The sequence below is a fragment of the Streptomyces sp. NPDC007896 genome, from assembly GCF_042959425.1.
GTDB lineage: Bacteria > Actinomycetota > Actinomycetes > Streptomycetales > Streptomycetaceae > Streptomyces.
Genome location: NZ_JBIBKX010000038.1, coordinates 1 through 43963, shown reverse-complemented (window position 1 = coordinate 43963; position 43963 = coordinate 1). Strand labels below are relative to the sequence as shown.

Sequence of the window (43963 nt, the reverse complement as noted above, 5' to 3'; positions counted from 1 at the left end):
GAGGTCAGCACGTCCCCGTCGTCCACGAAGAGTTCTCGCGGGTCGACGTGGACCGACGGGTAGCGCTTGGCCAGCGTCGGTGCGTACATCCAGTGCGTGGTCGCGGGGCGGCCGTCCAGCAGGCCTGCCGCGGCCAGGACGAACACCCCCGTACCGAGCCCGACGATGCGGGCGCCTTCCTCGTGCGCCCGGCGCAGCGCGTCGAGCGCCTCCTCGGACGGCGGTGAAGTGATCGAGCGCCAGGCCGGTACGACGACCGTGCCCGCGCGTGAGATCGCTTCCAGGCCGTACGACGCGGTGAGTTCCACGCCCCCTGTGGTCCGCAGCGGGCCTTCCTCGCCGGCTGCTACCAGCAGGCGGTAGCGCGGCACGCCAGCGTCCTGACGGTCGATTCCGAACACCGAGAGGGGTATGGAACTTTCGAAGATGGGGCCGCCGCTGAACAGCAGCACCGCGACGATCTCCTTGCGGCGGCGTCTGAGGACCTTCCGCGTCGCAGCCTCCAAGGCGCTGGGCGTCTTGGCCATGAGAGAGGGGAGTCCTGAGGTCACATTGGGCCCACCTGGTTGGTGGCCGGGCTCCTCTCGGGCGTCGGTCTCCGGTGTGACCGACGCGAATTGGCTCACCAGCCGCCGGAGCGGTGTGCTGGTACGCGGTCGGTTGCGCAGGACACGGCGCAAACGCATGCGCAGCTCGGCTTCTACGTCAGCGGCCGTGTCCTTCTCGCCGTGCTCGAGGGCGTAGAGCAGATCGCTCCGAGCCCGGTCCAACTCCTGCCGTACCCCGTTCGCGCGAGCGTCGCTGCCCGACTCGTTGTCGACGAGGAACGTGACGAGGGCGTCGCGGACAAGCGGCCAGGAATCCTCACGCATGCGCTTCATCAGCTCAGCCGCACAAACCGCGACGAAGTCGTTCAACGAACCCCCCGATTCCCCAGAAGTCTCCCGGCAGCCCCTGGGCTGCCGGAAACACGGTAGGAGGTGGCGACCAACTCTGCACATCCAGACCGGACTTGAACTTTGCGGAGGTCCGGTGGTCGCGCGGAAGAGTTGGCCGAAACATGCTGCACAAAGAGGGTTGAAGGTGATGCATAGTTGGGAACGCAAGGTGTTGCATAAGAGTGCAGCACTAGACGCGAAGTGAGGAATTCACGTTGGGCCACGTTCGTCCACTCGCCAACGGCCTGCGCACCGACCACCCGGTGCCGGGCCTGCCGTTCGTCGACGACTCCCACCTCCCCCTCGACGAGGGGCCCGAGGCCATCGAAGCCGTCGGCCGCCACGAGGCCAGCGGCATGTGGGGGCGCTTCGACCTCAACCGCCAGAGCGGCGGCTGGCACGCCTTCACCACCGACCCGCTCCAGCACACCCTGGGCTGGTCGGTCCGCTACCACCCCGAGCACGGCCGAACCGTGCTCCTGATGAGCGACGAGGAGACGCCCTCCCTGCACAGCGACTGGGCGGGAGACAAGTTGCTGTTCCGCGCCGGCGGCTACTGGTGGGACGGCACCACCTGGTACCGGCCCGGGCAGGTCTGGGACCCCGTCGAGCAGGACTACGAGCGGCGCAAGTCCCGCGCCTCCGTCACCGTCAGCGCCGCCGACATGCTCGACGGCCGCGCCGACCCCGACAACGCCTACATCGGCAAGGTCACCACCTTCGATCGCGAGGAGGCCGCCCCGGACAACTGGCTCGACCACCTGGCGCTGTGGGCCAGGCACCACCAGGAGCAGGACGGCGCCCTCCCACTGGACAAGTGCGTAGTCGACGTCGCCAGCCCCGAACTGACCGGCGGCCAGCTGCTCGGCGTGCCGGAGATGGCGGAGCTCGGCGGCATCACCGCCTCCACGCTGCGCGCCTACATCTCCCGCCGCAACAGCGAAGTGCCCCAGCCGCAGGCGACCGTAGGCGGCCGCGACCAGTGGGCGCGCGCAGTGGCCGACGACTGGGCGGAGGCCCGCCAGCGCTCCCACGAAGGAATCCGGGCCACCATGTCCGCCGGCGACCGCGACAACCTCACACCTGGTGCGGCCGCCGTACGCGAACGCTTCGCCGCCGACTTCCACAGCACCCTGTGGGGCAGGCCAGACGTGCGCAAACGGTGGGTCCTGCGCCAGCGCAACGAGGCCTCCGTACGCGAGATCTCCGACGCACTCGCCTGGAGCGTCGCGGCCAGCCTGGATCGCATCCTGCCCACCGACATCCTCGGCCCCACGGTCGAAGGCACGATCCTCAACGACTTCGCCGAGTCCATCGAACTGCACGAGCACGGCAAGAGCACAAGGAAGGGGACACGGAAGGAACCGTCCTGGTACCACCTCAGCCTGACCATTCCGGTGTCCAAGATGCTGGACTGGTACATCCGCCACCACCCCTCATCCGCCTACTGGTACATCGGCGAGATCATGCGCGAGGCCCGCAACCGGTGGGACGTCCCGCCCCAGGAAACACTCCGCACCCTGCGCCAGGCGCTCTCCCTCGACGGTGAGCTGAGCGCGGAAGCCCGCGACACGTACTTCGCGCTCCTCTCACCACGCGAGGACATCGACGACTGACCCGCGGCCAGAAGGGTGCCGGAGCCAATGCCAGTGGCTCCGGCACCCCGCCCGCGAGCGTAGCCTCCACGGACCGGCTGCCCGCCACGCCCTCGCATCTCACCTCTTCGGCGGCGGTTTCCGAAGACGGCTGTATTCCCTGGCCAATTCAACCCGGGAGCGGTGCGGGCCGGCCGGGCTCTCGCACGGCGTGTTGTAACCCCTGCCGCAGTCCGGGCAGGTGACCTCGTCCACCCGCCACGCCCGCGGGGTCTGCTTCTGCTTGGCCTTGCGCTCGTCCAGGATCAGCTGCACCCGCTCGTCATGGGGATACTTGCGCCTTTCGCCCGTGTCGGTTCCTTCGACGAGCACGCAGTCTTTGCCCTGCTCCGCGTGACAGCGTGGACAGCTCCGCGCGATCCAGTACCGGCGTCCCACCCGGCTGTGCAGCGGATACGGGGGCAGCGACCGGCCGGCGGCGAAGCGCTCTTTCCACAGGGCAACGTCTCGCGCCTGCCCGGCAGTCACATGATCCCCCGCCAGAGCCGCCGCCCCCAGCAGCTCCTTCACCTGATCACGGACCTCGTAGGCGTATGCGTCATGGCGGCGCAGGCCTTTGAGGAGGGTGCGCACGCGGCTGGCCGCTTCCGCCGCCGCCCGCTCGGTAGCCGCCTCCGCCTCAACCGCCTGCCGCGTGTGGCTGTCGAGGCCGGCGAAGTAGTCGGTCGCCCGCGCCACGATGGCCTCCTCGGCCTCCGTGCGGTCATGGGAGGCGGTCGCGTTGACCCGAACCAGGAGCCTGCGCACCCGCCTGGCCCTCTTATCAGCCACCGCCTCGTCCAACCTGGCGAACAACTTCCGGCGGACTTCGGCCTGCTCCTCCAGCCAGACGCGCGCGTGGCGCACCGCGGCCTCCAGCTGCCCCAGGATCTCCGGGCTCACCCCGGCCAGGTCGGCGATCTCCCCGCACACCTGCGTCACCAGGACCACGGATTCGATCCGGCGCGCATACAGCAGCCGGCGCAGCAGCCCCTGGGCCCGCGCATCCGGCTCCGGCACCTTCTTCGCCTTGCCCGGCGACCACCGCGACGGAGGAGGCGTACGGCGGGACTCGATGATCCGCTCAACCGCCGGCGTCGACAGGCCGCGCTCCGTCATCGCGCAGTCGTCCAGGCCGAACCACTCGGTGGGCCGCGCGAACGCCTCCGTGCCGATCTTCACCCGGCGGGCCGTGCCCTCGCTGTCCAGGCGGATTCGGTGCACGTACCAGCGGTCGATCAGGGTGTCGCGGTCCACCGGCACCGACACCCCCAGCACCGGCTCGCTCCCCTCGTCCCACACCGGGGCCACCGCCCCATCCAGGTGCACCCGTAGCCCGCGGTCCTTGAACTGGATGTCCACGACGGAGCCGACCGGCGCGCCGTCGGGCCGGGTGAAGTCGAAGCGGGCCTGCTCGCCGCGGCCACGCAGCCAGGCGGCGGCCGCGGACTTCACGTACAGATGGTCGGCGCTGGCCACGCCCCGCGAGCGGCGCCGGCACTCGTGCGGCTGCCCGTCCGGGTCCGGATGGTGCGCGAAGTGGCAGACCATCCCTATTGAATCGGCGTGTTGAAGCCGATCTGACAGGGTGGCGGAATGAGCAAGTGGCGTGTCTTCTGGGTTCCCAAGCCGGCGCCGATCGCCGCACCGCGGGCACCTGTTCTGGCGGGGTGGACCGACCTGGCGGAGCGCGAGGCGTCAACCGGCATCCGGCCCGGCGACCCAATTCTGCTGGCGCCGGACTACCGCATCGACGAACTCCTCAGCCTGTACACGCGCAGTAACCCCTTCCGGGGATACACAAAGGAGACGAAGCGGAACTACATCACGGACCTTTGCCTGTTCCTCAACTTTCTGTGGCAGCACGGAAAGGTCTGGACGCAGGCGGTCGAGTCGGATGTCGACGACTTCCAGTTCTGGCGCCAGACGTCGCCCGAGAACCCGGTGCGGGTGGGCGGAAACAAGTGGAATCGTGAATTGGCCGCGCTGATGAACCTGTACACGTGGGCGACGAAGCCGGGGAACGAGTTCCTACCGCGCAACCCGGTGCCGGTGCATCGCGTGGTCGGTCGGCATGGGCAGATCGTCGAGGTGCCGGATGGGAAGGTGAAGGACGCCTGGGGCAGCAACGTTCACTGGCTGACGCCTCGGACGTTCCGGCTGTGGGTGGATGTGGGGCTGCGCGGGTACGGCGCTGACGGTCTTCCCGCGCCGGGCTGGGTGGGTCGGCTGGAGGGCCGCAATGTTGCGTTCGTGCGCTTGCTGACCTCGTCGGGGGTGCGGCGGCTGGAGGGCGCCTCACTGTTGACGTTCGAGGTGCCGTCACTGCGTCTGGAGGGCGGCCGTTACTACACGGGGCGCCTGGCAGCGGCGGTCACGCGTTCCAAGAGGGCCCGTACCTACTACGTCGAGGCTCATGTGGTGGGCGATGTCGAGAACTACGTCGACTCCTCGCGCGCCGAGGCCATCCGCTCGGCCCAGGCTCGGGGCCGGTACGACGGCGTGGCGGGGATGCGGCTGGTCACCCGGGTGAGCCGGGGCCGAAGCCGACGGTGTACTGGTGCGACCGCCGGGGCGTGACGGGCCGCATTGCGCTGACGGAGGCTACTGCGGACGAACGGATGACGTGGTACGCCGAAGGCCCGGAGGGACCGGAGCCGTTGTGGCTGTGGCTGAACGAGATGGGCCTGCCGTTCCAGCCGCACTCGTGGAACAACGTCTTCACGGCGGCGAACCGGCGGTGCCGGGCGGTGCTGGATCCGGAGCCGGAGCGTCGGCTGGACCCGCATCGCAGCCGGGCGCCGTATGCGACGCCGCATTCCTGCCGGCACAGCTTCGCCCTCTACATGCTGGTGATCCTGCACCACTTGATGGATCAGAGGTTCGCTCTGAGCCCGGAGGAGCGGCGGGACTACCGGCTGCTGTACGGGGATCCGTGGCGGATGGTGCAGGACCTTTTGGGTCATGCGTTCCTTGAGACGACCCGCGAGCGGTATCTGGCACCGGTCGCCGATCTTCAGCTGCGGTCGCTGCTGACCACCGCGCCCCCGTTCCGCGACGGGGAGCGGCCGACGCGGGAGATGGATGAGGTGTTCGCGCGTCTGGCGCGGGAGGCCGAGGGCATCCAGGACATCGACGCCAAGCTGCAGGTCACCCCGCGGGGGGCGGGATGAGCCGGCGCGGGCGTACGGCGCCTTTGCCAACAACGCCCGTGCACAGGCCACCGGTTCTGACGGGCGACGGCCTCGTCGTCGAGCACCGCGACCGAACGGGAGCCGTCGCGGTCTACGACTTCCGTACTCTGCCGGTCGAGGACGCCTTGCGCAGGTCGCTGGCCCGCCTGTTCGCCGCGCGGTGCGTGCCGAGCCGGTGGACCTCGCACCACAGCAGCAGGTACTTCTGGCTCCCCTTGCAGGCGTTCACCGCGTACCTGGCCACGCTGGACGCACCGGTTGCCGACCTCGACCAGCTGACCGCGGCGGTGTGGCAGCAGTGGAGGCTCAGCCGACAGAACACCCGGTTCGGCTACCGCCAGATCACCACCGTGCGAGGGCTGCTGCTGGACGACCCGCGGCTGTCCGCTGCGGCACGCGAAGCGCTCGCCCGCCGCGTCCTGCAGCCCACAGCCAAGGAAGTGTCCTTCCAGGAAGCCGAGTTCGACGCGATCGTCACCACTGCGCGGCGAATGTTCCGTGCCGCGCATCTGCGCATTACGGGCAACGGCCGTCACCTCGCCCAATGGCGGTCGGGGACGTTCACTCGCGGCAGCGAGGCATGGCTGCTGGGTGACGCGCTGGACTGTCTGGCCCGGACCGGTGAGGCACCCCACGACACCAGGGTGCGTCGCCAGCGTGGCCGGGTGCTCGCCCGTTACGCACGGGTGCTGGGCGGGGAGCGGCCCGAGCACACGTGGCAGCGGCTGTTCTTGACCCGGATGGAGACGGTCGCGCTGGGGGTCCTGCTGCTGGCCGAGCACGGCTGGAACCTGTCGGTGATCAACCGGTTGAAGGTGCCGCAAGCGGCCCCGGACGCCGGCAGCGACGGCGGCCCGCGGATCTACCGGGTCGAGCTGGAGAAGCACAAGCGGGGCGCCGGACGGTACTTCGAGACCCGCAACCTCACCGACGACGGGGCCGCCTCCCCCGGGCGGCTCATCACGCAGGCGTTGGAGGCCACCGTGTTCGCCCGCGCGGCCGTGTACACGCTGAGCCCCGGTACTGACCGCTTCCTGATCTGGCGCTCCGCCAAGGCCCCGCTGGAGCACCCGCACGATGAGACCGGCAGGAAGTCGGGGATCGGGGTGTTCGGGTTCGGTATCTCCGGCAGTACGGCCAAGGGCTGGGCGACCCAACAGGGTTTTTCCTCCTCACCGTTCCGCAGGGGGCGACGGACGGTGAACACGCTGCACCGGCGCGCGCCCGGACAGAACAGCCAGGCCACCCACGACCGCGTCTACACGCTGACCGATCCCCAGGTCCGCCAGAGAGCAATCCCGGTCATCGCCGAGGCAGCCGAAGCCGTCGTGACCCAAGCCCACGCAACCGTGCTCGCCGCCGAACTGCGCGAGGGAGCCGATCCGGCCGACCAGCCCACAGCCACCGCCGACTGCCATGACTACAACAACAGCCCCTACCCCAAACCCGGCGGCGGCTGAAGGGCCTCGTTCCTGATGTGCCTGGCCTGCCCCAACGCCCGGATCCACCCTGCCCACCACAGCCGCCTGGCTCACCTGCATCACGCGCTCGATAACCTGCGCACCGCCCTGGACCCAGGCCAGTGGCACCGCCAGTGGGAGGACGGACACGCCCGCCTGGAACACCTCAAGGGCCAGCTCGGCACCGCAGTGTGGACTCGCGCCCTGGCCGACGTGACCGACACCGACCGCGAACTCATCGCCCTGCTGCTCAACGGAGACCTCAACCCGTGAGGGACACCCCTGCCCCTGCCCCTGCCTGTGTCCTTCCCGGGCCCGACACGCCCGTCATCCCCGCCCACCGGATCGCCGGCGGCTACACCGGCCCCATCGCGCGCTACGCGGCGCGGGCCTGGCCGCTGATCCCCATGAACGCCAACCCGGGCGTCACGCACAGCACCATCCACTGGCCGACGTTCCCCGACCTGTTCCGGGAGGAGATGCGGCTGGCCGCCTGGACCTTGATCAACGGTGAACTGCCCGCGGTGTTCCTGCGTGAGCGCCATCCCACCTGGCGCTCACGCCAGGCACCCAAGGCGCTCTGCCAGACGATCGGGACCTGGTGCCGGCTCGCCGTGTGGCTCACCGACCGGGGCATCACCACACTGAGCGACTGCACCACCCAGGTACTGGATGAGTACGGCCGGCACGTGCGCGACAGCGGGGCGGCCCGCATCACGGTGCACAGCGTGCTGTCGTCGCTGACCCGGCTGTGGGTCTTCGACCAGCTCAGTGCCCGTCCTAGTGGGATCGGCTGCCCGCCCTGGGAGACCGAGGGGGTGGACGACTACCTGCCGCCGGCGACGCCGGGCGGCGAGAATGCCGCCGAGGCGATCGCCGAGCAGACCATGGGCCCCCTGCTCGTGTGGGCGATCCGCACGGTTGACGAGTTCAGCGACGACATCCTGTCCGCCTGGACCGAACGCAACCGGCTGCATGCGACGGCCGCCGGCAACAGCGCCACACCCGCCTCACGAGCCGCTCTTCGGGCCTTCATGGACCGCATCGACGCCGGTCAACTACCGATTCCGACCACCCAGTGGCTGGGCAGAACCACGATCGCCGGCGCCTATATCGCCGCGCTCTCCGGCGCCTCCCCTGGCCAGGTCTACAGCGCCACCCGTGATTACGGCTGGCGGCAGGCCGCACTGGACCGTCCCGGCCGCTGCCCGCTCCGTGTTCCGGTCACCGGCCGACTCGGCGGCATCCCTTGGAGGGAGGCCGTCGACTACACCGAAGCAGGCTTTCTGATGCGCCAGTTGGGCACGGCGTGCTTCATCGTCATCGCCTATCTGACCGGGATACGTCCCGGCGAGGCGGCCGGACTGCGCAGCGGATGCTGTCCCGACCCGGAGCCGGACAGGGCGGGGCGCACGGGGCGGCACTTGATCACGAGCACCGTGTACAAGACCGCCCGCGACGAAGACGGCAACCACCGCTCTGAGGGCGAAGTCCGCGATGCTCCCTGGGCGGCCATCGCGCCCGTCGTGAACGCCATCCGTGTGCTGGAGCGCATGGTTCCCCCAGGGCAGCTGCTGTTCGACCACTACGCCCACGACCTGCGCGGCACCCGGGCCGGCACCGGCGCTCTCACCGTGCACACCCTGGGCACCCGGGTGGAGGACTTCATCACCTGGGCCAACCACGAGGCAGCCGCCCGCGGGCTGGTCCACGAGGTCATCCCGCCGGATCCACACGGCAGGATCGGAACCGAGCGGTTCCGCAGGAGCCTGGCCTGGCACATCGCCCGCCGTCCCGGGGGCCTGGTCGCGCTCGCGATTCAGTACGGCCATCTGCGAACTTCCGTAGCGGCCGGATATGCCGCGCGCAGCCGGGACGGCATCCACGACCTCCTCGACATCGAGACGGCCCGCGCCACCATCGACACCGTCGCCGACCTGAACGCCGCTCTCGAGGACGGCCTCGGCATCTCCGGGCCCGCCGCCCGCCGCGCCATCAAGGCCGCCGCCACCGCACCCCAGTACACCGGCACCGTCATCACCGCACGGCAGGCCCGACAGATCCTCGCCAACCCCCACCTGGCCGTCTACGACAATCCCCACACGCTGCTGATGTGCGTCTACAAACGCGACAAAGCCCTGTGCCACCGCGGCCTCAAAGACACCCCAGCCTCGACCAGTGCGTCCCCGCCTGCGCGAACATCGCCCGCACCGACCAGCACGCCACCGGCCTCCGCCTCCGCGCCACCTCACTTGACCAGCAGGCAGGCCACGCCCCCGGCCCCCTGGGCGAGCGCCTGCGCGACAACGCCACCAGGCTGCGCAACCTCGCCGACGCCCACCACCGCACCCGCATCAGCCTCCAGGACGGCACCGCATGAGCCCCGCACCCGACGAACGCGACCGCATCCGCGCGGCCATGGGCCGCATCCTCCAAGGAACCGCGCAGCACTCCAACGGCGCCTTGACGATCGTCGCCCTGGCCCAGGAAGCCGGCGTACCGCGCAACGCGCTCACCCAGCGCCACCTCAACCTCAAGAACGACTTCTACGCACAGGTCAGGGCACGCGGACAGACACCGGACTCCGAGATCCGCCTGCGCCAACAGATCGTCAAACTCAAGGAGCTCCGCGCCAAGGACACAGAGGAGCTGTCCCAGCTGCGGACCGACGTCGCTCACCTGGCGCGCGCTGTCAACCAACTGACCGTGGAGAACCGACAACTGCGCGGTGCACTGTCACAGCCCACCTCCCCCGTTCGAGTGCTGCCAACCCAACCGCACCCGAACCGGACCCTCTGAAATTGCACAACCTCAAAGCAGCAGCTCAAAGGGGCTGGCATGAACGGCGGTAGGCGTACTGGCCCGGTCGGCGGTGACAGTACCTACCGGAGATCATCTGACAGGCCGCCGCCCGAGCCGCAGCTTGCGGTTCTTGCGGGGCGGGGTCTGGAAGCCGCCGGCTGTGTCGTCGGCTCGGCGTCTTCGGAGCCCGTGTCGGCCCGTCGCTGCTTCAGAATCCGCCCACCCGCGGGGCTTGGTCGCTCGGCGGGACTCATGGACTCGCGGTATGTCGCATCGCTGGCTGTGTCGTTGTCCGTGGATGTCGTTCCGACGTGAGTTCGGGAGTCACTGAGGCTGGGCATGATCGATGTCAGTGGGAAGTGATGTCACTCTGCGTTCGAGGGATCGCCCCCGCCGCCGCCCCCGCCCCGCCGTATCACCGGTAGCGGCAGGCGCCCGGGCGGCCTCGTGCCACGGCAGGATGCTTGTGCGACGATCGGGATGTTTTTTGGCACGATGCCAGTTATGCAACCACTGCCCGTCCCATGCCCTGGTCACCTGATCCCGGATGCCACCGACCGTATTCGCGGCGGGCCTTGCGCTGCGCCGGGATCCCCGGGTCGCCCTGGGCGCCGTCGGGGGGCTGACAGTGGTCGAGGAACTGGCGGTGGACCGTGTGCGTGGCGCTGACGCACAGGGTGTAGCCCTGGCCGCGTCGTACGATCACGCCCTGGTCGAGCGCGGCCCGCTCGACGTCGTCCAGGTCGGCGGCACGGAGGGAGTCGGCGACCTTGCCCGGCATGTCGAGGGTGACCGGCATGTCGAGGGTGACCGGCAGCTCCGGGGCTGGGGTGCCCGGGTCGGCGGCCGTGTACTGGGGCAGGAGGTCGGCGACGGCGGTGCGGATAGCGCCGCGGCTGACGTCGTGGATGCGCAGGGCGAGACGGTCGCGGGAACCCTGGAGATGCCCTGCTTTCCTGCGCTGATTCGTGTCCTGAGAACAACAGTCATCGCGGGTAGCAGGGCATCTCTAGGGTGGATCCAGGCTCAGTGGGCCATCATGGGCTCGCCCTCGGACGGCTCCAGGGTCCGATTCGGAATCAGGAACGCCGCGATCACCGCACCGACCAGGAAGAACCCGGAGCCCCACGCGAAGGTGGCCGTGTAGCCCTCGACCCCGGCCTGCGCCGCGGCCAGCGCGCTGGGCTTGTGCGAAGACAGGTAGTCGGTCGCGGCCGACGAGGCAATGGTGGTCAGTAGCGCCGTACTGATCGAGCCGCCCACCTGCTGACCGGTGTTGATCAGCGCCGAGGCGACACCCGTGTCATCGCGGTGCAGGCCTGAGGTCGCCCCCTGGAACGCCGTGGTCATCACCGCGCCGAGGCCGAGACCCATCAGGATCATCCCGGGCATGATGTGGGTGGCGTAGGTGCTGTCCAGCTCGAGCCGGGTCAGCAGGGCCATACCGGCTGCGGCGACCAGGAAGCCGGCGCTGACGACGATCTTCGGGCCTACCCTGGGCAGCACCAGCGTAGGCATCGTGGTCGACGAAACGACGACGCCCGCGACCATCGGCAGGTACACCAGACCGGTCTTGATCGGCGAGTAGCCGAGGCTGGCCGCGAAGTAGTAGGTCAGGAACAGGAAGATCGAGAACATCCCCATGCCGATGACGAACACCGCCACGAACGAACCACCGCGGGTCCGGTCCAGCACGACTCGCAGCGGCAGCAGCGGATGCGAGACCCTGGACTCCAGCCAGACGAACACCGCGAGCAGCACCGCGCCGACGATCATGGAGCCGAGGGCGACCGGGTCGGTCCAGCTGGTGGACTCTATGTGCGCGAACCCGTAGACGATGGCGAACAGCGCGGCGCTCACCACGACGATGCCCGGAATGTCGAGTTTGGGCTTCTTGGTGATCACGGGCTTGGCCAGCAGCAGCAATGCCCCGATCAGGGCGGGGACCGCGAAGGCGACGTTCACGTACATCACCCACCGCCATGACGCCCATTCGGTGAGCATGCCGCCGACCAGCAGCCCGACCGCGCCGCCCGCACCGCCCAACGCGCTGAAGACACCGAAGGCCTTCGCCCTTTCAGACGGTTCGGTGAAGGTCACGCTGAGCAGCGAGAGGGCCGCGGGCGCGAGCACTGCAGCGAAGAGACCCTGGGCCACGCGTGCCGCGACGAGGATCTCGAAGCTGCCGGCCGCGCCGCCGAGAACGGATGCGGCCCCGAAACCTGCCACGCCGATCACGAAGAGGGTACGTCGGCCCAACAGGTCACCGAGTCGGCCGCCGAGCAGCAGCAGGCTGCCGAACGCCAGCGCGTAACCCGTGATGACCCACTGCCGGCTGCCGTCACTGAAGCCGAGATCTTGCTGCGCCTCGGGCAGTGCGATGTTCACGACGGTCGCATCGAGCATGACCATGAGCTGTGCCAGGCCTAGCACGACCAGCACCCACCAGCGCACGGCATGGGAGCCGCGAAGGCCCGAGTCTGTCTTTCCGGAGGCGGGCGCCCCGCGGTCGATGCTGGTACTCATTTCTCCCCTTGCTTGCTGGGCATGACTGAAAGCCGTTTGGCCGTTTGGAAACTGATTGGTTTCCTCACCGGTGAAGGTGAGGCGAGCGGGTGACGGGCCGAGATCTCAGGGCTTCGAGATCATCGTGTGGCCGCTTTGGGGCTTCCCTCGGCGATCCTCTGGAGGGCCGCGTCGGTGTCCGCGGTGGCCAGCATCCTGTTGATGTAGTCGCCGGCCAGTGCGCCGGCCGCTGCAGAGGCCCCGACCTGGGCGACCGGATCGGTGGCGTTGCCGGCCACCCACACACCCGGCACCTCGGTGGTGCCGGCCATGCCGGAGGCGAAACCGCGGCCCATGTTGTTCGGCAGGTCCTGCACCGGCAGGCCCAGACCTTCCAGGCCCTGGGTGCGGGCCTGCATCTGCGGGGCGACCGCGAGGACGCGGCGGGCCACGACCTGGCCGTCGGCCAGGCGCACCCCGGCGAGGGCACCGTCCCCGTCGTTGACGACCTCGGTGACCGGGGTGTCGATGATGCGGATGCCGCGGGCGGCGAAGCGGGCGCGGCTGTCCTCGTCCAGGTCGGTGCCGTGGGTGAAGTAGGTCAGGTCCTCGGTCAGCTGGCGGAACAGATACGCGTGGCCGATGGAGGCCGGGCCGGTGGCGAGGATGCCGATGGGCTCGTCGCGCATCTCCCAGCCGTGGCAGTACGGGCAGTGCACCACACTGTGCCCCCAGTGCTCGGCGAGCCCGGGCACCTGTGGCAGCACATCCGTGAGGCCGGTGGCCACCAGGATGCGGCGGGCGGTGATGCTGCGGCCGTCGGCCAGGGTGACAGTGAACCGCAGGTCCCCGTCCGCCGACGGGGCGGCAGACTCGGCCGAGACCACCTCGCCGAACACGACGCGTCCGCCGTACTGGCGCACCTGCTCCCGGCCCCGTCGAAGGATCTCGGACGGCGGGGTGCCATCCAAGACGATGAAACCGTGCACGGCCTCCGCGGGCGCGTTGCGCGGGGAGCCGCTGTCGATCACGACGACCGAGCGGCGGGAGCGGGCGAGGATCAGTGCACCGTTCAGCCCGGCGGCGCCCCCGCCGATCACCACCACGTCGACGGTCCCCTCGGCCAGTGCGTCGCTCGCATACGGAGGAGTCGCGACAGCCATGGCCTCCTGTCTTTCCTTGTCAGTCATGGTTCGGTCAGCCCTTCGAGTTCTGGGTGCTTGGAGGGGGGGCAGCTGTTCAGAAAGCCGAGGATGTGGTCAGCGACCTCACGACGGTGGCTGTTCACCGCGTGGAGAGCGGCTCCGCTTTGCTTGGGACGCTCGTGATGTACAGATCCAGTACGGCGATGAAACTCGCCGTCGCCAGGATCGCGAGGATCAGACCGGGCCTTGCCGGCCCGGAAGGCATCGCAACGCCGGGCGGCACGGAGGAGTTCAAAGGCATGGGTTGCCCTCAATCGCGCCAGGCGTGCACGCAGCCCGTCCGGTGAGCTCAGGATCGTTGTGTACTGAACTGTCAGAAAACTAGGCGGTTCTGTACTGAGTTGTCAAGTGCGACAGGTCGGCCCTCACTCACCACGACGATGCCCAGAATGTTGAGTTTGGGCTTCTAGGTGATCACGGGCTTGGCCAGCAGCAAGGCACCGATCAGGGCGGGGCCACGAAGGCGACGTTCACGTACATCACCCACCGCCACGACGCCCATTCGGTGAGCATGCCGCCGAGCAGCAGCCCGAACCGCTCGATGGTTTCGGGCCCGTAGATGCCGGCGAAGTCCTCGCCGGGGCGAACAGCAGAAGACCGCAGTGCCACGCTCCGATCGAGACTCAGCGTGGACCAGGTAGGGGCCGGTTTGATGCAGGCGCCGGGTGTACTGCGGGGTCAGCCGGCCAGTCGGTTGAGCCTGCGGATTTGTCTGTCGAAGGCGCGCGAGGGCACGATCCGGCGCAGGACGCTGACGCGTCCGGCCATCGAGCCGGCGGTGTACCGGAGCTTGGGCTTGGAATCGGTGGCGGCCGCGACGATCACCTTCGCGACAACGTCCGGGGCGTCGGCGGTGCGCAAGGCCGTGGCCATCACGTCTCGGGAGACCTCCCGCTGCGCGGCATAGACCGGCAGGGGCGAGTCGGGTGCCATGCTGCTCGCCTCGAAACCCGTGCTTGTGTAGGCCGGCTCGACCAGCAGCATCCGGACGCCGTGCTCGCGAAGCTCGTGATCGACGGACTCGGAGTAGCCCTCGACCGCATGCTTGGTGGCAGCGTAGACGGCCATGAAGGGGGCCGGGATCAGACCCAGTACCGAGGAGACGTTGACCACGCGGCCACGGCCCTGGGCGCGCATGTGGGGCAGCACTGCGTTTGTCATCCGCATCAGGCCGAAGACGTTGACGTCGAAGACCTCCTTGGCCTGGTTGATCGAGCTCTCCTCGCCGGCGCCGACCGCGCCCACGCCTGCGTTGTTGACCAGGACATCGATCCGGCCGAACCGCTCGATCACCTCCTCGACCAGGGAGCGGACCGACTCGTCGCTGGCCACGTCGAGATCGAGGAACGTCACCCCGGCGAGCGGCTCGGCGTTCGCCGCGTTGCGGCTCGTGCCGACCACCGCGAAGCCGGCGCCCACGAGGGCGAGCGCCGCCGCCCGCCCGATCCCGGAGGAGGCGCCCGTCACGAGGGCCACTCGGGGAGCTGTCTGCATGTTGGTTCCTTCGGTTGTGGCCATGACTTCGTCGTGCGCTGCGCGGGGTCGCCTGTGCTGAGGTCGACACGGTCCGCACCGGTCCTGCAAGCCCGGACCAAGCCGGTCCGGTGAGCCCAGGATGGTTGTGTACTGAACAGTCGGAAACCTAGGTAGTTCTGTACTGAGTTGTCAAGAAGGGCGGGTCGGCTTTACCTTCTGTGTATGGCGAGACCACGAAGCTTCGACCGCGACCACGTTCTCCATGCCGCCGAGCGGCAGTTCCGCACCTCGGGCTACAACGGCACGAGCGTCGACGACATCAGCGCCGCCACCGGCCTGGGCCGCGGCAGCCTCTACGCCGCATTCGACGGCAAGCACGGCGTGCTGCTGCAGTCGATGGCCAGCTACTTCGCCCGGCTGGGGCAGTTTGCGCCGAAGGCGCTCGCCGGACCGGACGAGGGCGCCCTGGAACGACTGCACGCGTACTTGCTCCGCGCCGTCCACGGGGTGCCACTCGCCGCCGACGTACCCCCCGCCCCTGACCGGGCGGCGGCGGCCTGCTTCGCCGCCAAAATGGCCCTGGAGATCGGCGCCTCCGACTCCGAGGTGAAACGCCTGGCCAACGACTGCTTCTCCGTGCTCGCGACGGCGGTGGCCGAGTGTCTGCGAGCGGCGCAGCGCAACGGCGACATCGACCCCGACGCGGATCCCGACGACCTTGCATACCTTCTGCTGACCTTCATCCGCGGGACCGATGTCGTAGGCGCGTACGGCCACAGCCCCGCCCGCCTGACCTCGATCGCGGAGAGCGCGTTCGCCTTGCTGCCTCGCCCACGCCACCACTGACAAGGCCACGGCCGGCCTCATTGCACAGGCATCTGATGCGGTCGGCCCACTTCGACGCCGCGGAGGCACGGCCCGTAGGTTCACGCGCCGCCGTGACCTCGTATGTTGGCGCGTGCTGTGGTGTTCCGGGGATATGCGGGGTGGGCACTGCTCGGCGCTTCGGACGTGAGGCGGTTCCATGGATGCTGCTGCCCAAAATGAGGGCCAGGACCCGCTTGCCGACCGTCTGATCAGGGCCGGTGCCGCGTTCGAGGGCAGCGCGGAGATCGCCGAGGCCCGTGCCATGGCCCGCGACTTCCTCACCACGGTGCAGGCCGTGCACGGGCTGCCGGTGTCGGAGCGGGCGATGGGCATGGTGCAGCTGGTCGTCAGCGAGCTGGTCACCAACGCGCGGAAATACGCGCGTGGACCGTGCTCTGCGCCGGTCTCGTCTTCTGGCGGGCGTCCCAGCGCAGCGCCCCACGGCGACAGCCCGACATGCCTGACAGGTATCACCGAATGGGTCGAAATCCTGCTCTGACCCGCACCGCGCACCAGCAGCTGTCGGCCACTGCCGGGCCCCGGAGGGGCCGCCGGGCAGTGGCCGAACTGCTGTCGAGGGTCGTGAACAGAGCCAGGCAGTCCTTCCCACAGGGGTTCAACACGCTGCACTTGACAGGGAACAGGCCCGGTCGGTGTACAACTTCGTGGTCAATCGCCCCCCGCAGCCGCCGAGCAGCAACCCGCACCAGAACGTGTCGCTCGCATGCAGGTGGCGGAAGGCGTCCAGCTCGATCGCCTCCAACGGCAGCATCAGCGGATCGTCGGAGTCCGCGCTGCCCAGTACCGCCGTCTGCATCTGCCGCCTGTCGCCCTGCAAGAAGCCTCCATCCTTCGCCTCAACTCATCGTGCCACCTGCCCAGTTCGTCCTCGAGAGCACCCAACATGCCAGCTCCAGGCGAGGATCTGGGGGCGTAATACAACGCTCGGGGACAGCAGGCTGCTGTTGCCGCGTACCGTCGCCTCAGGCCATGCAGTGACCGGACGGTCACACGGGGTCGCAACCCGGGAGGGGGCGAAGATGGTGAACGCCGGGACGTACCTGCAGCGTTGCGCATTGCTGCACAGGTATCGCTGCCGATAGGGCTTTCGTCGAGAAGCGGGAAGAGAGCGGTGACATGGGCCGGGACATTCGCACCGACCGAGGGGTCCAGCCGGTTGCGCCATGCCCGAACAACACGTTCCTCCTCATCAGGGACCCTGTCGATTAGTCCCGACCGCCCTGCTCGAAAAGGACTCCGGAAGTCGGCTGGGCGCCCACGGCCGACTAGTCGCACCACTCCGGCTCGACAATGCTGCTGCCGGCATCGGCGTGCTCAGCGGGCGTCGACAACGTCAAACCCTTCCCCGGACAGCGACAACAGCCACTAAATTGCCGTCGCTGCAACCATTCCCACGGCTGTGTCACTGGTCAGGGCTGGTCAGGCTTGCAACTTCCCTCATTGACTCGATGGTTGGCTCTTCCTGTATCTGGGTGACACGAAGTCGGTCGTCGAAGGCGTCCGCGCCCACGATGGCGGGGCGTTGCCGACCGTATACGACATGGACCCTCAGCCCCTCGTGACCGGCGAAGGGGGTCAGATCAACAGAATGGGCAGTGCTGGGCTGAGGATGAAGAGTGAGTTGGGTCAGCGAGGGGAACACGCGTGCGAGCTGCCGCAGATCGCCTCCTTCAGCGAGGGAGGGTAGGACCAGAGTGCGTATCGTCGACAGGACCGGGACCGATTCCAGCGCCACAACGGGCGACGCAAGAGGAAGCTGCACCGCGCGCAGCCTGGGCAGTGATGCCAGGCACTCGAAAAGGTCCTGTACACGTACCGGCTGCCATAAAGCTAGACCCTGCAGTCCTGTCCACTGGTTGAGTCCGTCAAGGTCGAGAGAGTGGCTGTCAACCGACAACCGGGCGACACCTGGATGGGCCGGTGGCAGCCGAGTCGCGCCTGGGCCGGGGAGGCCAACGAGGCGCACCTCACGCAATGCCGGGAGCATCGGTATGGCCTCGAGGTCCTCGGGACGCATTCTCAAGGCGTGCAGTTCGAGTTGCCTGACTCCCCGCAGTTGCGGCAGCCGGTGGAGCAGGTCGCTGTGCCTGATGGTGAACTTCAAGTCGTCGAGCCGCATGTGTGCGAGGACTTCTCGCGCGTAGTCCGCTACGGAGAAGGAGAAGAGATCCCAGGCCTTGACAATGAACTGGCGAACAGCCTGGCTTCGCTGCTGGGCGTACGCGCGCAGCAAGGGCAGGCAGTCGGGTGTGCCGATCTTGTACAGGGTGTCGAGAACCAGTAGCTGGTGTTCTTCGCTCAGCGGCTCGGCGGAGGGCAGGAACGGGAGCACGTAGGAGCCCAGCTTGGCGAGTTCGGCCGACTGGATGCTGTCTCCCGGCGGCATAAGAGCAGCGACACGTGAGTCGACTTCGCCGCGTACCTCCTCGCTTAGGTAGACCGCTGCGAGGGCGCAGTTCGCGGCCAGGATACGCAGTTTCCACTGTGTCCATCCGGTCGCTTGGTCGCCTTGGGCGATGAGAGATTCGAGGATCTTCGGCAGCTCGCTACGGTTGCATTGACCGCTGGCCAGCAGTACAACGTCCTCCCACTCCTGCTCGGCTGCGTGACGCAAGAGCTCGCCAACGTGGTCGCTTTCCCGGAATTCCTTCGCCGCCAAGTAGTCCTGGAACGTGCGGTGGATGAACTGGATGCTGTCCTCTGCTCGTTCCTGCAGAAGCCCGCTTCGATTGAGTATGTGGCGGAGGATGCGCGACACCGGCCCCTGCTCGGCAACCCGTGGCATGCCGTGCAACGCCTCCTGGAGCTGCCTTTCTGCCTGCCCGTACGAGAGCTGTGACTGGCCGTTCCGCACCAGCCATACGGCGATTCGCTGGAGCAGCTGTTTGTGCTGCTCCGATTCGATCTCGATTCCCTCCGGCGCGTCGATGCGACGGAGCGCATCTCGGCTGCCCAGAAGCATGTCCAGGGCAGCCTGGTACAGCTTGGTGCGGCTGGTAGGCAGCAGCCCACGGCGCCGACGATGCAACGCGCAGATGACAGCACACAGCAGCGGCGTACGGGCAAGGTCACGCAAGGCAGGATTAGTGGCGAACTGCTGGGCGAGATCCTTCTCCAGCCGGATGAGCTCGGCACGTTCGTCGGAGGAAGACGAAAGTTCCAGCCGTGCCGCGTCGTGCCATACGTGGACGAAGGTCTGGATGTCCGAGTCTCGCATGCTCAGGAGCCTCAGGCCGAGTACACCCTGCTGCATACCGAGCCAGTCCCCGTCCCCCTCCACCGCCAGTGGTCTCATCGTGACCATGCAGCGCACATGCTCGAAGGTTTCCAGCAACTCGATAAGCCACCTCCTGGCGGCCTCCCGGTCCTCCTGGGGCACCTCGTCCAGCCCGTCGATCAGCAGGAGTGCACGCCCGGCCTCGAGAACTCTGCGGGCCCAGCCCTCGGGCGGGTCGTCAGTCATGAGTCCGGCTACCTGCGGCAAACGCTGTGGCGTCGGAAATCCGAGGCCCTGGGCGCGGAGGGTGCGCATGGGGATGACGAAGGGTACAAGGCCGTTGAAATCGGCGAGCTTTGGCCCGAACGTCGCACACGCGGCGTGAGAAGCAAGCCACCAGACCAGCGTCGTCTTCCCAGCCCCGGCTTCTCCGCGCAGCAGGACCACCGATTCGGTGCCGGACAGCAGGTCGTCAATGCGCCGTGGCCGGGAGACGCCAGACCTCTGGCGGGAGCCAGACGACTCCGCTTCCAGTGGTAGATACGCGGCGTCCAAATCCCAGCGGGACTCGTCCTTACCGAGCTCCTCGATACCGATAATCTCGATCTTGCGGTACCGATTCTTGACCGCCTTGCTGTACTGCTCCTCGAAGTGTTCGTCACGCCGATGAAAGTCGGTCACCCGTTCCATGGCCAACGGCAACTGCCTGTCTGGCAGTAGGCGGTCGAAGGGAAGCAGATCCATGGGTACCGCCTCGGCACGCATGTGATCGCGCCCCTTCGGAATGTCCGTGACGATGCCGATCAGCACTCCACCCGCGAACACCGGCGCGCCAGACAACCCGGCCAGGGGAGAAGCGGCCTCGGCCCGCTCGACAGCTGGCCGCCGGGAGAACTCGCAGATCACGGTAGGACGAGGACGGCCCGCCAGGGGCAGTACTGTCACCTCGAACTGGTCAAGCTCCAGATCCCCTGATGGGCCTCGGCGTTGGACCGCAGGAAAGCCCACGATCTGGCAGTCGGGCAGTGGTTGCCCCGTGGTCACCGTGCCCCAACGCAGACGGCGCTGCATGGCGACGGAGCTACTGGGAAGCACTGGCGAATGGGCCCGTAGGACGGCAAGGTCGGTGGGTGGTCCCTCAACGTCCCGGGCTTGCCGCTCTCTGGCCTCGGGAGAAGGCTCCTCCTTATGCGAACGCTGGACCTCGGGCGAGAGCAGTGCCTCCCCGGAGCTACGGTTCTGCGAGTTAAGCGAGGAACGAATCTGTCTAAGGGCATCACCCTGGGCACTACCGCGCCAATACACGTCGCAGGTAATCCACCCAGAGAGGTCCGGATGGGTGACGCGAACGGTGTTTTTGTCTCGCAGCAGGTGAGCGGCTGTGAGGATCAGCGTAGGTGTAAGGAGCACCCCGGTGCCTTGTTGGGCACCCTGTACCACGACCGCCCGATGAGCCGCGGAGCGCGCCATACTCACGACGTCGCCGGGCCTCGCCCAAAGTTAGAGACGTTGCCTGGTGTGTCATTCCCGACCTGCCATGAACCACCTGTTCTGGCATCTTTGGGCTTGAGAGTGAGGGCAACTTTGTGAGTGCTGGTGTTGGCTGATGCTTTCTCGGCGCCCGCATCCACCACCCAGGCACGGACTTTCAGCCCGCCCTTTGTCTCCTTGCGAAGCTCGACTGTGAACTCCATGTCGATGTCGCCGAGCTCGAAAACCAGGTTGGTTCCCACTCCTTGGGCAGCGGCGGTGAGCAACTCATCGCGTACCGCTTGGACCGCGGCCGCCAGTTCAATCGCGTCGTCGCTCACTACGTCCCCCTCTGCCAGCTTGGCCTCTTGGCAGGAACGTACCCCCTGGCAGCATGGCATGAGAGTCGTTTCACAGCATGGAAGCTGTTCAGCCTCATCACTAGGCCGATGCTCTTCTCCACTCGCTTGTCCGGGTCCCGGCGTTGGAACACAGCAACGAGCCCTTCGACTGCACAGTCGCAGCCGGCGTAGTGGCCTTCGACGCCAGCTTCCCCACCATGCTGCGCACCCTGACAATTCTTGACGGAGCCACCCTTCCAGAACGGAAGTCGTCGACGCTGTGATGCATCACGTTCCGGGCGCCGTCGCCCTCGACAACCCGCCACCCGCTCCAGCAGGGCGACGTCGGCCGTGCCAAGTCGTACAGCGACAGCCCGTTGCCCAGCCCCGCGTCCAGTGACAGCAGCCGCCCGCGCTGAGGCAGTTCCCGCTCGCAGCCAGCTGGCGCCGGGACGGGCAGGTCGTCTCCGCGCCTTCAGAGGGTTGCTCGCACCCACGCCGCGCCTGATCGGCTTCCCGTCGTCGTTCCCGCCGCCGAACGGGGCCACTTGGCCTACGCCGGTGTCCGACCGAGCGACCACGTGGCTCGACACCACCGCGTGCTGGCTGGCGTTCTCACGCCGTGCGCCGGCCCACTGTGCTCTGCGGTGTATCGGCGGAGGCGTTTGCCCCTTTGGCTCATTCCTCGCGTGCCCGGCACACCGCCGTTGCGTGCACGGCTGCGGCCGTCCTGCGGCGCTCGGCTTGGGCGTCTTTGTTGGGCGTTGCCCCGGCAGCAGCCGCTGCGCGCTGCTCGTCGCCGAATGCGCGCTCGCTCAGTTTGCGCAGGGCGCGAGTCTGCCGCTCAACTGAAGCTTCCCCTTGATCGTGGACACCTGGAGACTGGGATCTGAGGTTCCAGAGGAAGCAGTGTCAGGTGGGAAGCAAGTACACGAATCGGTACTCGGACGAGTACAAGCGGGACGCGATCGAGCTCGTGCGGTCGTCGGGCCGAACGGTGACCGAAGTCGCCCGGGAGCTCGGGGTCAGTTCGGAGTCCCTGCGGGGCTGGGTGAAGAAGGCCCGTGCCGCCCAAGAGGCCGAAGCCGGTGCCGGGCTGTCGGGGTCGGGCGGCGACACTCGGGACGAGGAGCTGAAGCGGCTGCGGAAGCTGACCGCCGAGCAGGCGAAGACGATCGAGATCTTGAAAAAAGCGACCGCCTTCTTCGCGAAGGAGAGCGACCGGTGAGCAAGATGTGCCGGTTCATCCATGCGGAGAAGGCGAACTACACGGTCACACTGCTGTGCAAGGTGATGAAGACCGCCCGCTCAACGTACTACGCATGGGTGGCCGGACGGAAAGCCCGCGAAGCAAGGCAGCGGGACGACGAGGCCCTGGCCCACGAAATCACGGTGATCCACCTCGCGTCCCGGCACAACTACGGCGTCCCGCGCGTCACCGCCGCATTGCGCCGCCAGGGCCGGCTGGTCAACCGCAAGCGGGTGGAGCGGGGCATGCGGCAACACGGCATTGCCGGGAACAGCCGCCGCACCGGGCGCCGCAGTCTGACCAGGGCCGACAGCAAGGCCGCCCCAGCTCCCGACCTGATCGGCCGGGACTTCACCGCCACCAGCCCCGGTACGAAGATCGTCGGGGACATCACCTACATCCCCACCGCCGAGGGCTGGCTCTACCTCGCCTCGTGGCTGGACCTGGCCACCCGGGAAGTGATCGGGTACTCGATGGCCGACCACCACCGCGCCGAACTCGTCGTCGACGCCCTGGACATGGCCGCCGCGCCGGGTCGCTTGGAGCCCGGCTGCGTGATCCACAGCGACCGCGGATCGGAATACACCTCCACGCAACTCCGCACCAAAATAGGCGAGTTGGGGCACAGGCAAAGCATGGGCCGAACCGGAAGCTGCTTCGACAACGCCGCCGCGGAGAGCTTCTGGGCCGTCCTGAAAGAAGAGATCGGCACCCGCTTCTGGACCGACCGGGCCACCGCCCGAGCCGGCATCTTCGACGTCATCGAGACCTTCTACAACAGACGCCGTCTACGCAAGCACATCCACTGGGGCTACCTCACGCCCCACGAAACACGCCTGCGCTACCGGCAAGATCAGGCCCTCGCGGCGTAACAACACCGTGTCCAAGATCTCGGGGAAACTTCAGGTGTGGGTCACCGCCCAAGGCACCAAGCGTGTCTCGATGGCGGCGCTGATCTGCACCAAAGCCGGCCGCAGATCACGGCTCATCTACCGCATTCACCTCGACCGTGGTCCCGCCAAGGGTCGTCGCAAGGGCTTCACCGAGACCGACTACGCCCGCCTGCTGGATGCCGCGCACCAGCAACTCGGCGGCCCCGTCGTCTTGGTGTGGGACAACCTGAACACGCACGTCAGCCGTACCATGCGCGAGCTGATCGCCGCTCGATTATGGCTGACCGTCTACCAGCTGCCGCCCTACGCACCTGAGCTCAACCCCGTCGAGGGCGTGTGGTCGCACCTGAAGAGGTCGCTGGCCAACCTCACCAAACACAGCCTTGACCAGCTCACCGCGCTGGTGAAGACGCGGCTGAAACGGATACAGTACTGCCCACGCCTCATCAAGGGCCTCATCGCTAAAACTGGGCTCGACCTCCAACCTCCATAACCTCGGCCGTTGAGGATCTCCTAGAAGTAGGAGGCCACCAGGTCGCGGTCCACCGTGATGGTGTCGCGATCCAGTGCGGGCAATCCAAGGTGGTCACAGATCAGCTGGGTCAGCTGCTCCTCGTAGGTCTCGTTCTGACGGTCCAGTCCGGCCGCCGTGATAAGAGGGGCCATCTTGTTGGGCCAGTATTCTCCGACGTAGTCGGGATCCTCGTAGTCGATGCAGGAGGATGTCTGGCCATCCTTGTAGTGGTACGCCTTGGGTCCGTGAGCCTTGGCAACGCACGGGTTGGGAACGAACACCATCAGCTCAGCGCCCTGGGGGCACAGCTCGCGGTAGTCGATCTCGTCGTAGTCGTCGTGGTTGAACATGTGGTGCACGATCACGCCCCAGTCGCCGGGTGCCGTGTCATTGCCGTAGGCGAACGGCGGCCGTTGCTGCGCGGACAGACCTTCGGCCATTGCGGCCAGGCTGGTCCCCTTGAAGTAGACCAGGACGGTTTCGTCTTCCCGGTACCGTCTTTCTTCTATCCACGCTATGACGCCGCAGTCGATCCAACTTGTCATGCCCAGCAACATAACCGGCGCCACTGACATACCAGCGCACAGAACCGCCACTCGAAGCCAAGGCCAACCGCCTTACCCGCGCCGTCCAACCGCCGTAACCCGCGCCGTTAAAGATCTCTAGCAAGAACGAGCTGCCGAACTTGCCGAACTCCTTGCCGGAGGCGTGCCGTGCCCACGAAGCGGTCGGCTCCGGCTATGAACGACTTCTCTGGCCCCAGCGGAACGTTCCTCTGGGGTCAATGGACTCGTTCGAAGCCACGCGGTGCGGGGAGCAGCGGGACTGGGGCGCCGGGCAGCAGTCTGCGGCGGCGGAGGACCTGGGAGCGGCCGCGGCCGCCGGTGATCTGCGCGGGTGGGACGGTTGGCGCCCGCGACTCCGGAGGTTCGAATGGAGGCCGCCGTGGGCGAGCGCGGCGAGGCGGCGGGGTCAGCGGCTGCGTGAGCCGCCCCCGGCTTCTAGGCGGCGTAACATGCAAGGGCGGTTGACGAAAGCCGTGCGCCCCCGACGAGGCAACCGCGACTTACGCTCCCATGACGCTAAAGTGCGTCATGCTGTGTACATGCGGACGGGGGATGAACGGTCGCGTTACGGGGTTCGGCTGCTCGGCGCGGTGTCAACGATCGCCGGTGTGGCCGGCATGGTGTGGACCGCACGGGAGACACACCGCAAACACCAGGACATCAGCACTCTGGCGGGTGTGCTCGGCATCGGTTTCAGCGCCCTCGGCCTCATCGTCGGCGCGGCCTCGCTGCTCATCTCGTGGCTTACATACCAAGCCGACCGCCGCGAGCACGCCGACGCCCTGAGCCCGTCTGACATCGCCGACGAGTTCGCGGTCGCGGTACGCGTCCAGTGGGAGGCCGAAGCCCGGGTGCGTCGCCTCAACGACCCGTACCCGCTACCGGTGTCCTGGCTCCCCGCAGACAGCGAACTCACAGAGCCCTGGCCCGTCCTGCTACGGATCACCCGCACCGCGCCGGATGCCTGGCCCGCCGATTCCGACGCCCTCGCCGGGACGGACGACCAGATCGTCGACGTATTCACCCGGCAGGTGCCCGGCGGCCGCCTCATCGTCCTCGGCGAACCCGGCTCCGGCAAGACGATGCTCCTCGTGCGGCTACTCCTGGACCTCACAGGGCGGCGCGCCGCAGGCGCACCCGTTCCCGTCATCTTCCCCCTGGCCTCCTGGAACCCGGCCGAGCAGGAGCTGGACGCCTGGATGGCCCACCGCCTCAGCACCGACTACCCGGGCCTGGCCGCCGGTTATGGCATCACCAACCGCGCCCATGCTCTCCTGGAACGCAGGCTCGTCATCCCTCTCCTCGACGGCTTCGACGAACTCCCGCCCCGCCACAGGGCCATGGCCCTCGACGCCATCAATCGCGCCCTCCCGCCCGGCCACCAACTAGTCCTCTCCAGCCGCCTCACCGAATACCGCGCAGCCCTTGCCCCCGCCTCCGGCGTCCCCGTCCGCCTCACCGCCGCCGCCGGCATCGAGCTCCAGCCCCTCACCGCCAACGACGCCAGTGCCTATCTCCGGCGCGACGCGGGCGGCGAGGGCACCTATTCCGCCGCCCGCTGGGACCTGGTCGCCTCCTTGCTGGGCAGCGCCTCGCCCGTCGGACGAGCTCTCACCACCCCGCTGGCCCTCTTCCTCGCCCGTACGATCTACAACCCGCGCCCCGGTGAAGGCACCGCCGACCTACCCATCCCCTCCGAGCTCTGCGACCCCGCCCGTTTCCCCAGCCCCGGCGCGATCCGCCTCCACCTCTTCGACGCCTTTGTCCCGGCCGCGTACCGCGCCCACCCGGGCAGGTCCTGCCGGTGGACGCCGGAGCAGGCAGAGCGATACCTGGGCTTCCTGGCCCGGCACTTGGAGCGGAATGTTGGCGGTGCTGTGGATATGGCGTGGTGGCAGCTGCGCCTGGCGGTGCCGCCGCGCGTCCTACGGCTCATGACGGGCGCCGCCCTCGGGACGGTGCTGTACATCGTCACCCTGGTGTTGTTCCTGGCCTCGGTCGCGGGTGCCGCCGCCGACCTCCACGGTGTCTGGCCCTCCCTGACTCAGGCCGCGAGCGTCGGAGTCTGGCCCCTGTGGACGTTCGACGACATGTCAGCGGACTGGACGGGCTTGGCCGTCACGGTCGCCCTCATCCTTCCGCTCGTCGACCTGATCATCGGGCTCATCCTCAGCTGGGCGACCGGCCTCCGCCCGCGCACTGTGCCCGCGACGCGGATGCGCTGGTCCGGCAGCCTGCGTGTGCTGCTGTTCAGCCTCGGCATCGCCGTCGCGGTCGGCGTGCCGCTCGGGATTCGCTTCGAACTCCCTGCCGGCGGGTGGGGCATCGCCGCTGGCCTTGTCGTCTGTCTCGTCACCGGTTGGGGTACTGCCCCTGCCGACGTAGCCGCCGCCGCGAGCCCGTCCGCGCTCCTGGGCCAGGACCGCCGCACCCTACGCCTCTTTACCGGCACCGGCGTCGCGGGTGGATGCATCTTGGGCCTAGGCCTCGGGATCGTCCTGGCCTTTACAGAGGCCCGCGTCAGCCCCAACGATGAACCTCTCAGCCACGACCTCTTGGACGGCGCCTTACTTGGCCTGTCCGTCGGCCTCCTTTCCGGCCTCGTTCTCGGCCTCGCCACCGCGCTCAATCGCACCGCCTCCGGCCCTTTCGCCCTCACCCGCCACTACCTCGCCGCCCGCCACAGCCTTCCCCGCGACGTCATGGCCTTCCTCGCCGACGCCCACGAACGCCGAGGCGTCCTTCGTCAGGTAGGCACGGCCTACCAGTTCCGCCACATCGACCTGCAGCACCGCCTGGCGGAGCGCCCATAGGCGGATGCGCTCCGGGCCGTGGTCGACGAACGCGACGAGCGGATGATCGCCGAAGGTCTTCTTCCAGGTCGCGGTGGCGTCCTACTTCTCGGAGTGAGCGAGGACCAGCACCCCGTCGATGATCACGCTGCCGTCGGCAGCCGGACTGCGCTCACCGGCCAACTCCCAGACCCGCGCCCGTACTTCGGCTCGTGCGGACCGCGGTGAGCGCCTCGGCCCCGCTGCGGCAAGGACGTCGACGAGACGGGAGACCGTCGGGCCGGACGCCACCAGGCCGAACATGCTGGGCTCGGCCCGCAGCATGGCGACATCGGCCAGGCAGTCCCCGCCCAGAGCCGTCGCGAGCGCGATATCCAGCAGGACCTTGCCCGGGTCGTGCACCGTCCGTTCCCCAGCAGCGGCCGGTGGTGGTCGTCTGCGGGCAGCCGGGCGCCGGGAAGACCCAGACCGCCGACGTCGTGCACGCCGCACTCGACCTCCGCGGCGGCGCCGTGCGGGTCGGCCGGGACCTGTACGAGTCAGCGCACCGGCACTACACCGACGCCCTCGACCGGGTACGACGTGGCCGAGGCGCGCTCTTCCCTCGACTGCGTGACCCCGAACAGACGCATGCTCTGGGCCCGGCGCGCTTCCTCGGGGCTGCGCGGCACGATCGCCCCGCCCTGGCCCGTCGTCAGATTCTTGTTGGGTGCAAAGGAGAAGCACGTCAGCGCCCGCGCTGCCGACCGTCGTGGTCCCGGCGTGCGAGCCGAAGGCGTGGGCAGCGTCCTCGATCTGTTTGCCGTTCATGCTGGTCGGGCTGATGCGCGGGTGTGAGCGGTGGCAGGTCCGCCGGGCGAGCCCCCTGCCTTCGACGCTTTGACGAGGGCATGACGGGAAGGGGGGTGTGTCAGGTGATCGAGACCGTGTTGCGCAGTGAGGAGTGGCCGGTCGCCGATCGGTTTGAGTGGTGGTGCGATCTGACGTCGCGCACGCTCATACCGAGCATCGTGACCAGCGACCACGCCGACAATTTCCGAGCTAGCGTCAGGCCGCTGGATGTGGAGGCCGTGCACTGGAGATGGAGACGGCGCGGGGGCGTGCGGTCTTCGCGGAGGTCGAGGAGTCCGAGGCGGACCTGGAACGGTTTCGCTCGTGGGTGGCGAAGATCGAAGCGCGGGACTACTTCGGTGCGCCGCTCGGGGACCGGGTGCGGGTCGAACTGGACCGCGCTGCTTCGGCGTTGGCCGGGTTTGAGGCCGCTGCGCTGGCCGGAGAGGATCACGACAGCCAGGGTGCGCCAAATTAGTCGTGGGTCGTCCGTTACAGGCCCGCCAGGAACAGTGTCCCCGAGACGATCAGTCCGGCTTCGATCAGCCGGACGAAGACCCGGTCGCTGATCCGTTCGACGAGGCGTTTGCCGGTCCATGCTCCGGCCAGGATGGCGGGGGTGAGCGCCAGGCCCAGGAGCAGGACGCGGGTGGAGAGCAGGTCTCCCGCGCCGTAGGCGGCGGTCTTGGTGAGGTGGAGGGTCAGGGCGCTCGCGGCTTCGGTGCCGATGTAGGCGCCCTGGGTGAGGCCCCGGGCCAGGAAGAACGGGGCGGTCATGGGGCCGACTGAGCCAAGGAGCGCGGAGCCAAGTCCTGAAGCGGCGTCGACTGCGGTGAACGCCGCGTCTGAAGGCGGCCTGGGATGCGGATTGCGTCGGCGCCAGATGACGACGGCGATCAGGAAGACGCCGAGCAGCCGCTTGAGCGGGGACAGCGGGGCGTGGGCCAGAAGCAGGGCCCCTGCCACGGCCAGGGGTATCGCGCCGGTGGCGAAGCGGCCAATCAGTTTCCACTGCAGGTCGCGGCGGTTGAGGACCGTGCGGCTGGCGTTGCTGGCGATCTGTGCCAGCGTGAGGACGGGGATGGCAGTACGCAGGCCGAACAGGGCAGTGAAGACGGGCAGGAGCAGCACGCCGCCGCCGAACCCGGCCACTGCGGAGACCAGGGCGAGCGTGAATGCGGCGGCAGAGGCCGCGACGAGAGTCAGGATCACGCGCGGCTACTTCTGTGGTGAGGCGGTGGGCAGTCCGGCGAGGCGGCGTACGACGGTCAGGCCGTCGTCGGTGCCCGGCCAGTGCCGGGTCAGCGCCTGCGGACCGGCCCGGCGGATGACGGCACGCAGCACCAGGGCCACGGCGATGGCGTCGTCCGCGTAGCCGAGCACCGGGATGAAGTCGGGGACCAGGTCGATGGGCAGGGCGAGGTAGCCGGCCAGGATCCACAGCAGCCAGCGGGTGCGGCGCGGCAGTTCGCGGTCGCGGGCCAGGCGGGAGATCAGGCGGAGGAGATCGGGCAGGAGGCGTACGGCCTCGGTGAGCAGGTTGCCCTTGGGGCGGGCGATGGCCAGGGTCGCGAGCAGGAGCAGCCAGCACAGGAGCAGGCCGGTCGCGATGCCGATCAGGGTTTGCCACACCGTTGACTCCCGGGCTCACTCCGCGGGGCCGGAACGCCCCCACCGAGTGATGTTACGGGTGTAACATTCCGGCCAGCTGTGGGGCCGTCTCCCCCGTCGGTCCCACAGCGCTCTCGCCTTCCTCCGACCCTGGACGCGCGCAGCCGTCTGCGACCCTGCACTTCGTGGGGTTGGCTTTCCGGTTGTCGGAAGTTGGCAGCCCGATCTCGGCCGCGAACTGGGCGACGCCGGCCGTCCGTTGCTGGTGGCCGCCGTTGCCAGCACCCTCACCAGTGGCTACGCCGCCCTCGCCCTGGCAGTCGCGGCCATCGCGGCGCCGCTCGCCCTGCATGCACAAGCCCCCAAGGGCGCAACCCGACACGGATGACAGTCCGGGGCGGGATGACTCAGCGGATGGCGACGGCCGGTTCGGCCACCGCCGCAATGCCGGTATCGGCGGGCGTGTCGTGCAGACCGAGCCGCAGGTGTTCCACGTGGTACAGGGCCTGGCCGAGGAGTTCGGCGACGTGGTTGTCGTACAGCGCGTAGATCACTGACCGGCCCCGGCGTTCGCCGGTGACCAGGCCCAGGTTGCGCAGCAGTCTCAGCTGGTGGGAGCAGGCGGACTGCTCCATGCCGACCGCATCGGCGAGTTCCGTCGCCGGGCAGGGGCCCTCCTGGAGGCGGGCCAGGATCCGCAGCCGCGACGGTGTGGCGAGCGCCTGCAAGGTGGCGGCGACGTCGGCGGCGCCCACCGCTTCGAGGCGCTCGCGCGCGGTGGCGGCAGTTTGAGTGTCAGCTCCGTGGCCCATGGCGCCATCCTACGGACATGAACGCATGAATGAGTGTTCATTCGATCCTGTACGGTGGAGAGGTCGAGCCGATCCGTTCCCGTACGTGAAGGGCCACCGCCCCATGTCTTCCACCCTCGCCCGCCCGGCGCCGCCCGCCGTCCCGGCTCGTGATGCCGCCGCCCCCAAGCGGCGCACCCGCGTGTTCGCGCTGGCCGAGGCCCGCTGGGCTGCCGCCGCGCTGGTGCTGTTCCTGACCGCGCTGCCGCTGCAGCTGACCGGCGCCCCGGCCTGGACATGGATTCCGCTCTACGCCCTCACCTACATCACAGGCGGCTGGGAGCCGGGATGGGAGGGCCTGAAGGCCCTCAAGGACAAGACCTTGGACGTGGATCTGCTGATGGTTGTCGCTGCGCTCGGCGTGGCTGCGATCGGGCAGGTGATGGACGGCGCACTGCTGATCGTCATCTTCGCCACCTCTGGCGCGCTGGAGGCTCTCGCGACGGCCCGAACCCAGGACGCGGTCCGTGGGCTGCTCGACCTCGCCCCGGCCACCGCCACCCGCCTTGCCGACGACGGCCGGGAGGAAACCGTCGCGACGGCCGACCTGTCCGTGGGGGACACCATCCTCATCCGCCCCGGAGAGCGGGTCGGCGCCGACGGCCGGGTCCTCACAGGGGCCAGCGAGGTCGACCAGGCCACCATCACCGGCGAGCCCCTGCCGGTCGCTAAGGAGACCGGGGACGAGGTGTTCGCCGGCACCCTGAACGGCACCGGCGCGCTGCGGGTCAAGGTCGAGCGGGACGCCTGCGACTCGGTGATCGCCCGGATCGTGGCGATGGTCGAGGAAGCCTCCGAGACCAAGGCCCCCACCCAGCTGTTCATCGAGAAGGTCGAACGGCGCTACAGCCTCGGCATGGTTGCTGCCACTCTGGCCGTCTTCGCCATCCCTCTGGCCTTCGGCACGGATCTGACCAGCTCGCTGCTGCGGGCCATGACCTTCATGATCGTCGCCTCGCCGTGCGCGGTGGTGCTGGCGACCATGCCGCCGCTGCTGTCCGCCATCGCCAATGCCGGACGCCACGGCGTCCTGGTCAAGTCCGCCGTCGTCATGGAACGCCTTGGCCAGGTCGACGCGGTCGCCCTGGACAAGACCGGCACCCTGACCGAGGGCACTCCCCGGGTCACCGGCATCCGCCCCCTGGCCGGGTCGGACCTTTCCGAGGACGAGCTGCTGATGCTGGTGGCCGCTGCCGAGCACCCCAGCGAGCACCCCCTCGCCCGTGCCGTTGTCGACGCCGCCCGCGAACGCCGCCTTCAGCTGCCCGCCGCCGAGGACTTCGTCTCCACCCCCGGCATCGGCATCACGGCTACCGTAGGCGGCCGCAAGATCGCAGTCGGCGCCCCCGCCCGGCTGCTGGCCGACGCCGGTGACCCTGTGTCGGCGCGGGCCGAAGTGGTGGCGGGCGAGCTGGAGGACAGCGGCCGCACCGCCGTCCTCGTCCAGCGCGACGGCACCCCCATCGGCGTGCTGGGCATTGCTGACCGGTTGCGCCCGGACGCCGCCGCCACCGTCGCCTCCCTGACCACGCTGACCGGCCACGGGCCGATGCTGGTGACTGGTGACAACCTGCGTGCCGCCGCCCGCCTTGCCGCCGAGGTCGGCATCACCGGAGACGACGTCCACGCTGGCCTGCTGCCCCAGGACAAGGCCGAGGCCGTACGCCGGCTCGAAGCCCGCGACCGCAAGGTGCTGGTCATCGGCGACGGCGTCAACGACGCCCCCGCGCTGGCCGCCGCCCATACCGGCATCGCCATGGGCCGGGCCGGATCCGACCTCGCCCTGGAGACCGCGGACGCGGTCATCGTCCGTGACGAACTCGCCACCGTCCCCAAGGTCATCGCCCTCTCCCGGGCCGCCCGCAAGCTGGTGGTGCAGAACCTCGTCATCGCCGCCGTGTTCATCACCGGCCTGGTCATCTGGGACCTCGCCGGCAACCTCCCGCTGCCGCTCGGTGTGCTCGGCCATGAAGGCTCCACCGTCATCGTCGGTCTCAACGGCCTGCGCCTGTTGCGCGACGCCGCCTGGAACCGCGCCGCCACTCAGGACAGGGCAGGCGTGTGAGCCGCCGCAGCAAGAAGGCCGCCCCCACCCCGGGGGCGACCCGGCCCACGGTTACTGTCTGCCGTGGCTGCTGCTGCGGCACCCCGGCCAAAGTCCCGCGCCTGGACCATGGAGGTCAGCTCAGCGACCTGCGCACCGCGCTGGCCGGGGTGGCCGTGGTCCGGCGCACCGACTGTCTGGACGCCTGCGAGCGCGCTAACGTCATCGTCATCCAGCCCTCCGCCGAGGGACGGCGGGCCGGAGGCCGCCCCGTCTGGCTCGGTCAGGTCAACGACCCCGGCGCCACCACCGACATCACCGCCTGGGTCAAAAACGGCGGCCCCGGCCTCGCCGACCCACCCGACATCCTCGGCCTCTACACCTTCGAGCCCTCGCGCCGCATTCGACACGAACTCGACGGCTGATCCCCTCCCGGAGGGCCGCTACCACTTCACAACGGCGGCCTTCCACAGACCGCAGACCGCGTGGACAGATCTTCGAGCAGGAACGCTGAACACCGAAGGCCGGAATCGGGCCTGGCTCGCTCGCGGCCGGATCAAGCGGCCTGGCCGAAGCCCTCGGCAGTCGGGCTCTCCTCACGCAAAGCGGTGACATCCACGTCCCGTTTCGTCTCGTACGCCTCAGGAGTGACACCGAGTTCGTGGGTGGAGCAATCGCCGAACCGCCGGATGCGCTCGGTCAGGTACGGCGAAATCCGGGCCAGGTCCTCGGGACCGGTCTCCCAGCCCTGCTGCAGGAGTTGGCAGACGGTCTCGGCGATGTCCGGTGCGTTCAGCGTTGTCTTCCCGAGATTCTTTGGGCCCTTGGGCGGTTGCCGGCCGTGTTGGGGCTGCGCAGCGGGGCGATTTTCTGCAGGGCGGCTGCGTTGCTCCGGGTGGGGGCGGCCTGCACGGGGCGGAGCCGGACGACTGCGTCGAGGCCGCCGTGGGGTGCGGCGTTCAGGGTGACTTCGCCACCACTGGCGTGGGTGAGCCGTTGGACCATGGACAGTCCCAGACCGGTGCCGTCGTGGTGAGCGTCAGCGGCACGCCAGAACCGGTCGAAGGCGCGTTGCCGGTCGGCTTCCGTCATGCCGGGGCCCTCGTCTGTCACGTGCAGCTCGGCCATGGGCGCCGTACGGCCGCTGTCTGCCGGTGGGGTGGCGGTCGCCAGGGTGATGGTGGCGCCGGGAGGGGACGCACGCAGCGCGTTGGAAAGCAGGTTATCGATGATCTGTTCGAGTGCGCCCGGGACCGCCCACACCTGGCCGGCCTTTGTTCCGGCGACGGTGATGTCGACGCGCTGTTCGCCGGCGAACGCCGTCCAGATGGCCGCGCGGTCGGCAACAACGGTGTCGAGGTCTGTGACTTCCGGCGTGATTGCCGAGTTCTCCAGCCGGGCGAGGGCGAGGAGTCCTTGGACCATGCGGCTGAGCCGTCCTACTTCGCCGATCGCTTCGTTGAGGCTGTGCTGTGCGCAGGGAGTGAGATGGGGTTCGAAGTTCTCCAGGCGCAGGCGCAGTGCGGTCAGCGGGGTCTTCAGCTGGTGCGATGCCTCGGAGGCGAAGGCCCGCTGGGAGTGGAGCAGGTGCTGGAGCCGAGTTGCTGTGCGGGTGAAGGAGGCAGCCAGTCGGCGCAGTTCCGGCGGCCCGCGGTCGGTGGCCGGAGGGTGGGTGAGGCGGCCGTCGGCGAGTTGGGCGGTGGCGCGTTCCAGAGCTCGGAGAGGGCGGGTGATGGAGCGGGCGAGGGCGAAGCCGATCAGGGCGACCGCGGCCAGTACGCCCAGTCCGGTGACGGCGAGTGCCACCCAGGTGGCGTGGACTCTTTGGGTGAGTGGGGCAAGGGGGTAGAGCGTCCGTACGACGCAGGAAACGGTGTTGTCAGAGGTGCCGGGCACGGTGGCGAACAGGATGTCGCTGTTCGAGACCGGGCCGTCGCGGGTTCCGGTGGCGGTTCGGTTGTGCAGCGCGGTGGCGATGTCCGGCTCGGAGGAGATGTTCCGACCGACGGTGTCGGTGTCGGTGTCGGTGTCGGTGTCGGTGAGGACCGTGCCGTCGTGGTCGGTGACGGTCACGCTGCTGCCGGTGCGCTGAGCGTAGTTGCGGGCGATCTCGGGCAGGTCCGATGCCCGTCCGTGCTCGAGCTTGTCCTCACACACCACGGCGAGGGTCACCGCGCCCAGTTCCGCGGTGTTGGAAAAGCGGGTCAGCTCGCTGCGGGTGTAGATGAAGCCGAACGGCACTTCGAGGGCGAGCAGGACGAGCAGCATGAGGCTGAGGTGGCTGAGCAGGATGCGGCGGGTCATCGGCCGCCTCCGCGGGTCCGGATCGGTAGGGGGGAGGCAGCGGTGGAGCTTACGGGCGGTACCAGGCGGAATCCGATGCCGCGGATGTTCTCGATCCAGGAGGGGTCTCCGAGTTTGCGGCGCAGGGCGGCGATGTGGACGTCCAGGGTCTTGGTGGGGCCGAAGTAGTTGGGTTCCCAGGCCGTGTCGAGGATCTGCTGGCGGGAGTAGACGGCTCCGGGGTCCTCGGCGAGGCAGACGAGCAGATCGAACTCTTTGGGAGCCAGGGCAACCGGTGATTGGTGCAGATGGACCTGACGGGTGCGGCGGTCGATGGTCAGGGGGCCGATCCGCTGGGCGGCGGATGTACCGGTCCGGTCCCGGATGCCGGGGGTTTCCGTCACCGCACCGTCCGCGCCGGAGGGCGCGGCCTGTGTTCGACGGGTGACGGCGCGGATCCGTGCCACCAGTTCCCGGACCCCGAACGGCTTGGACAGATAGTCGTCCGCGCCCAGTTCCAGGCCGAGCACACGGTCGACCTCCGCGTCCCGGGCGGTGATCATGATGATGGGGACCGAGGAACGGGCGCGCAGTGCCCGGCAGACGTCGATGCCGTCCATGTCGGGCAGTCCCAGGTCCAGCAACACCATCCCCGGTTCCGTGGCGGACAGGCCCCCGGCACCGGTCCGCGCGTGTTCCACGGTGAAGCCGAAGCGGCGCAGTCCTTCCATCAACGGTTCGGCCACCCGGTCGTCGTCCTCGATCAGCAAGACATGCATGCTGACAGGCTCGCAAGCGGCAGACGCATCGTGCGGCTCTCGCCGGAGCCTTCCTCCGAATCAGTGACCCTTTTCAGTCTCGTGCTGTGATGTTGACGCGGGCGAGTGCCGTCAACGCTCCACGTGAAATCCGCCGGTTGGAGCAGCCGCCGGTCCAAGATGTGCGGGGACATCCAGGGCGCTGCCAGCGTCTGGTGAGGAAATGGTTAAGAAATAGAATGTCGGACGTGCTGGATCATATGCGGCCCTAGGGCGGAAGGCTAAATGCTGTGGGATTAGTAGGCCTTAACCGAGTAGCGTGCAAGGCTGCTGCGGGACAGGTCCACCCGCTCCCTCGAAATGCGAAGTCTCCGCAGGCTGGAGTGTGTCGACCGAGGGGTGACCGCAGCGGTGGCAATGGCCTCGACATCTCATCTCCCCTGCGGCACCCACTGTATTTGCGCTGGAAATCCCCTTACACGCCGTCCCGTAGCGTCCGATGTGCGGCCTGAGCCACAGGTGTGCCGCGCGAAGGAAATCACCCCACGACACCCGGGAATGCGCCATGTCAAGGAGAGCCCCCGACACATCCGTTAATCCTGCATTCCCTTCCAGGCCGGGACGGTGAGGATGTCTCAGACGACGATCGACGAACTGCGCCGAGTGCGCCCCGATCTGGTGGAGCCGTTCACGGCTGCTCTGGCCGGAGCGCGGGCCACCGTGCTTGGCCGGCTGTGGGGTGCCTTCTCACGCGAGCCGCTCCCTGGCGTGACCGGCCGGCGAAGAGAGGGGGACGCGCTGGTGGTCGCCCTGCGGCACGGTGACCGGCTCGTGGCGGCGGACGCGTGTGCCCAGCCGTTCGCCCAGGTGCCTGAGGACTTCACCGTGGTCGGACCCGGCGGGCCGCTCCACGGGCCCGCGGAACTCCTCGCGGAACTGAGGTTGCCCACCTCGGCCGCGAGCCGACTGGCGGCGGAGCTCGACAACAGCGTGGTCAACCTCGCCCTGGCCCGCGCCGCGAACGCCCAAGGCCCTGGTCCGCTGCGCGATTCGGCCGATGCGGAGCAGGCGGTGGTCGACGGCCATCCGCAGCACCCGTGCTGCCGTACCCGTACGGGCATGTCCGTCGCCGATGTGCTCGCCTACGCGCCCGAACACCACCCGGTGATCGAGCTGGCCCTGCTCGCCGTCCCGGCCGAACGCTGGCAGGGCGCCGGCACGTGGCCGCAGGAGCTGCGTGACGGCGACACGATCCTGGTGCCCGTTCATCCCTGGCAGCGGGACCACGTACTGGTGCACCACCCCGACCTCGCCGTGGCACGGCGGACGATCCCGGCCCGGCCGCTGCTGTCGCTGCGCACCCTCGCGCCTGTGACCGACTTGGCGGGCTGTCACATCAAGACCGCCCTCGACGTGCAGGTCACCAACTACCGGCGCACCATCTCACCGGCTGAGGTCGCCGACGGCCCAGCCCTGTCGGACCTGGTCTCGGCAGTCGTCGACAAGGCCGGGTTCGGCGAGAGCCTACAAATCCTGCGCGAGCTGGGCGGCGGCACCGTGCGGGTGGGCGGACAGGCATCCGCGAGCCTGGCTGCGATGCTCAGGGAATCCACGGAGTCCCACCTCGAACCCGGAGAGATCGCCATCCCGCTGACGGCGGTGCACGCGACCGACGCCACCGTGGTGGCAGGTGATCCAACACGCTGGCTCGCGGACTTCGCCGGGCTCGTGCTGCCGCCCGCGCTGGCACTGCTGTCCATGGGAGTGGCGCTGGAAGCCCACGGCCAGAACACCCTGGTCGTCTTGCGGGACGGGCGACCGGTGCGGGTGCTGTACCGGGACCTGGACGGGGTGCGGGTCAGTCCCCGCAGGCTGGCTGCGTGGGGATTCACCCTCCCGCCGCTGGCCGGCTCCCGTGCCGGTGACGATCTGGACGCGCTGCGCACCAAGCTGTTCGGAGGACTGCTCAGCGGGGTGTTCAGCGAACTGGTCGACGTCCTCGCCCGCACCCGCGCCGTCGCTCCCTGGGCGCTGTGGGAGACCGTGGCCGCGGTCGGCCGCCGCGTGTTCGCCGATCTGCCGGACGACGGGGACACGGCCGCCTTCTTCGGCGCGACGCTGCCGCTGAAGGCGACCATCGCGATGCGTCTGGCCGACGACCCCGGCAAGGCGCGGTGGACTGCTGTTGCCAATCCCCTCGCGCGGTGCCGCTGAACTCCACAGGGGCCGGACACGGCCACGTCCGGCGGTCGCCATGACCGCCGGAGGGCCGGTCCGACCGACGACTGCTGCACGACCGCTGCACGACTTCTGACGCACTGGAGCCACCGCATGACCACCTCTGCCACTGTCACATCCACGATCACGTCCACCGCCGCACCGACCGGTCAGCCTGCGCAGTCCGCCGACGCCGTCACTGCCCACACACTGCTCAACTGCCTGATCCGCGAGGTGTCCGCCCCCGAACACCAAGTAACCGTGGACGAGGACCACCTCCTGCTGCGCCTGCCGCGCTGTGACCTCCTGTTGCGCGCCCGGCTGCGCCGGGCCTCGGTCATCGGTGCACACCGTTTCCAAGGGCCGGTCCAACGGCTCGACGACGCCACCTGGGTCACGATTGGCTGGCGGGAACTGGCCGGCTACGTCCAGGACGAACTGGAGCTGCGTACCGGCATGGCCAACGACGAGTTCCTGGACCAGGTCGCCGACAGCCGCGAGACCATCCGCACCGCTCTGGAACACCGGGCCCACGCGGAGCCGGAGGCGGACCTCTACCTGGCTTCGGAACAGGCACTGGTGTTCGGCCATCGCTTCCACCCCACACCCAAGGCCCGGACCGGGGACCCGGCGGACTGGCTGGCGTACGGGCCGGAAACCGGAGCCCGCTTCCGCCTGCGTTATCTGGCGGTACGCCGCCATCTGGTGCGGGAGGAGGGGGACCTGCGCGAGCTCGACGCGCTGTGTCCGCCGGCCGACCCGGGATTCGTGACGCTGCCGGTGCACCCCTGGCAGTTCCGTCTCCTGCGCGACAACCACCGCCTGCGTGCGGCGATGGTCGCAGGCGAGATCGGGGACATCGGCGTGAGCGGGCCGGAGCTGGTACCGACCGCATCAGTGCGCACCCTCTACCAGCCGGACGCCGACACCTTCCTGAAGTTCAGCCTGAACGTCCGCCTCACCAACTGCGTCCGCAGGCACGCCAGTTATGAACTGTCCGGTGCCGTGACCCTGAACCGGCTGGTCCAGCCCATCATGGCCACTCTCGCCGAACGCTTCCCCGAATGCGCTCTGCTGGCCGAACCCGGCTACCGCACGCTCGACGCCGACGACACCGCCCTACTCGAGGGCCTCGGCGTCATCGTCCGCTCCGGCCTGGGCCCCCACCTGCGTCCCGGGGTGACGCCCCTGCTCGCCGCCGCGATCGCCGACGAGTACCCCACCAGCAGAGCTCACGTCTCCCATCTGCTCGCCCGCGGCGACGGGGACGTCCTGGCCTGGTGGGACGCGTACGTGCGGCTGCTGCTGCCGCCGGTGCTGGCCGCCTACTTCGAACACGGCGTCGTCCTGGAACCCCATCTGCAGAACGTCGTCGTCGGAGTGAACGCCGACGGCATGCCCGTGCAGATACTCTTCCGCGACCTGGAGGGCACCAAGCTCCTGCCCCGCCACCACCAGCACACCCTCGACGGTCTGCCCGAGGACGTCCGCGGGCCTCTCACCTACGACGCCGAACGCGGCTGGAACCGGGTCGCGTACTGCCTGCTGGTCAACCATGTCGCCGAGCTGCTCGGCGCCCTCGCCGACCTCGAGCCGGCCCTGGAGCCGGCGCTGTGGGGCCTGGTCCGCGATCGCCTCGACGCCTACGCCCGCTCCGCTGCCCAACCGCCACGCCTGCGTGCCCTGCTCTCCGGCGTCCCCCTGCCTGCCAAGGCTAACCTCCTCCTGCGCTGGGCCCGTCAGGCCGACCGGCACGCCACCTACGTCGCCCTGCCCAGCCCGCTCGGCATGGACTTCCCCCGCGAGGTGACCCCGTGAGACCCGCGCTGCTCCACCACATCCACCAGGTGGCCGACGACGACCTGCCCGCCTACGTCTACGATCTGCCCGGCCTGCGCGAGCACGCCCGCGCGATCCGGGCCGCGCTGCCGCAACGCGTCGAGCTGCTGTACGCGGCGAAGGCCAACTCCGACCCCCGCCTGCTGCAGGCCCTGGCCGAACATGTCGACGGGTTCGAGGTCGCCTCCGGCGGCGAACTCGGCCACGTCCGCGGCCTCTTCCCCGATGCGCCGATCGCCTTCGGCGGCCCCGGTAAAACCCCGGCCGAGCTGGACCAGGCCCTGGACGCGGGCGTACATCGCCTGCACATCGAAAGCGAACACGAACTGCGCGTCCTTTCGGCCGTGCTGGGCGAGCGCACCGCCGACGTGCTGCTGCGCGTCAACGTACCCGTCGTCCTGCGCTCGGTCGCACTTGCCATGGGCGGCAAGCCCAGCCCCTTCGGACTGGATCCCGCACAGCTGGACCCGTGCCTGGACATCATCGCCTGCGACCAGCGCATCCGGGTGCGCGGCCTCCACGTCCACCTGGCCAGCGGACTCAAGGCCACTTCCCAACTGGCCCTGGCCGAAGAGGTCCTGGCCTGGGCAGGCCACTGGGCTCACCAAAGAGGGATCGACCTGGCCGAGGTCAACATCGGCGGCGGGATGGACGTCGACTACGCCCGCCCACACAAGGTGTTCGACTGGCCCGCCTTCGGCGCCGGGCTGCGCCGGACCCTGGCCCGCCACCCGCACCTCACGCTGCGGATCGAACCCGGTCGCTCGGTCACCGCCTACTGCGGCTGGTACGTCACCCAAGTCCTGGACGTCAAGTTCAGCCGCGGCCAGGCGTTCGCCATCCTGCGCGGAGGCACCCACCATCTGCGCACACCCGCGGCAAAACAGCACGACCAGCCCTTCGAAGTCATCCCTGACGACTCCTGGCACCGGCCCTGGAACCGCCCCGAGGCCCGTGACGAGCCGGTGACGCTGGTAGGGCAACTCTGCACACCGAAAGACATCCTGGCCTGCCGAGTCAGGGTCGACCGGTTGCGTGTCGGCGACCGGATCGCGTTCGCCATGACCGGCGCCTACGCGTGGAACATCTCCCACCACGAGTTCCTCATGCACCCCCACCCAACCTTCCACCACGTCGACGATGCGGAGGTGCCCGTCCCGCACACGTACGCCTGCCGGACGTCATGAGCATGTACCGCCGCGTGCGCGCGCCACGCCGAAGGAGGGCCCCGAGCGCGGTGCTCGCCACGCTCACCGCCCGGGCCTTCCGCCGCTACCTGCTCGGCCAACTGACCTCCAACATCGGCACCTGGATGCAGCGTGCCGCCCAGGATCTGCTGGTTCTGCATCTCACCGGCAACAGCGGGAGCGCGGTCGGCATCGTGACCGCACTGCAGTTCCTGCCCCAGACCCTGTTCGGCCTCACAGGGGGAGTCCTCGCCGACCGCTTCCCCAAACGCCGACTGCTGCTGATCACGCAGACCGCCATGGCAGTGCAGTCCCTGCTGCTCGGATACCTGACCATCACCGGCGCGGTGACCCTGTCGTCCCTCTACACCCTGGCCTTCGCCCTCGGCACCGCCACCGCCGTCGACACTCCCGCCCGCAACGCCTACATCTCCGAACTGGTCACCCGCGAGCAGGTGACGGCCGCGGTCAGCCTGAACTCCGCCCAGTTCAACGTCGCCCGCATCCTCGGCCCCGCCGCCGCGGGCCTGACCGTCGCCGCCGTCGGCACCGGCCCCGTATTCCTCATCAACACCGCCTCATACCTGGCCGTCCTGTACGGGCTCATCACCATCCGCCCCGACAAACCCCGCAAACCCAGCCGGCCCCAGCACGGCGGTACGCGACTGACCGACGCCTTCCGCCACATCACCACCACCCCGGAACTCCTCCTGCCCATCACGGTCATCGCCTTCGTCGGCACCTTCGGACTCAACTTCCAGGTCACCATCTCCCTCATGGCGATCACGGTCTTCCACTCCGGCGCCGCCGCCTTCGGCTACCTCTCAGCCGCCTACGCGGCGGGCAGCCTCATCGGCGCGATCCTCGGGGCCCAATACGGGCGGCCCCCCACCGCACGACGTCTCGTCGCCGCGACGGTCGTCTTCGGGGTTCTGGAAGCCGCGCTGGGCCTGATGCCCGGCTATGGCACGTTCATGGCCCTGCTGATCCCGACCGGATTCGCCTCGGTGACCGTCACCACGACCGCCAACGCCCTGACCCAGCTTCATGCCGACCCGCACCTACGCGGCCGCATCCTGTCCGCCTACTTCCTCGTCCTCCTCGGCGGCACACCCCTCGGCGCCCCCCTGGTCGGCCTCGCCTCGGACACCCTCGGCGCCCGCTCCAGCCTGATCCTCGGCGGCATGATCTCGGCATTCTCGGCGCTTGCTCTCTCAGCGATGGCCACCAGGCGTCGGCTGCCGCACCGGCCACGGAAGACCACTGCCCCGGCCGGTTCACCGCTCACCGACCCACCTGACCCTCTGGCCGCCACCCCCGGCAAGACGCCGACCAGCCGGTCCACGCCCTGAGCACGCCTCAACCAGCGGTACGGGGCCGACGGGGCATCCTCCTCGGCTCGCTCTCTCAAACACTGGGGACGCATCATCCAACCGGCGCTGCCGTGAAGGCATTTGACAAACCAGCACATCCTGTCAGGCATCCTCCACTCGGCAAGCGGCGCCGTGTCAGCAGCGGCGGAGCACAGAGACACCGGACGAGACCTGTCGGCAACGCGGGCCGATCCCGACTGCCATTGCCCGGAACACACCGGTCGCCGAGGCACTTCACGACGGCTGATACCGTCTACTCACCTGTAGACGTTCATCTGATAGACGACCTGCCTTCATCAGAATGCCATCGGAGAGCGGACAGGGATTCACGCGGGACTTCCCGTACCTGAACCACGGCTTGGAGATCCACTTGACGACGACTTCTTCCCGCAGCATCCAGGCGCTCGACGGCGCGCGCATCGACGGCGGTCTGTACACGGACGTCACCGACTTCGCCCGTCACACGCACTGGCTGAACGGGACCGTGTCGGCCTACACCAGTTACGGCATCGCGCTGTTCGCGGTGTTCCTGCTCGCCGCCTGGTGGCATGCCCGGCGTCAGGGCAGTGGGGTCATGGCCGCCGCGCTGGCTGCTCCGTTCGCGGTCGTCCTCGCGTACGCCGTCAACGACGGGATCAAGTCGCTCTTCCAGGAGCCCCGCCCGTGCCGGGCGCTGCCGCACGACTTCCTCATCGAGGCATGCCCGCCCGCGGACGACTACGCCTTCCCCAGTAACCACACCACCGTGGTCTTCGGGGTCGCCGCAGCACTCTTCCTCGTCAACCGGCGGCTGGGCGTGGTCGCTTCGCTCGCGGCGGTTCTGATGGCGGCCTCGCGGGTGTACGTCGGCGCCCACTACCCGCACGATGTCGCAGCCGGCGCACTCGTGGGCGCCTGCGTGGCCTTCGTCGCCGTGCTGACGGCACGCCGCTTCGGAGCTCCGGCGGTGGAGCGGCTGCGCGGCAGCACCCTGCGATCGCTGCTTCTCGCCGCCTAGCCAAGCCGGTCGCCTTTCCAGGGCGGCGGCCGGGAACGGCAAGCGCATACGCGGACGTGGAAAGTGCCCGTCGTGTGGCGTCGGCGTCTGTCCCGTAGGCCGCGGAGCCTGGCGGGGCGGACGCGGGCGGCCACGCCCCTGCCAGAGGGACTTGTGGAGGAAGATCTCACCGCCGGAGGCATCAGATGATGGGCAGCCCGAGGTCGGTACCGTCGCGGTGGGAGTAGGAGGCACGCCACAAACCGTCGAAGGGCACGTCCTCGGTCGGCCACGACGGCGTCCAGGTCGACGGCTGTGCGCCGAGTTCATCGGCCGGGCCGGTGCAAGCAGTCCCTTGGCGGTACGAGACAGCCCTGACGGGTATGTGGCGTCAGACTGCTCGTCTGCCGGGTGACGAGAGCGCCGTCGTTCCGGGCTCCCGGGGCCGGACGGGTCGTGGCCCGGTGATCCTTGAGGGCTGAACGACTACATGGCGCAGGCCCGGTTGCCCATGGAGCGGCAGGCTCGCGCGCTTCCCGCGCATCTTTCTGTCCACGTGCGACCCATGGAACGCACATCGGCGACGCGGGAGCATGTCCCGGCTCGCGCCCGGCACCGGCGGTTCCCGGAGGCCGTCATGCTCCGACGGTGACGCCGGGCGAGCTGTGTGCTGCCTATGAGTCAGAATGTATCCCGGGGAACTTGGATGGCACCCCAGGCTCGAACGACGTGTCTGCGTTGCGTTCCCCAGCCGCTGACACGGGTACGCCGGTGTGCGGGCGTGTCGACCCGGTCGCTGTCGTGTGGGGCTGGCGGACGGAGCGCCGGATGCGGGGTGTGACAGGGCGC

General features: G+C 68.8%; 37 protein-coding genes and 2 pseudogenes. 21 read left to right on the top strand and 18 right to left on the bottom strand.

Annotation, left to right across the window (positions count from 1 at the left end):
* Nucleotides 1-872 (bottom strand): DJ-1/PfpI family protein (locus tag ACFZDJ_RS54020; RefSeq protein WP_391070594.1); only part of this gene is annotated, 872 nt, incomplete at its 3' end.
* A gap of 281 nt (nucleotides 873-1153) precedes the next feature.
* On the opposite strand from ACFZDJ_RS54020, the gene ACFZDJ_RS54015 reads away from it, so the two are divergent.
* Nucleotides 1154-2554, top strand: a complete 1401-nt coding sequence (locus tag ACFZDJ_RS54015) for a hypothetical protein (RefSeq protein ID WP_391070592.1) — start codon at nucleotides 1154-1156, stop codon at nucleotides 2552-2554.
* Between the two features lie 99 nt (nucleotides 2555-2653).
* Here the strand turns inward: ACFZDJ_RS54015 and ACFZDJ_RS54010 are convergent, their stop codons facing one another.
* Complete coding sequence (locus ACFZDJ_RS54010; RefSeq protein WP_391070590.1) at nucleotides 2654-4123, bottom strand: hypothetical protein; 1470 nt, start codon at nucleotides 4121-4123, stop codon at nucleotides 2654-2656.
* Nucleotides 4124-4168: 45 nt separating this feature from the next.
* Here ACFZDJ_RS54010 and ACFZDJ_RS54005 point away from each other — a divergent pair, with 45 nt between their 5' ends.
* The 5 genes from ACFZDJ_RS54005 to ACFZDJ_RS53985 are packed head-to-tail and all read left to right on the top strand — an operon-like array spanning nucleotide 4169 to nucleotide 10078.
* A complete protein-coding gene (locus ACFZDJ_RS54005; protein WP_390940926.1) occupies nucleotides 4169-5152 on the top strand; it encodes a site-specific integrase in 984 nt (327 codons plus the stop codon).
* A gap of 41 nt (nucleotides 5153-5193) precedes the next feature.
* Complete coding sequence (locus tag ACFZDJ_RS54000; protein ID WP_390940928.1) at nucleotides 5194-5745, top strand: hypothetical protein; 552 nt, start codon at nucleotides 5194-5196, stop codon at nucleotides 5743-5745.
* A 38-nt stretch (nucleotides 5746-5783) separates the two neighbouring features.
* Nucleotides 5784-7226 carry a hypothetical protein gene (locus ACFZDJ_RS53995; protein WP_391070588.1) on the top strand — a complete coding sequence of 481 codons (1443 nt, stop codon included), beginning with the start codon at nucleotides 5784-5786 and terminating at the stop codon, nucleotides 7224-7226.
* A gap of 15 nt (nucleotides 7227-7241) precedes the next feature.
* Nucleotides 7242-7499, top strand: coding sequence for a hypothetical protein (locus ACFZDJ_RS53990; protein ID WP_391070586.1), 258 nt, complete (start codon nucleotides 7242-7244; stop codon nucleotides 7497-7499).
* A complete protein-coding gene (locus ACFZDJ_RS53985) occupies nucleotides 7496-10078 on the top strand; it encodes an integrase (protein WP_391070584.1) in 2583 nt (860 codons plus the stop codon). The genes ACFZDJ_RS53990 and ACFZDJ_RS53985 overlap by 4 nt, the downstream gene beginning before the upstream one ends.
* Nucleotides 10079-10530: 452 nt before the next feature.
* Here ACFZDJ_RS53985 and ACFZDJ_RS53980 read toward each other — a convergent pair whose 3' ends face one another.
* From ACFZDJ_RS53980 to ACFZDJ_RS53960, 5 genes are all read right to left on the bottom strand, one after another.
* Nucleotides 10531-10827: a hypothetical protein gene (locus ACFZDJ_RS53980; RefSeq protein WP_390940936.1), complete on the bottom strand. Its 297-nt coding sequence runs from the start codon at nucleotides 10825-10827 to the stop codon at nucleotides 10531-10533.
* A gap of 227 nt (nucleotides 10828-11054) precedes the next feature.
* Nucleotides 11055-12554: an MFS transporter gene (locus ACFZDJ_RS53975; protein ID WP_391070583.1), complete on the bottom strand. Its 1500-nt coding sequence runs from the start codon at nucleotides 12552-12554 to the stop codon at nucleotides 11055-11057.
* Nucleotides 12555-12673: 119 nt separating this feature from the next.
* A complete protein-coding gene (locus ACFZDJ_RS53970) occupies nucleotides 12674-13696 on the bottom strand; it encodes an FAD-dependent oxidoreductase (protein WP_391070582.1) in 1023 nt (340 codons plus the stop codon).
* A 486-nt stretch (nucleotides 13697-14182) separates the two neighbouring features.
* Nucleotides 14183-14347, bottom strand: coding sequence for a hypothetical protein (locus ACFZDJ_RS53965; protein ID WP_391070580.1), 165 nt, complete (start codon nucleotides 14345-14347; stop codon nucleotides 14183-14185).
* Nucleotides 14348-14416: 69 nt separating this feature from the next.
* Nucleotides 14417-15232, bottom strand: coding sequence for an oxidoreductase (locus tag ACFZDJ_RS53960; protein WP_391070578.1), 816 nt, complete (start codon nucleotides 15230-15232; stop codon nucleotides 14417-14419).
* Between the two features lie 204 nt (nucleotides 15233-15436).
* Between ACFZDJ_RS53960 and ACFZDJ_RS53955 the strand changes: the two genes are divergently transcribed.
* Together ACFZDJ_RS53955 and ACFZDJ_RS53950 are read left to right on the top strand one after the other, a co-directional pair.
* On the top strand, nucleotides 15437-16060 hold the full coding sequence (locus ACFZDJ_RS53955) for a TetR family transcriptional regulator (protein WP_390940944.1): 624 nt from the start codon (nucleotides 15437-15439) through the stop codon (nucleotides 16058-16060).
* Nucleotides 16061-16238: 178 nt separating this feature from the next.
* On the top strand, nucleotides 16239-16580 hold the full coding sequence (locus ACFZDJ_RS53950; RefSeq protein WP_391070576.1) for a hypothetical protein: 342 nt from the start codon (nucleotides 16239-16241) through the stop codon (nucleotides 16578-16580).
* Between the two features lie 117 nt (nucleotides 16581-16697).
* Here ACFZDJ_RS53950 and ACFZDJ_RS53945 read toward each other — a convergent pair whose 3' ends face one another.
* The 3 genes from ACFZDJ_RS53945 to ACFZDJ_RS53935 form a co-directional block, all read right to left on the bottom strand.
* Nucleotides 16698-16919, bottom strand: a complete 222-nt coding sequence (locus ACFZDJ_RS53945; protein WP_391070575.1) for a hypothetical protein — start codon at nucleotides 16917-16919, stop codon at nucleotides 16698-16700.
* A gap of 585 nt (nucleotides 16920-17504) precedes the next feature.
* On the bottom strand, nucleotides 17505-20390 hold the full coding sequence (locus ACFZDJ_RS53940; RefSeq protein WP_391070573.1) for an NACHT domain-containing protein: 2886 nt from the start codon (nucleotides 20388-20390) through the stop codon (nucleotides 17505-17507).
* 401 nt (nucleotides 20391-20791) lie between these two features.
* The gene (locus tag ACFZDJ_RS53935; protein WP_391070572.1) at nucleotides 20792-21130 is read right to left on the bottom strand and encodes a trypco2 family protein; all 339 of its coding nucleotides are present in this window, start codon (nucleotides 21128-21130) and stop codon (nucleotides 20792-20794) included.
* A 916-nt stretch (nucleotides 21131-22046) separates the two neighbouring features.
* Between ACFZDJ_RS53935 and ACFZDJ_RS53930 the strand changes: the two genes are divergently transcribed.
* Genes ACFZDJ_RS53930 through ACFZDJ_RS53920 form a run of 3 tightly spaced genes read left to right on the top strand, consistent with a single transcriptional unit; the run spans nucleotide 22047 to nucleotide 23765 of the window.
* Entirely contained in the window at nucleotides 22047-22358 is a 312-nt protein-coding gene (locus ACFZDJ_RS53930; RefSeq protein WP_391070570.1) for a transposase, read from the top strand.
* Nucleotides 22359-22363: 5 nt separating this feature from the next.
* On the top strand, nucleotides 22364-23251 hold the full coding sequence (locus ACFZDJ_RS53925) for an IS3 family transposase (RefSeq protein WP_391070598.1): 888 nt from the start codon (nucleotides 22364-22366) through the stop codon (nucleotides 23249-23251).
* A gap of 34 nt (nucleotides 23252-23285) precedes the next feature.
* A complete protein-coding gene (locus ACFZDJ_RS53920) occupies nucleotides 23286-23765 on the top strand; it encodes a transposase (protein ID WP_391070597.1) in 480 nt (159 codons plus the stop codon).
* A gap of 20 nt (nucleotides 23766-23785) precedes the next feature.
* On the opposite strand, the gene ACFZDJ_RS53915 is transcribed toward ACFZDJ_RS53920, so the two are convergent.
* Nucleotides 23786-24331 carry a hypothetical protein gene (locus ACFZDJ_RS53915; protein WP_391070568.1) on the bottom strand — a complete coding sequence of 182 codons (546 nt, stop codon included), beginning with the start codon at nucleotides 24329-24331 and terminating at the stop codon, nucleotides 23786-23788.
* A gap of 560 nt (nucleotides 24332-24891) precedes the next feature.
* Here ACFZDJ_RS53915 and ACFZDJ_RS53910 point away from each other — a divergent pair.
* A complete protein-coding gene (locus tag ACFZDJ_RS53910; RefSeq protein ID WP_391070566.1) occupies nucleotides 24892-27165 on the top strand; it encodes an NACHT domain-containing protein in 2274 nt (757 codons plus the stop codon).
* Nucleotides 27166-27177: 12 nt separating this feature from the next.
* On the opposite strand, the pseudogene ACFZDJ_RS53905 reads toward ACFZDJ_RS53910, so the two are convergent.
* A pseudogene (locus ACFZDJ_RS53905) lies at nucleotides 27178-27552 on the bottom strand (transposase); the annotation flags it as partial.
* Between the two features lie 17 nt (nucleotides 27553-27569).
* On the opposite strand from ACFZDJ_RS53905, the pseudogene ACFZDJ_RS53900 reads away from it, so the two are divergent.
* Nucleotides 27570-27656 (top strand): annotated as a pseudogene (locus tag ACFZDJ_RS53900) (zeta toxin family protein); the annotation flags it as partial.
* Between the two features lie 27 nt (nucleotides 27657-27683).
* Here ACFZDJ_RS53900 and ACFZDJ_RS53895 read toward each other — a convergent pair.
* Nucleotides 27684-27842 (bottom strand): DegT/DnrJ/EryC1/StrS family aminotransferase, encoded by a 159-nt coding sequence (locus tag ACFZDJ_RS53895; RefSeq protein WP_391070595.1) that lies wholly within the window; start codon nucleotides 27840-27842, stop codon nucleotides 27684-27686.
* Nucleotides 27843-28225: 383 nt separating this feature from the next.
* Here ACFZDJ_RS53895 and ACFZDJ_RS53890 point away from each other — a divergent pair, with 383 nt between their 5' ends.
* Nucleotides 28226-28453, top strand: a complete 228-nt coding sequence (locus tag ACFZDJ_RS53890; RefSeq protein WP_391070564.1) for a Chromate resistance protein ChrB — start codon at nucleotides 28226-28228, stop codon at nucleotides 28451-28453.
* A 14-nt stretch (nucleotides 28454-28467) separates the two neighbouring features.
* Here ACFZDJ_RS53890 and ACFZDJ_RS53885 read toward each other — a convergent pair whose 3' ends face one another.
* From ACFZDJ_RS53885 to ACFZDJ_RS53875, 3 genes are all read right to left on the bottom strand, one after another.
* Nucleotides 28468-29187, bottom strand: a complete 720-nt coding sequence (locus ACFZDJ_RS53885; protein ID WP_391070562.1) for a TSUP family transporter — start codon at nucleotides 29185-29187, stop codon at nucleotides 28468-28470.
* 6 nt (nucleotides 29188-29193) lie between these two features.
* Nucleotides 29194-29607: a DUF1232 domain-containing protein gene (locus ACFZDJ_RS53880; protein WP_390931837.1), complete on the bottom strand. Its 414-nt coding sequence runs from the start codon at nucleotides 29605-29607 to the stop codon at nucleotides 29194-29196.
* Between the two features lie 386 nt (nucleotides 29608-29993).
* Nucleotides 29994-30398 (bottom strand): metalloregulator ArsR/SmtB family transcription factor, encoded by a 405-nt coding sequence (locus tag ACFZDJ_RS53875; RefSeq protein ID WP_390941011.1) that lies wholly within the window; start codon nucleotides 30396-30398, stop codon nucleotides 29994-29996.
* Between the two features lie 103 nt (nucleotides 30399-30501).
* Between ACFZDJ_RS53875 and ACFZDJ_RS53870 the strand changes: the two genes are divergently transcribed.
* Together ACFZDJ_RS53870 and ACFZDJ_RS53865 are read left to right on the top strand one after the other, a co-directional pair.
* Nucleotides 30502-32502: a heavy metal translocating P-type ATPase gene (locus ACFZDJ_RS53870; protein ID WP_391070560.1), complete on the top strand. Its 2001-nt coding sequence runs from the start codon at nucleotides 30502-30504 to the stop codon at nucleotides 32500-32502.
* Complete coding sequence (locus ACFZDJ_RS53865) at nucleotides 32499-32906, top strand: (2Fe-2S) ferredoxin domain-containing protein (protein WP_391070558.1); 408 nt, start codon at nucleotides 32499-32501, stop codon at nucleotides 32904-32906. Before ACFZDJ_RS53870 ends, ACFZDJ_RS53865 begins: the two co-directional genes overlap by 4 nt.
* Nucleotides 32907-33273: 367 nt before the next feature.
* On the opposite strand, the gene ACFZDJ_RS53860 is transcribed toward ACFZDJ_RS53865, so the two are convergent.
* Nucleotides 33274-34785, bottom strand: a complete 1512-nt coding sequence (locus ACFZDJ_RS53860) for an ATP-binding protein (RefSeq protein WP_391070557.1) — start codon at nucleotides 34783-34785, stop codon at nucleotides 33274-33276.
* On the bottom strand, nucleotides 34782-35543 hold the full coding sequence (locus tag ACFZDJ_RS53855) for a response regulator (protein WP_390938890.1): 762 nt from the start codon (nucleotides 35541-35543) through the stop codon (nucleotides 34782-34784). Before ACFZDJ_RS53855 ends, ACFZDJ_RS53860 begins: the two co-directional genes overlap by 4 nt.
* 609 nt (nucleotides 35544-36152) lie before the next feature.
* On the opposite strand from ACFZDJ_RS53855, the gene ACFZDJ_RS53850 reads away from it, so the two are divergent.
* From ACFZDJ_RS53850 to ACFZDJ_RS53830, 5 genes are all read left to right on the top strand, one after another.
* Complete coding sequence (locus tag ACFZDJ_RS53850) at nucleotides 36153-37736, top strand: IucA/IucC family protein (protein ID WP_390938888.1); 1584 nt, start codon at nucleotides 36153-36155, stop codon at nucleotides 37734-37736.
* 117 nt (nucleotides 37737-37853) lie between these two features.
* Entirely contained in the window at nucleotides 37854-39557 is a 1704-nt protein-coding gene (locus ACFZDJ_RS53845; protein ID WP_391070555.1) for an IucA/IucC family protein, read from the top strand.
* On the top strand, nucleotides 39554-40765 hold the full coding sequence (locus tag ACFZDJ_RS53840) for an alanine racemase (RefSeq protein WP_391070553.1): 1212 nt from the start codon (nucleotides 39554-39556) through the stop codon (nucleotides 40763-40765). Before ACFZDJ_RS53845 ends, ACFZDJ_RS53840 begins: the two co-directional genes overlap by 4 nt.
* 50 nt (nucleotides 40766-40815) lie before the next feature.
* A complete protein-coding gene (locus tag ACFZDJ_RS53835) occupies nucleotides 40816-42117 on the top strand; it encodes an MFS transporter (protein WP_391070551.1) in 1302 nt (433 codons plus the stop codon).
* A gap of 391 nt (nucleotides 42118-42508) precedes the next feature.
* Nucleotides 42509-43135 (top strand): phosphatase PAP2 family protein, encoded by a 627-nt coding sequence (locus tag ACFZDJ_RS53830; protein ID WP_390938880.1) that lies wholly within the window; start codon nucleotides 42509-42511, stop codon nucleotides 43133-43135.
* The last annotated feature ends 828 nt before the right edge of the window (nucleotides 43136-43963 follow it).

Excerpts from the sequence above, each read along its gene's own strand:
- ACFZDJ_RS54010 (WP_391070590.1), bottom strand. The coding sequence starts at position 4,123 with ATGGTCTGCCACTTCGCGCACCATCCGGACCCGGACGGGCAGCCGCAC.
- ACFZDJ_RS54005 (WP_390940926.1), top strand. The coding sequence starts at position 4,169 with ATGAGCAAGTGGCGTGTCTTCTGGGTTCCCAAGCCGGCGCCGATCGCC.
- ACFZDJ_RS54000 (WP_390940928.1), top strand. The coding sequence starts at position 5,194 with ATGACGTGGTACGCCGAAGGCCCGGAGGGACCGGAGCCGTTGTGGCTG.
- ACFZDJ_RS53990 (WP_391070586.1), top strand. The coding sequence starts at position 7,242 with ATGTGCCTGGCCTGCCCCAACGCCCGGATCCACCCTGCCCACCACAGC.
- ACFZDJ_RS53980 (WP_390940936.1), bottom strand. The coding sequence starts at position 10,827 with ATGCCGGTCACCCTCGACATGCCGGGCAAGGTCGCCGACTCCCTCCGT.
- ACFZDJ_RS53975 (WP_391070583.1), bottom strand. The coding sequence starts at position 12,554 with ATGAGTACCAGCATCGACCGCGGGGCGCCCGCCTCCGGAAAGACAGAC.
- ACFZDJ_RS53970 (WP_391070582.1), bottom strand. The coding sequence starts at position 13,696 with ATGGCTGTCGCGACTCCTCCGTATGCGAGCGACGCACTGGCCGAGGGG.
- ACFZDJ_RS53960 (WP_391070578.1), bottom strand. The coding sequence starts at position 15,232 with ATGCAGACAGCTCCCCGAGTGGCCCTCGTGACGGGCGCCTCCTCCGGG.
- ACFZDJ_RS53955 (WP_390940944.1), top strand. The coding sequence starts at position 15,437 with ATGGCGAGACCACGAAGCTTCGACCGCGACCACGTTCTCCATGCCGCC.
- ACFZDJ_RS53950 (WP_391070576.1), top strand. The coding sequence starts at position 16,239 with ATGGATGCTGCTGCCCAAAATGAGGGCCAGGACCCGCTTGCCGACCGT.
- ACFZDJ_RS53940 (WP_391070573.1), bottom strand. The coding sequence starts at position 20,390 with ATGCAGCGCCGTCTGCGTTGGGGCACGGTGACCACGGGGCAACCACTG.
- ACFZDJ_RS53925 (WP_391070598.1), top strand. The coding sequence starts at position 22,364 with ATGTGCCGGTTCATCCATGCGGAGAAGGCGAACTACACGGTCACACTG.
- ACFZDJ_RS53915 (WP_391070568.1), bottom strand. The coding sequence starts at position 24,331 with ATGACAAGTTGGATCGACTGCGGCGTCATAGCGTGGATAGAAGAAAGA.
- ACFZDJ_RS53910 (WP_391070566.1), top strand. The coding sequence starts at position 24,892 with ATGCGGACGGGGGATGAACGGTCGCGTTACGGGGTTCGGCTGCTCGGC.
- ACFZDJ_RS53890 (WP_391070564.1), top strand. The coding sequence starts at position 28,226 with ATGGAGACGGCGCGGGGGCGTGCGGTCTTCGCGGAGGTCGAGGAGTCC.
- ACFZDJ_RS53875 (WP_390941011.1), bottom strand. The coding sequence starts at position 30,398 with ATGGGCCACGGAGCTGACACTCAAACTGCCGCCACCGCGCGCGAGCGC.
- ACFZDJ_RS53870 (WP_391070560.1), top strand. The coding sequence starts at position 30,502 with ATGTCTTCCACCCTCGCCCGCCCGGCGCCGCCCGCCGTCCCGGCTCGT.
- ACFZDJ_RS53860 (WP_391070557.1), bottom strand. The coding sequence starts at position 34,785 with ATGACCCGCCGCATCCTGCTCAGCCACCTCAGCCTCATGCTGCTCGTC.
- ACFZDJ_RS53855 (WP_390938890.1), bottom strand. The coding sequence starts at position 35,543 with ATGCATGTCTTGCTGATCGAGGACGACGACCGGGTGGCCGAACCGTTG.
- ACFZDJ_RS53850 (WP_390938888.1), top strand. The coding sequence starts at position 36,153 with ATGTCTCAGACGACGATCGACGAACTGCGCCGAGTGCGCCCCGATCTG.
- ACFZDJ_RS53845 (WP_391070555.1), top strand. The coding sequence starts at position 37,854 with ATGACCACCTCTGCCACTGTCACATCCACGATCACGTCCACCGCCGCA.